This window comes from Segatella copri (assembly GCF_003465495.1).
GTDB classification, from domain to species: Bacteria; Bacteroidota; Bacteroidia; order Bacteroidales; family Bacteroidaceae; genus Prevotella; species Prevotella copri_G.
Genome location: NZ_QSAV01000031.1, coordinates 1 through 46,511, shown reverse-complemented (window position 1 = coordinate 46,511; position 46,511 = coordinate 1). Strand labels below are relative to the sequence as shown.

Sequence of the window (46,511 nt, the reverse complement as noted above, 5' to 3'; positions counted from 1 at the left end):
ACCATGTCCTGGCATTGCTTGTCGCTGCTGATACCCAGCAGCTTGTCGTACAGTTCCATGGCTTTCCTGATGGCGAGCAGGTGGAGTTCGGTCGCAGTGAGATTGCATCCTTCAGGGCGCATATATTTGAGCAGGATGCGGAATCCCTTGCCCGAGACGGTGATGTAGAAGATCATGGTGAAGGGGATGTTCCGGGCGGCCTGCCTGAGTGCCGCGATGTTTTTGGGGGGCACGTCGTCATAATCGAGCATCAGCCAATAGGTTTCCTTCCTGAAGTCAGTCAGCTTCTTGGAGTTTCCCTTGAGCTGCACGCTGGGAGTGATGCAGGGCAGCCGGTGCTTGATGTCCTCTGCCGTTCTCTTGTCCACCTTTATCATCGACCTGTAGCCTTCGGTATTGGTTTTCACCGGTGCCGAATGCATGATGTTGTACTCCAGCACCTCTCTGTTGGGGAGAGGCTTGCTGGTAGAGGTCTTCAGAGTCTGGAAAAAAGAGGGCAAGACCTCTTTCTCCTGTTCTGTTTCCGGGTTATTTCCGGTCTCGTTTGTGGTTTTGTTTTCTTTCATTTCTTTTGGGTTTTATGAGTTTGAATCTTCTAATATTTCTTTAAGTTTATGAGTAATATACCAGTAGGGAAGGCTATATCTCCAGTAGCTCCATGCTCTGTTATGTTCCCTCCAGTATACCGAACCTTTGTTCTGTTCCCATATGTACACTTCATCGCAATAATACTGGAATCTTGTTTTATGATGGACATTTTCTTCATGAACCCAGATTTTACCTTCGAAGGCATCATCTTCGTCTTTTTCCATGAGAATGGTTTTGATGGCTCTATCTATAGCGAATATGTACTCTGGTATGAGCGTCATCTTATCTGCCCTCTTATCGATAGTGTCCTGTCCCCCAGCTTCTTTACGAATCATAGTTGGTGATACGCCACATGTCTTTGCGATAGCCATCTTAAATCTGGCTTCATCTTCAAGTTCTGCCATAAATTTCAGCAAATCTTTTTCTCTTATATTTTTCTTCTTTTTCATGTTGCGAAGGTATACAAAATGTTTTACTTAGGCGGCGAGTCCTATAGGACTCGCTTTTCACAAAGAATAACCTAGGTTAAACTTTTTAACACGATGGCTTCGTGCCCATTTTTGTTGGGGTATTTCGAAGAAGAAGTAGGGAAGAAGTGAAACATCGGAAAAGTGACGAGGTGAAGGGTGAAGGGTATATTTTAAATCTTATATTATATTCTTTTTTTTAGGATTTTTGGAAAATCCGGATAATCAGAAAAATGAAAAAACGGATTTTTTTCCTTGCCGCGCGTATATATAAAAAAGAGTTTTCAAACCTTCACCCTTCACCTTTTTATTTAAGGTTTTGTGTGTCAAATAGTTACGGGTGAAGGGTGGTGAAGGGTGTTTTTCGCTTTTTATAAACATATTTTAAGAATTCAGCCCGTTTTTACATATTTTAAGCGTTTATTTTTGGTTCCTAAATGGGTGCCTTTTTTTAGGGGTCCACTTTTTCCTCTTTTCTTACCGCTGAAATCTTTGAAAAAGCGAGTGGGGTAGGGAATCACATCTTATGTTGTGTTAAACAATTATCAGATAAAAGAAGTTAACGGTACCGAATAAGGACTGATTTTTAAACAAATATTAACGAAGAAAACTTGAAGTTTCGCATATTAGATTCTGGTTTCGCAAGTTCAGAAGTTAACGAATTTTAAGGAGTTATTCAAGTTTCGCCAGTGTGGGAATTTATTGAAGTTAAAGAAGTTATCACTCCCTACGGTCCTTCGGGAAGTTAAGAGACAATAGTCTTCTAGCTTAAAATGCAGGACATTTGTCCCTTAACTTCCTTCTAACTTCCCCACACGCGAAGTTCAGTAAGAAAGTGCAAAAAAGATGAGAAAAGTATGGCGGTTTCGGAAAATAATCGTAAATTTGCAATTGGAAACCAAAGATTAGGAATTATGGTAGAGATAAATGATAGAAAATTACCTGTAGGCATCCAGTCTTTCGAGAAAATCAGAAAGGAAGGATACCTTTATGTTGACAAGACAGATATCATCTGGCAACTTGCCAACAGAAATAAAACGTACAACTACCTGAGCCGCCCACGCCGCTTTGGTAAATCTGTGCTGGTCGATACGCTCGAAGCCTACTTTCTGGGTAAGAAGGAACTCTTCGAGGGCTTGAAGATTATGCAGCTGGAGACAGAATGGGTGAAGCGTCCTGTCATCAGACTGGATATGAGTCGTGCAGGCGCAGAACCGGAAACTTTGCGCTCTTATCTCGACATCACTTTCGACAGATTAGAGGAGGAATATGGTATTACACCTAAGCCAACCGCCAAACTTGCCGACCGCTTCAATGCAATAATCGTGGGGGCGTATGAGCAAACCGGACAGCAGGTTGCCATCCTCATCGATGAATACGATTCTCCATTGCAGCATTCCTGGAAGACTCCTTATCACGAAGCATGTACCGCTGTTTATCGTGAAGTTTTTGCCATTCTCAAGGCAGATGATAAATACGAGAAGTTTGTCTTCATCACTGGCATCACCAAGTTTACGCAGATTTCTCTTTTCTCTGTACTCAATAATCTGAGCAATATCAGCTTTGATTCTGCGTATGCGGCTCTCTGCGGTATCACGAAGGAAGAAGTCTTACGTGATTTCAAACCGGAAATCAACAAGTTGGCAGCAAGTAAGGGATGGACTTTCGATGAAGCTGTAGTGCAATTGACAGCTTATTATGATGGCTATCATTTCAGCCATGAAAATATGGTTGATGTCTTCAATCCATTCAGTCTTATCAATGCACTCGCTGATTCTAAACTGAGGAACTACTGGGCTTCATCGGGTGCAACCTCGCTGCTTCCAAAGTTTGTGGATGACATGGAGATTCGTTTGAAGGATTTTGATCATAGTGCCCTGTTGGACACAATCATAGAAACTTCTGACGTAACAGGCGGTGGAGCAGAGCTGTTTCTCTATCAGTCGGGCTATCTCACGATTAAGGGTTACATAAACGGAACTTATCTTCTTGGCATTCCTAACTTCGAGGTTCGGCAAGCCTTGAATGAAATCGTGTTGCCAACGCTTGCCATGCGCAAGAATAATGACCTTCAATCTACCCAGGCATTTCTGAATGTTCACCTCAGCCTTGGCAATCTTCCCGAAGCCATGAAATGCCTGAAGGCTCTCATAGCTGACGTGCCCTACAGCAACAAGAAGCTTGTCAGCATGGATATGGAGGAGCGCTACCGACTGATTATGAGCACCATCTTCTATGCTATCGGCTGCCGGGTAGAAGTAGAAAAGATGATTGCTGCGGGCAGGATTGATATGGTGGTAGAAAACACTAACTTTATCTATGTGCTGGAGTTGAAGCTGAGCAACAACGGTGGTGTGGATGCTGCCACGGAGCAGATGAAAGCCAAGCAGTATGCCGAACCTTTCAAGGCTGATAAGCGCAAGGTAATTGCCCTTGCCATAGAACTGGATGATATGGGAAAGGGACTGGTTGATTGGAAGGAAGTATAATATTGCAAAAAGGGTTTACCCTTCGGTCAGCGATTTTCAATTCCGCTACGTACCGGTGGCCGTTGGTTCAGGGCGTGCTGCTTGGTTTTGCCTGCGTTCTGCTTCTTCTCTTTCCTTCGGCAGAGGATATAAAGCTGCAGAAAGCGGAGATGTAGATTACGAATATCACCATATAATCAAGGGTCTATATGCCACCTTTTCATCGTGGCATATAGACCCTTGTCGTTTCCCGTGAAGTGCGGGGAATTATACTGAAGAAAAATCCCCCATCCCGCTTGAGGAAGCAGGATGGGGGATAGTTTCTTATTTCTTCTTGAGCCCCTTGTATGCAAGGAAAGCTACAATAACAATGGCAAGAGCCAAGATGATGTAACCGAGCTCATGACTATACTTTAATGCCTGCTGATATACATCTTGAGTTGTTTTATAGTCTGTATATTGGTATATCCCCCAACCGATGATTGCTAAAACAGTATTCCAGATGCCAGCACCGATTGTGGTATAGAGCAAGAATTTGCCTACATGCATACCTGCCAAACCGGCTGGAATGCTGATTAACTGGCGAACAGCTGGTACCAGGCGCCCAAAAATAGTGGATGCGGCTCCATGCTTGCGGAAATACTCTTCTGCAACTTCTACCTTTTGGCGGTTTATCAGGCACATATGTCCGATGCGGCTGTCGGCAAAACGGTAGATGATAGGGCGGCCTACCCATTTAGCTAAATAATAGTTGATAAGTGCACCGATATTGGCACCAATGGTGGCAAATACGATGACTAGGATAAACGACATTCCGCTATCAGGATCCATGGCTTTCCATGCTGCAGGTGGAACAACCACCTCTGATGGGAATGGGATGAATGAACTCTCGATAGCCATGAAAAGGGTTACTACCCAGTAATTTAAATTGTCGAGTATCCAAAGAAAAAGCTCTGCTGTATTCATTTGTTATCTGAATCTAAATAATATCTGTCTCAGTGTTGAAACTGAGACAGATATAGGTGATTTATTTATTCTGTTTTGCCCATGTATCCTTCAAGCCAACGGTTTTGTTGAATACTGGTTTTTCTGCAGTAGAATCAAGATCGGCCATGAAATAACCGATACGCTGGAACTGGAGATATTCACCTGGCTTCTTGTTGGCTGCATATTCCTCAATATAGCAGTTAGGATAGTCGTGGAAGCTGTCTGGGTTGAGCAACTCGTGGAAGTCACGTTCATCAGCAGATGGATTTTCTACCATAAAGAGACGGTCGTATTCGCGCACCTCTGCCTTTACGCAGTGATCTGCTGATACCCAATGCAATGTACCCTTAACCTTACGGTTGGCACCTTCCATGCCGCTCTTACTGATAGGATCGTATTCTGCCTGAATCTCAGTGATAACGCCATTTTCGTCCTTTGTGCATCCAGTGCACTTAACGATGTAAGCATTCTTCAGACGAACTTCTTTACCCGGAGTCATACGGAAGAATTTTTTAGGAGCATCTTCCATAAAGTCAGCACGCTCTATCCAGAGATTCTTAGAGAATGTGATGGTGTGTGTGCCGTCAGCTTCATTTTCTGGATTATTGATTGCTTCCATTTCCTCTGTTTCACCTTCCGGATAGTTGGTAATTACGAGTTTTACAGGATCAAGTACTGCACTCACACGGCATGCTTTCTTGTTCAAGTCTTCTCTAACAGATGCTTCGAGTAAGGCCATATCGTTGAGAGCATCGAACTTAGTATAACCGATACTGTCGATAAACATACGAATGCTCTCAGGAGAGTAACCGCGACGGCGCATTCCGCAAAGAGTAGGCATACGTGGATCGTCCCATCCGATAACCAGTTTCTCATCTACCAGCTGGTGAAGCTTACGCTTGCTCATTACTGTATAAGTGAGGTTCAATCGGTTGAACTCAATCTGACGTGGACGATTGTCGTTTAATACATCTGCAGTTCCGTCCTTCTCCTTCAAGAAGTCGATGAACTTATCGTAAAGCGGACGGTGAGGTACAAATTCCAATGTACAGATAGAGTGGGTTACCCCTTCAAAGTAGTCACTCTGTCCGTGAGCGAAATCATACATAGGATATGCATGCCATTTTGTTCCTGTACGGTGATGAGGAGTTTGGATGATACGATACATGATAGGATCGCGGAAATGCATATTTGGATTCGCCATATCGAGTTTTGCGCGAAGAACCATGCTGCCTTCTACGGCCTCAGGAGTATTCATCTTCTCAAACAAAGCAAGGCTTTCTTCGATTGGGCGATCACGATATGGGCTAGCAGTACCCGGTGAGGTAGGAGTACCCTTCTGCTGTGCAATTTCTTCAGCAGTTTGTTCATCTATATATGCATTGCCCTTCTTGATCATCCAGACAGCAAAATCCCAAAGCTTCTCAAAGTAGTCTGAAGCATAGTAGATATTGCCCCACTTGAATCCGAGCCACTGGATGTCTTGAAGAATATTCTCTACATATTCATTGTTTTCCTTGCTAGGGTTAGTGTCATCAAAACGAAGATTGCAAACACCATTATATTTCTCTGCAACACCAAAGTCCATGCAGATAGCTTTGGCATGGCCGATATGCAGATAACCATTAGGCTCTGGCGGAAAACGCGTCTGGATTCGTCCTCCGTTTTTGCCTTCTTTGAGGTCTTCCTCAACTAACTGTTCTACGAAAGAGATACTTTTCTTCTCTTCCAAATTGTTTTCTTCATTAATTGCCATAATTCAATAAAAAGAATAATTTTTAAATTTATGGTGCAAAGATACAAATTTAATTGTAAGTACCGAAATTATCTGGCAGATAATTTTGTTTTGGGAGCGATAATTTGCTTTTGAAAGCAATAATTCACAAAATATGTTTTTAAACATATAAAAAGATTCGTTCGTTTCGAAAAATATGTCTATCTTTGCATCGTTATCCTGAATACAATCTTTTTACCTTAAATGAAACTAATACCAAAAATGAACGCCTTCGCTGTGAAGCGAGGGCGTTTTGCTTTTGTACCAGGTTCATATTCTATTACTTTTTGCGGAATGTTTCGTTCTTAATAATGATTGAACCTTCTTCTGTATCGAGTGTAGCCTGTTCCTGAACGTCGGCATCGAGCCCCTTGCGGCTCAGGATAATCACAGCTGCTTTACCTTCTGGCTTAGCTGGCAATTCCCACTTGTAAAATTCCTTATCAAGGCCTTTTACTTTAACAGAGAAATCACTGTTCAAAGTTACACTACGCTCTCCATCTGCGCTCTTATATTCACCGGCTGCGGCAGCCTGAAATGCAGAATCGGTTACAACAGTCTGTTCTGCCTGAGCTGGTGCAGGTGCTGGTGCCTTTTTCTCAGAACATGCTGTGAAAGCTATCAGACCCATAGCAAATGCAAGAATTGATAATTTCTTCATAATCTTTAAATTTTATATGTTAATAATAATGTTAATCTAAACCATTTTTATAAGCTAACTCTTTTTATACATTTGTTTATCTCAGTGGTATGCTATAGAAAGATAGTATTCCACTGGTACAAATGATTACCCATATAGAAACGAGCCCCGTAATGATAGGGACGCTTGCAAATCTGATGTCGTGGTTGGGCTTAAAACGTTCGGTATGCTTTCTTAAAAAATACTGAAATATATAATAATATAAGGTGGCATAGAAAAAACCAATGAGGGTACCAATCAGGATGTCGCCAAAATAGTGTACACCGAGATACATGCGGGAATAACTGGTTATCAATGCCCATAGGCATAAGAATATCGTGAGTTTGCTCCGGCGAACCAGATATTGTGCAAAGAAGGCCATGCTCCATGCATTGGCTGCATGAGAAGATGGAAAACCATATCTGCCACCCCGATATCCTTGAACAACATGTACCATCGGACTGATAGGATTATCAGGATTACTGGGACGCATTCTTGCTACTAATGGCTTCAGAATTCCTGATGCAGTCTGGTCTGAAAACAAGATAATCAGAGTGATAACAACTATGGTGCTCATCACAACCTTGACAGGAAAATTCTTTAGCAGTACAAAGATAAAACTGGCATAGAACGGAACCCATACAAAACGGTCTGAGAAAATCATCATGAAGTAATCCCAATACTCGTTGTGAAAACCATTGAAAAACAGAAAAATCTGCGTATCAATCTGTTCTATTTGATGAAGTAATTCTATCATAGTCTTTCTTTATGAAATTCTGTAATGTTCACTTTCTTGTTTCTGATAATCTGTTGCTCTGTCGTTAGGGCTATTTTGCACTCAAGTCATCGTACAACTTCTGAAGATAAGCCATGCCTCGTTTCAAGTTATAACCTTTTTTGCCTTTATCATAAACAACCTTTTGGGATTTGTTGTCGTAGATGATAGAGTTCTCCTCTGATACCATGCCGAAAGCATCGGGTACATCAAAGAATGCAAATTTAGGCGTAGCATCACTCAACATGTTCTTGCTGAACAAGAAGTCTTTGTGAGGAATGCCTAATTGTCCGAGCAGTGTAGCTGCTATATCTTGCTGACTTCCTATAAGCTTAACATTCATTGGGCGAGCTATTGCTCCACCGGTCATGATAAGTGGAATCTGATAGCGGCTGCGGTCAAAGTTGTCAAGATGTTCTTTGTATGCGCCAACATGGTCGGCAACGAGTAATACCAAAGTATTTTTCCATCTAGGCAATTTGCTGTATTCACGCAGAAGATGACCTATGACACTATCAGTGTAAGCAAATGCATTTAAACGCTTGTCTTTCAGTCTGCTATATGGTACATCGAATGGCTCATGACTGCTTGATGTCTGGAAAACTCTCAGCATAGGCTGCTTGGCATTCTGTTCTTTCCTGAGGTCTGCAAGCAGCCGGTTGGCTACGATATGATCGTGTACTCCCCATTTGCTCAATTTGTCTTCTATAGGGAAATCACTATCTGAAATGATTCTCTCATAGCCCTGGGAAACCAGCCAAGAGCGTTGATTGGCAAAATCAACATCACCACCATAATAATATGCATTGCCGTAATGCTTTGCTTTAGCTAATGAACGTGCCAATGATGGTAATTGTGCAGATTTTGCCGGGTAGCGCATGATGCTGGTTGTAGGTTGTGCAGGATAACCGCTCAAAACAGCAACCAGACCACGATCCGTGCGGAAAGTGTTGGAATAGAATCTTGGGAAGAAAATTCCCTTTTTGGCTATTGAGTCCAAGCAGACAGCTACGTCTTTATGTGTTCCGACAGAAGGCATGATGTCATTGGCAAAGCTTTCCATAATAATAATAAGTATATCCGGCTTTCCGTTTTTCCGAGCTTCTTCATTCAGGAGTGGGTAGGTGTTCTGGTCGCTTGAACTTACCATTTGAGCAAAGATCTTGTTAGCTTCTTCTTCTGACATGTATCGGTATTGCGATGCAAAATCTTCCTGATGGGTCAGTGATTCAAACAGGCTGAACATCGGATTGACGGCAGCATGATTCAAAAACGCATTTTGGCTGAAATATGCCTTTCCTGTATTTGTTGTAGATACAGTAAATCCTCCTCTGATAGGGATGAAGAGAAGGGCAGTAAGCAGCAACAGAATAAGAGAATGGCGCATACGATGATGCTCTATGTCAGAGTAGCGTGTTCTACGACCACTGCCGAAATCTCCGAAACCATAGTTGCTGTATCTGCTGGAATAGCGCTTCTGGGTATGAGGCATGCGGAGTGCGAACCAGACGGCTATGGTAAGCAGCACAGTGATGAGGAGAGCAAAAAAGATGTAAAGCCCTCCAACACTTGCAAGTGCATCCTTTGGCGAAGTAAAGAAATAATATAATGGAGTGCTATCTAGCGGGAAGTTCCAATATGGATATAATCCTGCATTCAGTACGAATGTAATGGAAACCAGGAAAGATGCCAGTATAAAATAAGCATTCAGAATGGGACGTATAATCTCCTTACGAAACCAGATCATTGCGATGAGCAACAAACCCGGTAGTGCGGTGAGGTAACCAGCCATAGAGAGGTCGAGTGATAAACCATACCACATCACTGTAGGCATTTCGCTCCAGATATTATCGATAGGTTGTGTAGCAGAAGCCTTTTCCAATATCATGAAAAATGGTTTCTGAATACTGAACAAAATGACAAACGTAAAATACGTTTTTATAAACCACAATATTTGCTTCATATCTATGCTTCTTGACTAATAATTATGATATACTCGGCTTTGAGCTTGAAAATTAATGCAAAAATAACCATTTTATTTCATATAAACGACTTTTTTGTGTTTATTTTTCAAAAAAGTGAGAAAAAATTTGGTCGTTCTAAATAAAAGTAGTACCTTTGTTGTAATAAATTTTATAACATAACTATGGCTAAGTACAATATTCAACCTAAAAAGGAAAAAATAGCAAGATATCAATCTATGCTGAGTGAAGAAACTAAGGACCGCCTTCGCGACGAGATAATCCGTGTTCTTGTTACTGAAAGAAAGTACAAGGACCCTGACTACAGTTCCAAGAAACTTGCAGAGGATTTGAATACTAACTCTCGCTATATTTCTGCTGTATGCGCAACTCGATTTCATAAGAATTATGCCGAGTTAGTGAATGATTATCGAGTAAACGATGCTATGTCTTTACTTACCGATAAGCGTTATGCAAGAATGAGTGTAGAAGGTATCAGCGAAATGGCTGGTTTCAATACTCGTCAGAGTTTCTATGCTAATTTCTTCAAGCGAATAGGCGTTACTCCTCGTCAATATCGTGCTAATCATTTTAAGGGATTGGAGTAAGTTTAATTGTTAATAACTAGAACATGAAACAAAAAGGAGGGTGTATCATAAGTTAATGATTCACCCTCCTTTTTGTTTTTACAAACTATTGCGAGTTACCTCTTGAAGTAGTTTCTCAATGCCTGGTGGCGGATACTCCTGTTCAATCTGCGTATGGTCAGATTTCGTATCTGGCGAACTCGCTCGCGTTTGAGCCCCATATCTTCAGCAATTTCAGCCATCGTTTCTTTAGGAACACCTATACCATAGAATTTGGTGATGATTTCTTTCTCTCGTGGCAATAAATCTGCAATGCTTTCTGCCATCTTTTTCTTCATCATTTCTATATTCAGGGTATCATCTGCAATCTTTACATCCGGATCGTTTAATATGTCTAATAGGGTATACGGATTGTTTGCGCTTAGTGGCGCATCTACAGATACAGCCTTGTCTGCGTTTCTTGGGGCAAATTTCTTCTGGTCTTTCGGTAAACGATAAAGTCCTGATTGTTTATCGATGGCCTGAGATATAGCCTTGTGAACGAATGGACCGGCATAAGCCACAAAATCGGTGCCCCGGTCGGCTTGGAACTTTCTGGCTGCCATAAGCATTGCCAGCGTTCCTTCGCTAACCAAGTCATCAAACTCAACGCCTTTACCTTTATACTGGTTGGCTACTGATTTTACATAGTTTAAGTTCTCACTAACTATCTTGTTTATTTCTTTTTCTGTCATATCCAATAATTCTTTTTGCAAATATACATAGAATAATTCAAAAAAGCAAGTATTTTGCGCATTTTAACCAATCATTTTGGTTTCCACATTTTATATATGTTTCTATGATTTGCATAAAGCTGCGTATGGACAGTATTCGCAACGATGCTTATCATCTGTAGGCCGGAATGGTTGGTCCTTGTCAAAGATGTTGGCGATGAGAACTTTCAGTTGTTTCATAAACTCTTCTTCGTATACATCTATGCTACTGATGAGTTCCTTGCCCATTTTTAATGTCGGATCATAATCTTCTGCTCCTGCATTTTGTATAAACAGCAAGCCTGGAGATACGGGCTCTTGAGCCGGATTCAGATTCCTGTTGTGGCTTACAATAATCGAGTAGAGCATAGATTGTAAATAATAATCTGTATGCTTGTTGAGCATGGATGGATCAAACACTTCGCTCAGTTCTCTTGGACGTGTTGTTGAAATACGTCCTGTTTTATAGTCTATTACGCGGATTCGTTCTGCAAGATTATTGCCATTTGCATTACCGTTAGCTGCAACAGCGTCCAGTCGGTCGATAAAACCTCCTATTGACAGAGATAAATTGCCGATACTTGTTTCTACTTCGACGTCAGTTTTTACAACCAGCTCTAATCCGAGTATGGTGAATGGAGCCTGGCGCATATCTATCGTGACAAGTTGCCGGATATATCTTGCTATTACTTCTTTATTGATCAGTTGCAGACCATTATATTTTGGACGATATCCTGCAGCGCTAACTTTAAAGAGTTCTTCTCTGAATGCCTGATCAACCAGGCGATAAATCAGAGATTCGTCTTTTAAGGCTTGCTCTAATTGCTCTTTTGATACAACGATAGGACGAGTCAGTTTGAGTTCTCCTTTACCGTCGGTTGTCAGAGCATCGCTGCTTGCTAATCCCAGATAGAACAGTTCTGCTGCCCGATGGAATATATTTCCAAATACTTTGTTGTCTACTTCGTCCTCATCAATTTCATCTGGCTCAATCAGTCCTTCTACATATTTATAGTAGAATTGCTTTTCACATCTCAAATAAGTATTCAAAAATGTTGGCGTAAGCATTTTCAAATTCTTGAGCTGGCTGAGCGTATGCAGTTTTTTCTCTATTGGTTCATAAGTAGGACGCAGTGTGTTTTGTCCTGCGACCAAAGAAAAGCGCTTGATGTTATGATGGCTTTCTACCAGGAGTTGTAGCATAAAACGGCTCATCTCACCCGATTGGCCATCTTCTGTTGCGTTATTGTAACATAAAGTGATGTCGTGTGAGCGTTGGAGCAGACTGTGAAAATAATAGGCGTATATAGCTACTTTGTTATCTACCGTAGTCAAGCCGTATGCCTTTCTCAATGAATAGGGAATAAATGAAGCATCGTTCACACCTTTCGGCAGTTTCCCTTCGTTGCATGAGAGTACTAAGATATGCTCGAAATCAAGATTTCGAGTTTCCAATACACCCATTACCTGTATTCCTTCTGCAGGTTCACCATGGAAAGGAATACTTGTAGATTGGATGAGCTGTTGGATGAGTCGTTCCAGAGTGATGCAGTCTACTGCTAAGTCTCCTGTCTGGATGAGTTCTTGCAGACGGTTCAACAATGTATAGGTCCTAAAGAGCGATTCCTGGAATAAAGGATCGTCCTGTTCTTTACTATTCACACCTATTGTCTTCAAAATATCCAGCAGATACTGGATGAGTCTCAAGTTGTATTCATTTTCTGTTGCAGTCTCACCCAAATCTTTGAAAAGCAGTGACAAGCCTTCATCACCATCCATGCTTAGGAATTGGCGGGTAGGATAGAACTGCTTCTGCTCGTCAAGAGCGCTCAAGAGTTTGCTATAATTTTGAGAAATATAGCGTGTGTATGGATGACGGAGCACCATGAGCACATTATGTAAGCGATAGTTGTTACTATGCTTGGGATGACCTACGCCCTGCAACTTGATGAGCTGTTGCAGCAAACTGTAGAATGGTGTCTGTTGAAGCGGATAACCCAATGTTATATTATATGCTAACTTGTCGTTCTCAGAATAATCTGGCAACGACTTGATGTCTTCGTTTGTAGGAAGACTATGTATAACACTTTGTAACAATCCTTCATCGGCTAATACTATAGCCACTTTTTTCCCATATTTATAGCGTTTCTTTTCTTTAAGCCATTGGTTTACATAGCGGGCCTGAATGTTTTCTGTAGATGCCGATATGTATGTAATGTCTTTATTGTTATCAAAGTTATGATAAATTTCACGAAGATCCTGAGAAGGCATATCATTCAATTCGTTAGGATAATATTTGAGATATTCACGAATGTAGTGACCTGCCTCATGATTGTTTTGCATATAATAGTCATCGTAGTCCCAATAGAAATGTGCTTTACCCTCTTTCATCAAGCGGTCGCAGAGTTTCCGTTCTACTACTTGCATCATATTAAAACCGACAAAGAGATATTTCTTGTGTTGGAATTTGATATTTTCATCATTTACAACTTTCCTGTACAGAGCCCCCTCATAAGCCAATCCTTGTTCTTCAAGACGCATGTTGAACTGCTTATAGATATCAAGAAAATGGCTCCATAATTGTAGAAATCTCTTTTTGAGTTCTGAGTTGTGATCATCGTTGAAATTGCTGAAAAATTTCTTAATCAGCGTTTTCTGTTCTTCTGTAAGATATGAGATGTCATCAAGTTCATGTATATTGCTAAGATTGGCAAAGAGTTTTTCTGCTTCTGCCATGTTTTTATCAATATCGTCAAAATCTGTGATAAGAAGTTGTCCCCATCCATAAAAATGGTCGAGGGTCTCATCAATACCAGTGCAGGCTACGAATGTTTTATGTAAATCGCAAACAAGTTTGATTGGGTCTCCAACTTTCAATGTGCTATGTTTGCGAAAAAGGTCGCTGATTGTTATGTAAGATGGTGACCAGATAGGGTGATCTGTCAAACGTGCCAGACTCTCGTTGAGGAAAAGAGCGGCGCGTTTATTTGGAAACACGACGGCAATGTCGCTGAGATTGTTTCCGTATTTCTCGAGTATATCTCTTGCTACATATTTTAAAAATGCTTTCATATCTTAATGGACTTTTCAATGTTTGCAACTGTTCTTTATGTTGCCCTACTTTTTGGAAAGGGGCAATAGAACCTATTATTTTATTACTTCAACTATTCTGTTAGGGTATACATACCATAGATAACCTTTTACTCGGTGATGTCCCATACTTTTTAACAAGCCGATGTATTTTCTAACCTGTTCATGGTGTTCTACTTTCTGTTTACCGAATTTGAAGTCTACCACGATGGTTTCATTTTTTGAGTTTTGCATCACGCGGTCTGGACGGTATTCTGCCACTTTTCCATTTTCAACTGTCAGGATAGAACATTCATTTAGTATGGTCAGTTCCTTATCAAACCATTTTGCGACCTTTGGTGATTCAAGTCTTTTCCTGATCATCTCCTTTATTTTCTCTGGTGTGAGGTCTTGGTCGTATAAAAGTCCGTCTAACTCCAACTGTTTCAGGGCTCCATCAATATCATCAACCGTGCGGATTGTAGAAAAGAGGTTGTGCAAAATGGTACCCATTTTGATATAAAACTTCTGTTGTTCTTCAGTTTCGTCACGCTTTATAAAGTCACGGCTCTGGTTACTCTGTCTGAATTCTGGCATTTCAGGCGTAACATTTATTTTAATTTCTAAAGGTTGAGAATAGGCTGAGAGCACGTTTGTATCCTTCTTCTCGTTTGATTTCTTGGAAGAATCAGGTACATATATTTCATTATAGCAGAAAGATATGTCATCTGTTTTGGCATCAGAACCTATTCCTTTTAATTCCATCTTTACATCATTAGCTTCAAGTCGGCTGGCTACCTTGTCGAGTACAGATTCAATAATGGCAGAACGATATGCACTATTAGCTCGTTTGCCAATTACAATCAGATTGTGACTGGCACGTGTGAAGGCTACATAAAGCAGATTCAAATTGTCGACTATGTTTTGCAGATGTTCATGATTATAATCTGCTTCATATATACTTTGCTTCATCAGTTTAGCACTGAAATCTATAGGTACCAGTGGAAGCTCGTTGTATGGAGCTTCTTGCGGTGTGCACCAGATAGTGTTGGCTTTTTCTAGTTGCCAGTCACAGTAAGGCATGATAACATGATCGTATTCCAGTCCCTTACTCTTATGTATAGTAAGGAATCTGATACCTCCATCGCCATCGCTATGAATGCTTTTTTCGTGGATACGGTTATCCCATTCTTTCAGAAATCCAGTGATATCACTACTGTTATCTGTGAGATATTTACTTAAGCAATCATAAAAAGTACAGATGTAGGCAGTTTGCTTGATCATGTCTTTTATTTCGCCAAGTTTAAGTTCTGCAAAAAGGCGTTCTGTGAGATCGAACAGTGGCATTTCCAGATACTCAGAACGATTGGTCAAAAGTTGCTCCGGCATATTTCCAGCTACAGAATACGTGTCACAAAACTTGTTGAGAGTTGCTAATGCAATATTGTCATTTGGGTGTACCAGTATGTAGAGAGCGTTAACCAATGTGCATACTGCTTGGGAGGCATCCAGCCTGAATGCCTCATCTGAAACCAACGGATAGTCGGAATGGTTCATAAAATACTCAGCAATGTCCTGTATGTTACGGTTGCTTCTTACCAGGATTGCTATTTTGTTGCAAGGAACACCTCTTTCAACCAACTTGTCTACAGTGTCCAATGTTGTTTGCATCATTCTGTCTTCAATATTTTCACCGCCCAGGAGCTGAATACTGATAGAACCATTAGGAACAGAATGGTGGTCTGGTACTTGCTGGCAGACATCGCTATATGCGCTTTCCAGCTGTTTACATTCTTCAGGACATTTATCTTTCAGGTCTTCAATCTCCAATTTTACTGCTTCTGTGAAAAAAGCATTGTTAAACTCAATGATGTTTCTATCAGAGCGGTAGTTGGTACCCAAAGTTTCTATGCTTACTTCTTTCGCGCTTTTATTAAATTCTTTATCGATATTATTGAGCAGTCTCCAATCGCCGGATCGCCATCTGTAAATACTTTGTTTTACGTCACCAACAATGAGGTTACCTGCATCTTCTCTACTCATGGTTTCTTCGAGCAGCACTTTGAAGTTCTTCCATTGGATGGTGCTAGTATCTTGGAACTCGTCAATCATTATATGGTCGAGTTGAGTGCCAATCTTTTCAAAGATGAATGGCGAATCGCTATCCTTTATCAGTGAGTTGAGCAAGGTCTGAGTATCGCTCAAAAGGAAACGGTTCGCCTCTCTGTTCATCTCCCTGACTTTTTTATCTATGCTTCCCAAAAGGCGGAGCTGATTAAGATGCTTTATGGTCAGATCGGTACTTTTGAAGATTCGGGTGAGTCTTGGACGATTATCTTCTGCAAACAGCAGAATAGGGTAGAGTACCGATTCTACATAATTGAAGATATCAGTACAATTTTTCACGTCAGATTTCTTGACCCATGCTTCCGGACTTTCCAGACATTTACTGAACGTTGCATTATATAGATCATCATCTGTATATTTGCCATTTTTCAGCTTGTTGAAATAGCTCCAAATACCTCTCGTTTTTCCAGCTAAGTCTTCTGACGTAAATCCTTCTTCTTCAAGGGAATCGAAAAAAGTAGCAGCAATTTCTTTAAGCTGCTCTTTTGCCTTATTGCGCATTTTTTTCATTCGGTCGGTAAAATCCTTGAAGAAATCTTCTTGTTCCATCAATTCTGTCAGCTTGTCGGAATGAGCTTTGTAATAATCCTTGAATATGTTCTCACCGAATTTCTTGATCTGTCCTATGACATTCCAACTCTTATCATCATCAATATTTTCTTTGATATAATCCATAATCCAGAAAAGTAGACGATCGGTATCTTCAAGACTTTCTATAAGTTCATCAACGGCATGCTGTTCTATTTGATAGTCATTGAGTTCTATCCGTAAATTGGCAGTCAGATCAAGTTCACGTGCTAGATTTCTCAATACACTCTGAAAGAACGTATCGATGGTCATAACCCGGAAATAGTTATAATTATGTATGAGCAAATGCAGGGCAGATTCTGCATTTTTCTGAATTTGTTTGGATGAAAGATACGGTAAAGCCTGCTGTATTTGATTTACATAATCGTTAGCTTCTGGTAGTCCGTGTGCAATTTCGTATAATTTTCCTAAGATACGCATTTTCATTTCTTCAGTAGCTTTGTTGGTGAAGGTTACTGCAAGAATGGTTCTGTAGGAAGCAGGATTAGCTATCACGAGTGTCATATACTCGCGAGCCAAAGTAAATGTTTTACCTGATCCTGCACTTGCTTTATAAACAGTTAGTTGTGAACTCATATTTTGATTTTTTTATGATGTTATTGATATTGTGTCCTAGAAATCATGTTTTATCCATGCTTTTATGAATATTACCAATCTCTAAATAGTTCAAAACCGAAGCGACAGCCTATGCCATTAAACTTCGTGTTTTTGAAGGCTGCAAAGAATCCTAATGTAATAGCTCTTGTTGTTACTCCATATCCCCATTCTGTATATGGGTGTAAATGGTTTACAACAAGACTGCTTACATACAGACGCTCTGCTTCTATATATTTCCCAATCAGGGGGAGCCATGCAGTTGCAATCATGGGAGCTTCATAAGTGAAATTTCCGCGAACGTAATAATCACTGGCATTATACCATTGGGATGGCAGTAATTCGAATTCTCCACTCCAGCTATCATTCCAGCCACCAGGAATATTGTTGTCATGGAAATTGGTATAGTCAACGAAGTCCCAATGATCACCTTTGCGGGTATAAAAACCTGCTCCTAATCTAACAGAATATGATTGACGGCGTGACGCTTGAAAAATAGTTTGTGCATCTGCTTCAACCCGTTCGTAGTCTATGTTTGAACCTAGTAGGTTTTTCCATCCCTTTTCATAGTCTATTTTAAAGATGGAGCCTTTCTTACCCCATGGTAAGAGTTCTAAAGCTACAGCTGGTGCTACTGACACATATTTGCTTGGGTAATTAAACAGTTTATAGAAACTTTCTACTACAGCTTTTCGTTGATGTGAAACTAAACCTACTTCAAAACCGACATAGTCGTTGAAACTCCAGTGGTTAGTAAGACGAAGATAATCATCTTTAAACTCTGTCAGTTTCCTGTTATTAGCATCAATATCTGTTGAGATTTCCGGTAATGACAATCCTGGATATTCTGAGAATAGTGGATATAGAAAATCGTTATCTTCAGGTTTGCTGATGCCTAACATCTTTCGTGCGACACGATTATTCGATATTCTATTGCCGTTACCGATTTCTAACTTCAGATATCCATTGTGCTTCGGGTTATAGTTGAATGTCAATGGTATATTGAAATAAAATCTGTGTTGTTTCATACTGTAACCTCCTTTAAAGCGAAGCCCCAATTCCAGATTTTCTGTAAACCTGTAGCCTCCCTTCAGGTCAAACTTGTATACAATTCCTTTTCGCTCGGAGTATCCCATATAGAGTGGGTTGAGAATAGGACTGATACGGAAGTAGCCTTGGTTTTGCTTTCCGAAGCCTTGGGAAATCCTGTTTAATACATTGTCACCGATAACATCCCAAAGTATGTCTTTTGCAAAGTTTTTCTCTGGTATGATGTTATTTAAGGAATCTGTTATTTGTTTCCTTTTTTCGTAGAATTTTCTGTATATGTCAGCCTCATCTTGGTTTAACTCAATTGGGCGCACTTTTGCCATTAATGCAGTATCGGCTACATTATTGAGTGAATCACTTAATATTTTCGGCAGTCCGTATACAGTTGTATACATGCCCGTTATCTTGTTACCCATAAAACTGAAGTTGGCTCTCATGCTGCATCTTGCAGGAGAAAGTGAACCAAATCCGTCTTTACCCATAATAATAGAGATATAGAAACGGGTCATATCATATTCGCCCTCAAAGTCTACCATGCTTATCTTTCCGCTTTGGGAATCAACAATGGCACGTGCTTCAATAACTTGGGTGTTTTTGAGACGTGGATATACGTAGACTTGTGCTTTGCCGAATGGTAATTGGGTGACGGCATATTTATAATATCTGCGATTCTTATAGTGGAAAGGAGAAAGAATATTAGTTTCGAAAAGTGTTTCTCCATATACCGTTGGAGTCATGTATTTCAAAACTGATGACAATGTGTTGCTTCTATGCGGAATGGTGCTTATGTTCAGCAAACGCTTGGCAACTGGTCTGCCATTTGCGTCTAGCGTCATTTGGTTATAAAACTCGCTGATGAATCTTCTGCCACCGCCATGAGCCACCGCATACATTGTCGGTACTAGCATGAGCGTTGCATTACGTTTGTTTGTTTTGATTTGAAATTTAGTGTAGGCATAACTCTTGTGCTCAGCTCTACCTGTTGTGTCAACAGATTGTGAATATTTAAATACCAAACACATCACCGAGTCACTAAAGGCGTCTCTCGGTGACATTCTTCTTGCATGTGCTGCAAAAGCCATCATGCAGAAGATAATCGTCAAAATGATGTGTGTTTGATATTTCTTCATCTATTATGAGTTAAGATGTTACTTGGCAGAAAAACTATTCCAAATATTTTGGACAGCAGCTTTCCTAACCAAGATATTTCATAAGGATTCCTATCTTCCCGGATTCTCTCAGTTTGGTGATGCTTTTTTCTCTTATTTGGCGAACTCGCTCACGGGTCAGCCCCATTTTATCACCAATTTCCTCGAGTCCCTTTTCGGTTTCCCCAATTCCGTAGCATGCGCAGATAATTTTCAGTTCGCGATCCTTGAGGCAAACTTTTAAAACCTGTCTTAGGTCTTGTGCCATACTTTCATGGTCAACCTGCTTGTCTGTTCTGGCATCGTCTCCGCTTGCCATTACATCTGCCATAGAGTTGTCATCGTCATCACTGAATGGAGCATCGATGCTTACATGATGACCACTGGCAGCCATGCTCTGAGAAATCTTGTCCTCGTCAACACCCGTTCTGGCTGCAAGTTCTTCAACGCTTGGACGACGTTGGTTTTCCTGCTCAAACTTATTAATTTCCTGGTTAACCTTGTTGAGTGATCCTACCTGGTTGAGAGGAAGTCGAACAATTCGGCTTTGCTCTGCTATTGCCTGTAAAATACTCTGACGAATCCACCATACAGCGTATGAGATAAATTTGAACCCTCGTGTTTCGTCGAAGCGTTCTGCAGCTTTGATGAGTCCGATGTTTCCTTCGTCAATCAAGTCTGTCAAGGTGAGTCCCTGGTGCTGATATTGTTTTGCTACCGACACCACAAAACGTAAGTTGGCTTCAATCAACTTATTTTTTGCTCTTTCGCCAGCTCTACCTCCCTTGCGGATAGCTTGAGCCAATTCTATTTCTTCATCAATAGAAACCATAGGGGCTCTACCTATCTCTACAAGATATTTGTCGAGGGCTTCACTATTACGATTGGTTATACTCTTTTGTATCTTAAGCTGTCTCATTATCTTTCCTCTTAGTTACACATTGCACAATTGGCGCAAAGATAATAAAAATATTGATACACGACTAGAATTATAACTTACTTTAACGTAATTAACCTAACTTACTCATTTAAAGGTTATTTTACGGTCTTGTTCTTAACAAAACTTTGAAAAGCGTCATCGTATCCGTTAAACACGTTGATGTCTACCTCTCCATGTATTCCTGCTACTCTTCCGTCGGGGCAGAGTTGCCAATATACCAATCGGATGTCTGGTTTATACTCTCCATATCGTGCAATCCAAACCTGGTAGTTATGTTTCAGATCGGGAGCCTGTGGCAGATAGCGATTTACGAAAGTTTGGCTGATGTAAAGAATAGGCTTAACACCAGTTGCTCTTTCTACAATTCTAAGCCAAGTTCTAATGCGTGCAAACAATACTCCAGCCCCTCCCATTTTCTTGATTTGACTAGGAAGCGGTTCAACATCAAGAACTGGAGGAAAATCGCCTTTCCTAATGATACTGTGTTTCAGAAAGTGTCGTGCTTGTTCGGCAGCAGGTGTTATGGTGGTAAAGAAGTGATAGGTTCCAACCTTGTAACCATGTGCTTTTGCATCACGATAATCTTTTCTATAATAAGGATTTAACAGCGATTTACCTTCTGTACTCTTGATATAGATGAAGCGAATCGGGAAGTTTACTGTTCCTGACACTGTCTTTTTGCTGAGGCGGCCAAGATGTGTAATGCGTAAACGGTTCCAATTGATAGCATATTTTTTTCTGCCTTTTCCATGCTGGTATTTGCTCAGGTCTATGCCATAAATACGTTCCGATGTATATACGAGTCTTTCGCCTTTATAGCGGTCATTTTTCCATTCGCCTATTCGTAATGGCTTCTTGGGAGCAATGCTGAATCCGAATCCTTCACGTTTCCCGTTTTTCCAGTAACCTTCATAATAGGTTCCATCGTATCCTTGCCAGCATCCATGACCGTTTGGTTGATAGATACTGTCGGTTGTACCCCGATAATATCCTAGAGAATCAGGTAAGAGGGTGTAATCAATAGAGCGTCGAAGTGTGACTCCATGAGCTGTTGCTAAAGATGCTGCAAGTTGAGGTGAAATAGCTTTAACCCCTTTAGGAGTTGTTTCTGAGGAAAGTTGGAATATGCGGCTTCCTTGTGCAGTTTCTCCATTCATTGCTTTGATGAGTTTGCATGCCTGACTCTTCCATTTTCCGTTCTCGTCTCTATAATAGGCTTGATATGAAATGGAGCGTTTCAACTTGAAATGTCCCTTTTTCTGTACATGTTTCAGGGAATCAATCAGTTTCTTGGCAGAATCGCGTAGTTCCAGTTCGTGTTGGGTATAAGCGCAAATAGAGTTGTAGCCTGCATCCAGGACAGAATGAGAGTGGATATAATAGTTCAGTTCTCCCACTTTCCATTTGGAGTCTCTATACAAACTGTCTAAAGAATCAACTTTCTCTTTAAAGATGCTATCCGCATCTTTGCCAAGATAGTGAGTCCGGCTGATGCTGTTGTTGTAGCAGGCGGCAAGTCTTCCTTCACATGAAGGAATCAACGCCCAACGATTCATAAAGTTGGCAGCCAGTGTCGTAGTGTCTTCGTCGAACCGGAGTATTGTTTTTCCATTTTGAATTAATTCATAGTGACTGTATACTTTTATGTTTGCTTTTGCCTTGTTCACTCTATCACTTGATGGGTTCAGACAATAATAGCTCCATGTGCTGGCGGCAGCCAGCAGAATGAGAACTAAACTTGTGATATATAATATTTTCTTTTTCATTTGATGATGACCTCCAAAATTTTCTTGGTGGTTTCAGTAATCTTTGTTTTTTCAGACGTACGTTCGCCGATAAGCCAGATGATTTCCCCTTTACTATCAGTTAATACATGCTGTGTCTTCTTTTGTATATAGTCAAATTTCCTATCGGTCATATAGTCACTCAACAGTTTGCTACCCTTCATGCCGAAAGGTTGAAATCTATCGCCTTCTTTTACCAGTCGGTAGGTGAGGGGGAAACTGACTTTTTCCGCATCCAAAGTGATACATTGCGATTCTTTGCTTGGCATGAAGTCACCCATATGCGAGAAGATTCTTATCTTGATTTGGGTTCCTTCGTCCATGTTGTAAATGCCTTCTTCTGGCAGTCGGAACGCTCTTTGCTCCTGAATGTTATTCAAGTCTTTTATGTTAGAAATCAACAGCTGTTCTCTGTCGATGACTATCATATAGTCTTCGTTTTTCCAAATTTTACCGACACCACGATCCTGACTGAAGAGGCTTTCACAGATGTCATCAATGATATTGCCATGAAAACCATATCTGCCTAATTCTTTATGGAGTATGAATTCCGGACTTGGAGCATTCATGACAGATACTTTAGGGATATATATAACTTTCCTATAAGAGTCGGTTGTACTGATGCTATCCATGCTCTCAAGTATACTTTTCGCTTGGCGTATGTATTTGGCAGTGAGAGCGATATTTTCACTTGCTGCCGGGTTGATACTTTCTAAAAGAGGTACTACATGATGGCGAATTTTATTTCTTAAAGCATCGTCTTCCAAATTTGTTGAATCTGTGACAAAATCTTGCTTTTTTTCTTTTAGGTATTGCAATATATCCTGTCGGCTGATGCAGAGAAGAGGGCGCAGAATATTTCCGTTTTTGGGGGCGATGCCTGCTAATCCGTCTACTCCAGATCCTCTTAACAGATTCAGAAGTAAAGTTTCTACATTGTCATCGCGATGATGGGCCACACAAATGCCTCCTGCATGCAAGTCTTTTACTAATTGGGCAAAATAGCTGTAGCGTAAGTTGCGTGCAGCCATTTCGATACTTACCTTGTGCAAATGGGCATAAGCATAAGTATCAAAATGGATTCGAGACAAACTGATTCCCTGTTGTTGGCACAGATTTACACAAAATTGCTCGTCTCTGTCACTCTCTTCGCCGCGAAGGTGAAAGTTACAGTGCGCAGCAGAAATGTTCAGTCCTATATTTTTCAAGATAAGCAATAGGGCAACGCTATCGGCACCTCCGGACAAGGCAACGATATATGGTGTTTGCCACTTGAACATACCATGGTGAATAATATATTTTTTGACGATATTTTCAATTTTGTTCATTCTGCGATACTTTAAAAGTATATGATGTTTCTTATTACTTTCTGTTTTTCAAAAAGTCTTCTGCCCGCTGCAAATCTTCTGGCGTGTCGATGCCTACAGTTTCTACATCTGTAGTACCAACTTTTATCTTGTAGCCATTCTGCAGCCATCGAAGTTGTTCCAGGCTCTCTGCTATTTCTAGTGAGCTTTGTGGCAGTTTGGTTACCTCTTTTAAAACTTCTTTGCGGTAAGCATAGATGCCCAAATGTTTCAGATAAGGAAAACTCTTGAGCCATTCTTCCTCTTCCTTTCCTCTTACGTATGGAATGATGCTGCGAGAGAAATACATAGCAAAGCCTTGATTGTCTACAACAATCTTTGGACTATTAGGATTTTTTACAGCTTCCATACTGGTAAAAGCTTTTCCTAAAGTGGCAATTTGGGTTGTTGGGTCATCAAAACACTGGCAGATGGTTTCCAATTGACTCTTGTCTACAAAAGGTTCATCTCCTTGAACATTGACAATGACATCCCAGTCTCCACCAATTTTTTCGATAGCTTCTTCTATGCGGTCAGTACCGCTCTTATGATTCTTGCGCGTCATAACAGCTTTACCGCCAAATGCTTCTACAGCATTGAATATTCGCTCATCATCTGTTGCAACATAGGCTGCTTCTAGACAAGCTGCTACTTTCTCATAAACATGCTGTATTACTGGTTTGCCACCTAACATGGCAAGTGGCTTTCCCGGGAAACGTGTTGATGCGTATCTTGCTGGAATAATTCCTATAAATTTCATAATCTTCTATATTTAAACCTGTTTACTATTCAATTCATGCGATTCGTTTAACTTCAAATAAAAAAGTTGCACTTCCGCAGACGCAAAAGTACAACTTTATTTTGTATTCACCAAAAAACTTTTTGTTTTTTTGAAAAACCTCAGAGAATATTTAATGTTCTCCCATTTTTTTATTCGTATCTGATAGCCTCGATAGGGTCGAGCCTTGCTGCCTTCTTTGCAGGATACCATCCAAAGAAAACGCCAGTAAATGTACAGACTGCAAAACTCATAATAATGCTCCAAGGCTCTATTTGGGTGGCTATATGGAAGAAATAGTTAAGACTGAGCGATAAACTAACTCCCAATATCACTCCTATAATACCGCCAGTTACAGAAAGTAAGATAGCTTCTATCAGAAACTGGTTCAAAATATCAATACCTCGTGCGCCTACACTCATTCGAAGACCTATTTCGCGGGTGCGTTCTGTTACAGATACATACATGATGTTCATGATTCCGATGCCGCCTACCAGCAGCGAGATTCCTGCCACGGATCCGAGCAGGATGGTGATTGTAGACATGGTAGAATTCATCATGCTTGAAATTTCCTCTTGAGAGCGGATATTGAAGTCATCTTCATCTGCTTCAGTAGTATCTGTTGCGTCTTTCAATTTGTGGTTGCGTCGCAATATTTCTGTAATCTGATCTTGGGCAGGTTGAGAAGCCTCTTCGGTGATAGCTGAACAGACGATGCCTCCTAAATAGGTTTGTGCCATAATTCGCTTCATTACTGTTGTATAGGGGGCAAGTACCAAATCATCCTGGTCCATACCCATACTATTGTAACCTTTCTTCTTCAAGACACCGATTACTCTGAATGGAATGCTGTTAAATCGCACAACCTTACCGATAGGATCACTGCCATCAGGGAAAAGATAGTCAACTACTGTCTGTCCCAAAATACAAACTTTAGATGCAGCCTTAATGTCTGTATCAGTAAACATTTCTCCATCTGCCACTTTCAGTTGTCGGATGGAAAGATAGTCTTGGTTTACACCATAAATGGAACTTTGGGTGTTGTTGTTTCCGTAGATCCACTGTCCGGAACTGTTTACAGTAGGAGAAATAGCTGAGATATAATTACATTCGTCTTTGATGCTCTGATAGTCGGCTTGCTTCAGCGTCTCCATTGACGAAGCATCCTGTCTCACACCGCCACGCATGTCTGCACCTGGTGAAATCATAATCATGTTTGATCCCATCTCTGCTATGTTTGCCTTGATGCTGGCTTTACTTCCTTGTCCGATGGCAAGCATGGTAATAACCGCAGCAATACCGATGATGATGCCCAATGCGGTAAGGAAAGAGCGCATTTTGTTGGCAGCAATGGCGCGGATGGCTATTTTGAAAAGATTCTGATAATTCATTTTACTTGTTGTAATGTTAAATGGTAAATGTTAAGTGTTAAGTGAAAACTTCGTTTGCTATTGGATGCTAAGTAATTTAACATTCAACATTTAACACTTAACATTGAAAACTTATTCGTCCGTGTTGGCAGGCAAGGCTGCCAGACCTTCGGCTGCCGAGAGAATATGTTCGTTATAGGTGTCGCTGATGATGTGACCATCACGCAGTTCGATATTACGACTCGAATAATTTGCAATGTCTGGGTTGTGGGTAACGAAGATGATGGTTCTTCCTTCAGCATAAAGTTTCTGGAAGAGTACCAGAATCTCGAAACTGGTTCTGGTGTCGAGATTACCCGTTGCTTCATCAGCAAGTATCACAGCGGGGTTGTTGACCAACGCACGAGCTATTGCTACTCGCTGCATCTGTCCTCCAGACATCTGATTACTCTTATGATAGAGACGTTCTCCTAAACCAACAGCTTTCAGCGATTCGATAGCACGTTGCTTTCGTTCTTCTGCGCTTACGTTCGGGTTGTACATCAGTGGAAGTTCTACATTTTCTACACTTGTAGTCTTCGGTAGAAGATTGTAGTTCTGGAAGATGAATCCAATCTTTCGGTTTCTAAGAATGGCGCGATCATTACGTGACATCTTTCGTACGCTTACTCCATCCAGATAGTATTCGCCACAGGATGGGGTATCAAGACAACCTAGCTGGTTCAGCAGGGTAGATTTACCTGATCCTGATTTACCCATGATGGTAACAAACTCACCTTCGTATATTTTATTAAAGCTTACACCTTTTAGGGCGTGGACAGTTTCCTCACCCACAAGAAAGTCGCGACGAACATTGTCGAGTTCTATCACCACTTTCTTTTCGCTGTTTACTTGAATATTGTCGTTTGCCATACTCTTATTTTTTATTTTTTCTTTCCTCTAGGTCCAGGACCGCTAATCAAACCTTGACTTTGTTGAGGCTCCTCATTCTCTTCAGGGGTATTAACTATGATTTCTGTTACAATCTTTTGTCCCTTCTTCAAACCCTTGATAATTTCAGTATGTATACCGTCGCTCTGACCGATGGTTACAGAATGAGCTGTAAGGGTATTGTTAGCAAGAGTCCAAACTTTGTTTTTTCCTTTGCAGTCAACAATCTTGATATTCTTTCCTACAGTTTCCTTGGTTGGAGTAAAGCGGAGTGCTTTGTTGGCAACGGCAAGAATACCAGCTCGTTCTTGTGTAAAGATGGTAACATTTGCAGTCAGTCCTGGTTTTAACTTGAGATCTGCGTTGGGTGCAGAGATGACAACCTCGTAAGTGACTACATTGTTTGTTGTAGTAGCTTCCAGACGAACCTGTTTCACTGTTCCCTGGAATACATCGTCAGGATAAGCATCTACTGTAAAATTGACGCGGTCGCCTTCTTTTACACCGCCTATATCAGCCTCGTCAACATTTGCAATCACCTGCATGTTGGTCAGATCTTTAGCGATAGTAAAGAGCTCTGGAGTGTTGAAGCTTGCTGCTACGGTCTGTCCTTCCTCTACGCTTTTTGATATGACAGTTCCATCTATTGGGGATGTAATTGTAGCATAGCTCAGGTTGGTTTGGGCTTTCTGTACATTTTCCTTGGCCGAAGCTACTTGCTCTTTCGCCTGGCGATAGGTGAGAAGCGCATTTTCATAATCGTCAGCACTTACCAAACCTTTCTTATAGAGGGTCTGGTAGCGGCTCATGTTTGCACTCTGATAGTTCAAACTGCTTTGTGCACTTGCCAGGTTAGCTTTGGCAGTATTCAACTCGCTCATCAGGTTGGTTTTGTCGAGCTCAGCTATGACTTCACCTTTTTTTACCTGCGAATTGTAATCAACATAAAGTTTGTTTACAATACCACTCACCTGTGTACCAACCGTTACAGAAGTTACCGCTTCAATAGTACCGGTTGCAGTTACACTATTCTGCAATGTTTGTGTGGTTACAGCTTCCTGCTTGAAGTCTATTTGCTCTTCGTTTTTACTTCCAGAGAACAGCCATGCTGCCACAGCTACGATGATTATCACAATCATGGCAATCCAGATTTTGCTGATTCTAAGTTTTTTCATAAAAATGTATGTATACCTATTAATGATTTGCAATATGTTTTCGGATGTTAATACCAATCTTTCTCTTTAGATTCTACCGTTTTGGTAGAATTTCAACATGTTGATATTCAGAATGGTAAGATACTTTGCCTGAAGCTCGTTCTGCTTAGCCTTCAGAAGATTATCTTTGCCAGTTCTCAATTCTACGATGTTCTTTAATCCCAGTTTAAACTGCTCACTTAACAGATCGTAGCTTGTTTGGGCACTCTCGCTGCTCACCTTGGCAGCCTTAAACTGGCTTTGGTTTGTATTAGCCTGCAACCAATAGTTTTCGATAGTAGAGTAGAGCTTAGTTTGCTCATTCTTTATATCGAGCAAGATGCTTTCACGCTGAATGAGTGCTTTATTGACAGAAGTCTTGGTCTGTCGGTTATCAAAGAGAGGAATACTGACACCGATTCCACCACCCATGCTGAAGTTGGTTTTCATCTGACTGCCCCAACCGTTTTTGTTCATGGATGTGGTGCTGGTCGTAGCTCCTGCATTTGCGCTGATGGTTGGCAACTTTCCAGCCTTTGCAATCTTGATGTTCAGATCGTTCTGGTCGAGTTTGTTTTGATAGCTCAAAAACTCAGGGCGATTCTGAAGCGCAGCAGTATAGACACTGTTCATTCCTGGGATAGAGGCCAGAGCCATCTGGTCAGTTGTGCTTGGAATAGCGATGTCGAAAGCTTCTTCACTGGTAATCTGCAGGAGTTCCTTCAACTGTCGTTTATAGTTTTTAACGTTACTTTCAGCCTGCACGATGTTAAACTCATCTTGTGCTCTCTGTGCTGTAAGTTGTGCTAAGTCAGCTTGGCTCATCTTGCCAATTTTTACCATTTCCTTACCACGCTCTTCGTTTTGAACACTCGACTGATAACTTTCTTTGTTTACGTTGATAGCCTCTGTAGAGTAGAGTATCTGTACGTAAAGTTGAGCTATCTGTTCTTGCAGGTTGAGGGCTTGTGCTGTCGAATCGAGTTGTGCCGCTTCCTTTGCCAGCTTGTTCAGTTTCACCTGATTTCTGTTTTTGTTTCCGTTCCAAATCGTGTAATTGCCCATCACGCTATAGCTGCCATTGTAATATACCTTGTCGATGGAAGCTTTGCTGAAACCTTCTCCGCTGATTCCATTAGAAACCCAAGGCGTATAGTTTACACTTTGATTGGTGCTGGCAGAGAGCGATGGCAGAAGCGCTGACTTAGATTGCAGATAGTCCTCCTGAGCTGAAGCTTTTGTGAGTTGAGTCTTCTGCAGTTGAATGTTGTTAGCCAGTGCGTAACTGATACAATCCTGCAGTGACCATTGCTTAGCTTGTACAGCGATAGGAGCCGACATGATGAACAGCGCTACCGCCATGTTTTTAAAACTTGCGTTCATACTCTTTTTACTTTTTGTTTTCATCTTTACAGATCTCTTTGCATCTGTTCTGATTAAATGTGGATTAATGTTCTTACTTTCCATAATTGCAAATCTTAATAGGATACATCATTTTTAGCTTTGACGTAAGCGTCGCCTATAAAGTTGCAACTGATATGTGTTTTTGATTAAAAACGTGATGATAGGTTTAATATTCTCATTTATCTTTAACAATCCTTTTCATAGTGAAAGATTTCTTTTGCTTTTCCACATTAATTTATTTATATTTCTCAAAAAAATGTTTCTTCTTTCGTTATCTTCGCTGAAATTGTGTAACTTTGCAGAAAAATTTTAAGAAAGGAATAAAATAAATGCCGTTAAGATTACCAGATAAGCTTCCAGCTATCGAACTGCTGAAGCATGAGAATATATTCGTGATGGACGAAAGTCGTGCGCATAAACAGGAGATTCGTCCGTTGAAAATCTGTGTGCTCAATTTGATGCCCCTCAAGATTACGACAGAGACAGATCTCGTTCGTCTTCTGTCGAATACTCCTCTTCAGTTAGAGGTTTATTTTATGAAGTTGAAAAGTCACACGCCAAAGAATACTCCAATAGAGCACATGATGATGTTCTACAAGGATTTTCAGGAACTTTCCAAACAGAAGTTTGATGGAATGATAGTTACCGGTGCTCCTATCGAAACGATGGCTTATGAGGAGGTAGAATATTGGCCTGAAATCCAAGAGATTTTTGATTGGGCCCGTACCCATGTTACTTCAACACTCTATATCTGCTGGGGTGCTCAGGCTGGTCTTTATCATTTCTATGGTGTTCCTAAGTATCCTTTAGAGAAGAAGATGTTTGGTATTTTTAAGCAGAAGCCTCTCGATTTGTCTCAGCCAATCTTCCGCGGTTTCGATGATATCTTTAATATGCCTCATAGTCGCCATACGGAGGTAAGACGTGAGGATATCGAAAAAGTGCCAGGACTTGACATCATTGCCGAATCGCCTGAAAGCGGTGTCAGCATTGTGATGGCCAGAAATGGTCGCGAATTCTTTGTGACGGGTCATCTTGAGTATGCGCCAAACACGCTGGATAAGGAATATAAGCGTGATATGGGCAAGCGTGATGATGTAGAACTGCCAAAAAATTATTATTATCATGACGATCCGAACGAAGAACCTTTGGTTACATGGCGTGCTCATGCCAACCTCTTCTATAGTAATTGGATCAACTATTATGTTTATCAGGAGACTCCTTACAATATTGACGAAATCAGTTAATTTGAAGGAGTTGGATGATTTCGAGAATGATTTCTTATGCAAACATTAGAATTATTGGCGCCTGCCAAGAACTTGGAATGTGGTATTGCTGCCATTGATCATGGTGCAGATGCCGTATATATAGGTGCACCTCGTTTTGGTGCACGAGCAGCAGCAGGCAATTCGCTGGAAGATATCAGACAGTTGTGTGATTATGCTCATCAGTTTGGAGCAAAGGTTCATGTTACAGTGAATACTATCATCTATCAGGATGAGATGTTGGATACGCTTAAGATGATCCAGCAACTTGATGAGATTGGTGTTGATGCACTTTTGCTGCAGGATATGGGTGTGCTTACTGAGGTGAGGGCGCAGAATTTATGGAGTAGAGAATTGCATTCCAGTACCCAGTGTGATGTAAGAACTCCAGAAAAGGCGTTTTGGCTTACCACGTTAGGTTTCAAACGTGTTGTTCTGGCTCGTGAGCTTTCGCTCGATGAAATCAAGGCGATCCATCAGGCGATTCCTGATAGAGAAATAGAGGTCTTTGTACATGGAGCGCTCTGCGTAAGCTATTCGGGTGTATGTTATGCTTCTGAGAAGTGTTTCGGGCGCTCTGCCAATCGTGGAGAATGTGCACAGTTTTGTCGTATGAAGTTTGATCTGCTCGATTCCAATGGTCAGGAGATTGAACATCAGCGTTATCTGTTGTCGCTCAAGGATCTTTGTCAGCTTGATCATCTCAAGGATCTTGCTGATGCTGGAGCTACTTCGTTCAAGATAGAAGGAAGATTAAAAGATATCAACTACGTCAAGAATGTGGTGGCTGCCTATAGCAGACAACTCGATGCAATCGTAAAAGCTGAACCGCGTAAGTATCGCCGTGCATCGGTGGGACATGTTCAATATAATTTTACACCTAATCTGAAGAAGACTTTCAATCGTGGCTTTACCCATTATTTCCTGAATGGGCGCCAGCCGGATATTGCTTCTTTCGATACACCGAAAGCTATCGGCGAGTTTGTGGGAAAGGTTAAGGAAATACGTGGCAACATTTCTTTCAACGTAGCCACAGTAGCCAGCTTTAAAAATGGCGATGGACTGTGTTTTATCAATGATGACCGTGAGTTGGAAGGCTTTCGTGTGAACAGAGTAGAGGGCAATCGCCTCTATCCGTTTGGAATGCCTGAACATTTGCGTCCGGGCATGGCTCTTTATCGTAATAACGATCGGGCTTTCGAGGCTTTGCTGGCTCGTAAGTCTGCTGAGCGTAAAATCTATATTGTCATAGCAATGGAGCCTGTGATGGGCAATGAGTTCAGGGAAGAGCCACAGGGGGTAAAGGCTGTTGTCAGCATCATGAAGACGATAGAGGCTGATGGAGGCTTGATTTATCAGGTGGCTGAGGTGTTTAAAGAATTGAAACTCGAAAAGGCGAAACGCCCGCAGGGCGAAAATATAAAGGCTCAGATGAGCAAACTGGGCGATACGATTTACGAAGCTTACCAGGTAGAACTTCTGAAGGGAATGGAGACATACTTCGTTCCGAACAGTATTCTCACTGCTATCCGGCGTGAATTGATAGATGAACTTACCAAGGCAAATCAGAAACAGCTTGATAAGTCGTTGTGGGGTGGATGGGATAGAACCTTGTTCAACAATGGTTTTGGATTCAGTCAGCCCGGTGAGCACCGACTTACAAAAGAGGAATTTACTTGGCAGCCGGAATACGGAAAATGGGGATATCTCTATAATATAGCTAACTATGATGCAAGAGATTTTTATCAGATTCATGGTCTGCCGTCAGTAGTTCCGGCATTTGAATTGGGTAAGAATATTCCTTCTGCATGGGATGCTAAGACCCAGGAAGAATATGATGAGAATATAGAAAAAGACAAGGCAAACCGAAGTATGCAACCTAAGTTTACCAACGAAAAGGGAGAATCGCTCCTGATGCAGTGCCGCCATTGTATCCGCTATTCGTTGGGCTACTGTGTGAAGCGTGGAGGCAAGAAACCATCCTGGAGAGAGCCTCTCTTCCTGCAGTTGGGCGACGGTCGCCGCTTCCGTCTGGAGTTTGCATGCAACGAATGTCAGATGAACTTATATAGTGAGAAATAAATGGAAAAGAAATGGACGATACAGATTCTTTGTATGCTGAGCATCCTCTTGATGTTCAGCAGTTGTTATCATCGCCGTGCTCATCACCAGATGCATGCAGCTATGGTAGAGTACAGTAATAAACAACTCGATTCCATTTCGTTTTCTACCACCCATCATTATACCAACAAATTCAATTTTCTGGTATTCAAGGATTCCCTGGAATTGATTGCACAACAGCCTGAAGAGTTTTTGAGCAATTTGCCTATCGACTCCTTTGCCGTCCGAAAGAACCGCCTGCTGGTGGTTACGGATATCCGTATGGTTCCTCAGGATTCCATAGATTCAGTTTGGGTGCAGTTGGCTACTGAAGATAATCAGTTTGGCTGGACCCGTGAGTCCCATCTGCTGCCGAAGGTTGTGCCCGATGATCCTATTTCAGAGTTCATTATGACCTTCAGCAATACTCACTTGCTCATCTTCATGGTTATCATTATTCTCATAGCTGTAGCCTATACAGTTCGTAAGATTTTCCATAGCAATGGTAAACTGGTTCACTTCAATGATATAGATTCCCCATATCCAACAGCGTTGGTGCTTATTGTTTCGATATCAGCAACCTTCTATGCCACCATTCAGCTGTTTTTGCCAGAAGTATGGCGTCATTTTTATTTTCATCCTACGCTCAATCCTTTTGCCGTACCGCCTATATTGGGCTTTTTCCTGGCTACAGTTTGGGCGATACTGATAGTAGGACTGGCTTGTGTTGACGAGGTGAAACACCGTTTGCCGGCAGGTGATGCAGTTCTGTATCTGGGTGGTTTAGTGGGTGTTTGCGCCATTGATTACATCATTTTCAGTGTTACTACCTTATATTATATAGGTTATTTACTGCTCGTAGCCTATATATGGTTTGCCATACGGGCTTATCTGTTTCCTCATAAATAAGGATAGGGGGTGCAGGAAAAAATATGTACCTTTGCACCCGTTATGAAAAGAATAGTATTTTATAGTAAAAAGAGCGTATGCATTGGTTTGGCAGCAGTAGCGTTGCAGGCTAGTGCTGCGGATAACGAAAGGGCTACTTGCTCTGACCTGTCATTGGGTACGAGTGAAATGTTTGCAGACGCTAACGGCTTGCTGGCTGATAGCAGCCGAGTTTATGACATTGATGAAGTTGTGGTTGTTTCTCAGCCTAAGGAGAATTTCCGTCTTCGTCAACAGCCTCTCAGCAGCACTTCCTTTGGTTCTTATCAGATGCAGCGATTGGGGTCTCGCGATTTGCGTGAACTTTCCTGCTATGTTCCTAATTTTGTAATGCCTAACTATGGCTCGCGTTTTACCAACGCCATGTATGTGCGCGGTATTGGAAGTCGTATCAACAGTCCGGCTGTAGGAATTTATCTTGACGGAATTCCAGTTTTGAGCAAGGCTGCTTTCAATCTTCACCATTATCAGACCAGCCGTATAGATATTCTCCGTGGTCCACAGGGAACACTTTATGGTCAGAATTCTGAAGGTGGTTTGGTGCGCATCTATTCACGCGATGCTTATGATAGCAAGGGCACCTACGTTAATCTGGGATTGGGCTCTCATTTCTATCGTAATGTAGAAGCGGCTCATTATATGAAGCTTTCACCTCGTGTCGCATTAGGGGTAGCAGCTTTTTATGATGGACAGAAGGGATTCTTCCATCGTGCAGGAACCAGCGATTATGCCGACAATTATGATGAGGCTGGCGGTAAGTTTAATCTTAAGTTCCGTTTTGATAGAGGATGGAGCATGGATTTGCTAGCCAATTACCAATTTGTCTATCAGCATGCATTTCCTTATGGTCAGTTGGATTTAAACAGTGGCAAGGCTGCATTGCCAAATACTACATTCCCTGGGGTTTATCGCCGCAACATGCTGCTTTCGGGTGTCAATCTTCGTCATGAAGGAGCGAAATGGGATTTTGCTTCTACTACCAGCTATCAGTTCCTGGATGACAATATGAAGATGGATCAGGATTATCTTCCTGAAGATTATTTGAGCTTGCAGCAAGATCAGTTGCAGAATTCTATTACTCAGGAGTTCACATTTAAGAGCCGTCAGCCTTTCTTCGGTTTCTGGCATCTTACACAGGGTGCATTCTTCTCCCATATGTGGTTGAAGACAAATGGTCCTGTAAAATTCGGTTCAGCATTTACACAGTTTACCAGTAACGTTATCCAGCAGCAGATGTATTCCGCCATCCATACTTCGATGGTGAAGAAGATGATGAGTAAGGGAATGCCAGAAGCTGCGGCTAATGCGGCGGCTACGTCCGCGATAGAGAAGGCGGGCGGCATCAGCATGGCGGTGATGAGCATGGGAGCTCCGGGTTTGTTCCATACTCCTCAGAGCAATTTGGGTCTCTATCACGAGAGTACGTTTGATCTTTCTTCCCGTCTGAAAGCTACGCTTGGTTTGCGTTACGATTTCATGCATACAAGTATTCATTACGATACTTATGCTTATATGGAGATGACAGCTAAGGTGATGGGCATGGAGGCTCCTTCTAAATTGCTTTCAATGCTCGACCGCAAAACGAGTGATGATTACAACCAGCTCCTGCCAAAATTTGGATTAAGTTACAAGCTTGATGAGCAGGGGAGCAATGTCTATGCTACGGTGAGCAAGGGCTATCGTGCAGGCGGTTATAATATCCAAATGTTCAGTGATATCTTGCAGGCCGATCTTAAAGCTAATAGTCAGAAGGCGATGCGAGGCAATTATGACGTTCCTCATACCGATGAAGATTATGATAGAGTGAACCAGACTATTGCCTTTAAACCGGAAACCTCATGGAATTATGAGGTTGGAACGCATCTCAATCTTTTTGATCATCGTCTTCATTTCGATTTGAGTGCCTTCTATATGCAGGTTCGCAATCAGCAACTCTCTGTGATGGCAGGAACCTATGGCTTTGGCCGAATGATGGTTAATGCAGGTAAGAGTCACAGTTGTGGTATTGAAGCCGCGCTCAAGGGCCAGGCTTTCGACGGTGCTTTTGATTGGGGTGTAAACTATGGTTTTACACGTGCCGTATTTGATGAATATACTGATGGCGAGGGTGATAAGGCTGTGAATTATAAGGACAAGAAGGTTCCTTATGTTCCCCAGCATACGGTAGCAGCCATGGCTGACTATCATTTAGGACAGTTTACCTTCGGATTGAACATGAATGCGCAGGGCAAGACTTATTGGGATAATGCCAATACCTACAGCCTGAAGATGTATTTCGTGATGGGTGCGCATTGTGATATTGATTTCAGCAAGATGAGCATCAGTATCTGGGGGAAGAACCTCACAGATACTAATTACAATACCTTTGCTGTTGATAATGCAGCAACAGGAAAGAAACTGTATTTTGCCCAGCGTGGCAATCCTTTCCAATGTGGTGTTGATCTGAAATTCCACTTTTAGGATTAAATAGAAAAGGAGTTCCGGCATTCTGAAATGCTAGAACTCCTTTTCTTTTTAATCTCATTTATCTCCTTCCTTTATTTTAATTCTCCATATCCTACCAGCCGGTCGGTGCGGTCGCTCTGAGCCCGATAGTAAACCAGTACATTGTATTTGTTCTGGGTCTGGTAGAAATTTCCTTCTGATGGGAGCAGCCTGATGCTTCCGTCCTCCATCTTCATGAGATACTGATAACTGTAATAACCTTGCTTCATGAAGAGACGTGCATGATAGGTTTTCGTCATTTCATCATATTCCATCCGATATTCGGGGAGGAAACGGCCGTAGGTCCAATCTGCGTTCAGATAAACATCGCCTGGCAGTTTTGGAGCTTTCAGGGTAAAGTGAATCTGTGCATATTCGCAGGTGTTGTTGTTTTCTACGTTGTCGCTGTTGCGGATATAAAACGAACCTTTGGCAGTTTCATCGTAAACGTAATTGGGGCGAGGGCTGTCAGTCATTACCTTTACCTGATAGTCGCTTCCATCCCAATCTATAGCGTCTATTCCCATGGTTGGATGGTCGGTGTCCAGAAATTCAAACTTTCTGTATTCGTTGCCCGCATCGAAAATCAGAGCTCTTACATGCTGCCAACTCATTTTGCCCGCACTCAGGTAGTCGGGTTTAGGATTGAAGACAGCATTGTCCCATCTTCCGTTCTGAAGCACTACGATGTTCAGCTGGTTGGGATGAGTGATTCTCAGCTGGCTGTGATCCAGTTCCATTTTCAGTTGCTGGTGGGTTTTCTGGATGTCTATATCTGTTGTTGAAGTAGCTTCTAACTTCAGTTTAACTAATGGCTGAGGCTCTGTAATCATCCAGCAGGCTGTAAACATTTTGCCTTCTTCCTCGTTTTCCGCATTGTCGTCATAAACCGTCAGTCTGTAGTTGCCGCTCATGGTAAGTTGGCAGTCGGCATTGGGAATTGCCAGATGATAATGGGTATACGAATGATTGGTGTTGATGGATTGCTCTACATCTTCAATAATCTGGTTGTCGTTGAATCCTCTCATATAGTCGCTTTCAAAGAGCGAAGAAGTTACGTTCCAGTTTGCATCACAATGTTCAATCTTGTATCTGTATCGATGATAATCGTGCGTCATGTCGTCAAAATCGATATGGATAGGTTCTCCGCCCAGTGACGATACTGGGAGCGATAACCAGTTGGTTCCGCCTACAACCTGTAGGGTTCTGATGCGCTGGTTGAATATCTCGTGCTGCTGCGCCCAGGCAGTATGGGTAAACAGAAAGAGAAGGGAGATGATAGTGTATAATTGTTTCATATGGCTTCGTACGTATATATAAAAAAATAACTTGCAGTAGCCTTTTGATAAAGAACTAAATGCAAGCTTAAACAATCTAAATTAATACATGAAAACACTTTTGTAGTCGATAGGGGAATCGAACCCCTATGCCAAGATTGAGAATCTTGTATCCTAACCATTAGATGAATCGACCATTCAAAAAATCTCTATTGGTCTCCCGACTTATAGAGACTTTATAAATCTAATACCATGAAAAACACATGTAGTCGATAGGGGAATCGAACCCCTATGCCAAGATTGAGAATCTTGTATCCTAACCATTAGATGAATCGACCAACGGTACATTTTTCGTACGATAGCTTGCGGAAGGTGGGGGATTCGAACCCCCGGTACGGTAACCCGCACGGCAGTTTAGCAAACTGCTGGTTTCAGCCACTCACCCAACCTTCCAGTCGGATTCTTAACCGAATCAACCAAGCATCGTTCTTAAATGCGAGTGCAAAGGTACTACTTTTTTCTGATTCTACCAAATCTTTTTGCAACTTTTTTTCGATAAAAATGCATTTTCTTTGTAACTCCCACATTATCAGGGGTTGTTTTCTTTCAGTATGATGAGTGCTTTCATTCCTAAAACGAGCAGAGGCGGATTTCTTTCTCAGAAATCCGCCTCTTGTAAAAGAAAGGGCCGCTCGATGATGTGATGAAACTCCGAATGTATAAACATTTGAGAGTCCTCCGCCTTTGTAATCCACCGGCTTTTCAGCTTACCTGCCTGCTGCAGTTTATGTGGCCCGCCATGAGCAAGAGTATGTCCTCTCGGTTTCAATAGTGTAATTTGATGAGTATCCCGATCGAACCGAAACGACCCTTATTCCTTCTAGCACCCCGGCATCATCACGATGCTATGGTGCAATCATCTTAGTCATTATTTGATAATGCAAAGATAATGCAATATTTTGAAACTACCAAATGTTTTAGCTGTTTTCTTCGAATATTTTTTCGAAATATTTTCTCAACTCTGTTTTGTCCTCTATAATATTGCGCAGTTCGTTGAGCGCTTTCTCGTTAGGGGAGTTGGGAATCCATAACCTGATGTATCCGTTTCTTGAATATTTCTCGTCCATGTGCTGGCTGAACCGCTCCCATTGCTGCTCCTTGTCATCAGCTGGATTGTTTTCTTTGCCATACTGTATGGCGCGCAGAAATATCTCGTGAACGTCAATGTCGCGATCGGCTTCTGCCACAATCTTGCCATAGATGCTGCGAGGCTGACGGCTGGATGAAGCCCGATGGTCCTCAACGGCTTCTTTCATGATTTTAATCTGCTCTTTATTGAACCAGCGCTTCAGTCTTGCATCTGCCTGCAGAATCTTACCGCTGGTGATGTGGTGAATGGCACGCGGACCGCTCATCCCCAGGTCGTGGTAAGCGGCTATTACATACACCATATCGATGTCGGCTCCGGTTACCGGAACCAGTTTCAGAGAGTTTCTGATGACTCGGGTAACATGTCTGAGTCCATGACTTTCGCCAAAAGCATTATATTTGGGGAGAATCTGTTTCTCCACAAAGTCCATGATTTCGAGATTTACCTGTTGCTTCATAGATATTCCTCCACTTTATTTATATAATAAGGTACGCGCGTACATTATTATTAGTTTATTATTGTTCAATTCGCCATTCCGATGATGATCAGGGATGATACAATGCCGAAACAGAAGATGTTCAGAGCTGTTTTGCCCAGAATTCTGTTCAGTTCTCTGCCTTCGCCTATCTTTTTCATCTCCATATAGGTTCTGTTGTGCAGAATGATATAGAGTGCTGCAAACGGCAGGAACATGCTGCTGGCTTCATGCTGAAATACTTCGCAGATGGTTACACCTATTATGGTAAGGATGCCCAGATTGCCCAATGCGCAGTATAACCGCTCGGCATTCTTCTTTCCTATGTGAACCACAAGGGTCTTCTTGCCGGCTCTCAGGTCGTTGTCATGATCGCGGTAATTGTTCAGAATAAGCAGCGTATCAACTACCAGTCCGCAGGCTACAGATACGAGAACCGCTTCCAGGCTTACTCCCTGCATGGTTTCGGGCATTACGAGATAGTATGTGCAGCATACGGGTACAATGCCGAAGAAGAGCAGCACCAGAATATCGCCCATGCCCAGATAGCTGAGACAGGTAGTATAGAGGAAACAGAAGACTACGCAACAGATGCCTACAATGACCATTTCCCAACCACCGAAAAGAACCAGCGGAAGCCCTATGGCGCAGCCCAGAAGAGTAGTGAGGATGATTCCCCATTTCGTGGCTCCCAATGTAATCCAGCCTTCAGCGCAGGCACGTTTCGGTCCCAGCCGGGTTTCGTCGTCATTACCATGTTTGAAGTCGAAATAATCATTCACCAGATTGCTGTCTATCTGCATCACCCATGCAAAGAGCAGGCAGAGTAGGGCTGGCAATGTCTGTATCTGCTGAGCGTCTTTATAAGCCAGCGCAATACCCAATAAAACAGGAACAGCCGCCGCCGTCAGAGTCTTCGGGCGAGCGGCTAGATACCATGCTTTTATAGAATTTGTTTCTATCATATTCTAAAAAGATTAAAATTGAATCTCCTGAAATTCTTAAGGAAAATCAGAAAGATTAATTGAAGAAGTTCCAATTTACTCCAATACGGAACACTCTCTCGTTCATCGGATAATGAGGAGCGAAGAAGTAGTTCTTGTCGCCCTGTCCTGCATTGATGTGGCTCATCATTACGAAGAAACGGGTGTGCTTGATGTGAACGTTGGCGTAAACATTGACGATAGGATAGTTGCCTATCTTTACGTTGTTCTCGCCGTTGCCCTGTACCGTATACTGTCCCATATAAGGTGAATAGTCGGGAGCTTCATAGCTTGTAAAGTAGCGCATGTCAGCACCCAGGTCTACGTTCAGCACCTTTACTACCTTGAACTTGATGTAGAGGTTGGTGTAGGCATTGAAGGCTGGTACTGGCAGAACACTCTCCTTGCTTGAGTGCTGGTAGGTAAACTGGTTTTCCCAGTTCAGAATGCCTAGTCTGAAGTTCTGTTCCAGTTGTGCTGTCAGCAAGTTGATTCCTCCGCTTTCCTGCATCGGTGTTACCATGACTCCTGTTCGCAAACCTTCTTCTGTAATGTCATAGCTCTGCGAGAAGTAGGTGTAGTTCTTGATTTCATCTACAGCCACTCTCAGCTTGGTGCGTGTCTTAGGGAAGGAGAGCGTACCCATGATGCGGGTATGGATGGTCTTGTCGAGATCATTCTCCCACCACAGATGGCGGGCGTGATAGTTGCGGTAATAGAACGATGGGGTTTCTCTATGGAAGAAAGCATCGCCTCTTACCTGAAGCGTGTCGCCCAGGAATGGGATGTTCACGTCTACATTACCATCTATGGCAAGGGTTCCGGCGTCAACACCCGTCAGTCCTATTTCTGCTACGGCATTGTAGTGGAGTGTCTTGCCTTCCTGCTTGCTTAGCTGTCCGCCTACGCTCAGCACATGTTCGTTGTATTTTTCGAAACCGCCTTCCATGGTTGGCAGTTCATAGTGTCGGAGATCGTAGCTGGCGAAAGCCTTCAGTCCTGCCTTTGCCCATTTGTTGAAACCTTCAAGCATGGCGATGGCGAAGGTATTCTTCATGTGCCAGTGCTTGGTCTGGTCGTAGATGGAATCACCGGTCAGCCTGCCTGCATCGTAATATTCATTCAGGTAATAGTCGGCTGGGGTCTGATAAGCTTCGTAAATACGGCGATAGTTGTCAAACTTTACCGTATGGATGAAGCTCGTTACCGGAACATATTCGCTCTTGTAGAAGAGCGAGTCTTCGGCATTTTTCTTCTGGATGGCCAGCAGACTGTCGGCAGCAGCTTTTCCGTTTACTGCGATTCGGGTACTGTCGTTCCTGATGTCCTTTGCGGCTAAGTCTTTAGCCGGTTCATCGCCTGCAATCTTGGCTCCGTCAGGACGGCCGCTGAATTTAGCACCCTGCTGTTTGTCGTAGGCTTTCTCATCAAATTTCTTGCCTTGTTCCTTGGCTTTCTTTCTGGCTTCTTCCTTCGCTTCCTCTTCAGCATTTTCCTTTTTCGAAGCCATGGCAAATTTCTTTGCCTTGATTTCTTCTTCGGTCATCTTTACCTTTCGGCTGAAACCTACGTTGTAGCGGTGGGTAAAGAAGATGTGCTGGTTGTCCAGTCGGTTCCAGTTCTGTTCCAGAACGGTAGGAATTTCATTGGTGGCAAACGATTCGGTATAGATTTCCGGATGTTTGATGTAATCATCGTTGGTAATACCGCCGTTCTCGGTCATCTTCTCATGATTGGTACTGAAGAGGAGATGTGCCTGATAGCGGTCGCCCAGGTAAGATGCCCACATGGTGTATTTAAAGTGGCTGGTACTCTGTGCGTTATAATATCCTCTGCCATACTTGTAGTCGAATCTGAAACCGGCGCCTAGCCTTTTGTTGGCATTCACGGCAAACATGGCCTTGAAGTCGTCTTCTCCCGTCACCTTATCGCCGCAGCTGTTCAGCGTTACGTTGGTGATAGGTGAGTAGGTGTTGGTGAAGTGGAAGTCGCTTACCGGATTTACGATATAATCGTAGGGCTCTGTAAAGATGAAGTTGCCCTGCGTGTTGCGGCGGTCGATGAAGATTCGGTTCAGTCGGGCAGTACCCATGTTTCCGAGGGTATTGTATTCGCCTCTCAGTCCTTCCGTGAAGGTTGAGTTCATGTACATGTGCTGCAAGGTGTCTACTACCGCAGCCTTTGTGTCGCCGAAGCGTTCGTCTACGGTCCATACTCTGATGCCTTTCGGAATCTCCTTGTCTGAGCCTAGTGAATCGGTGTTCACCTTGCGGTTGGTTTGAGGACGGAACTGCGAATCTTCGTTATAGTTAAAATCGTTTTGTGCCGCAACCGGGAGGGTTGCAGCACAAAATAGGAGTGATGAGAATATAATTTTCTTCTTCTTCATTATTTCTTAAATAGTCGGATACATACTTCGGCAATCTTGAGCACTACACCCACGATGAGTACGATGTAGGCGATATTGCGGCTTTCTTCCAGCTGGGTCCAGAGTATTACCCCCACGATGGCGAGCAGCATGAAGGCGATGTTGAGATAATTGCGCACCTTCAGCATGTTGTTCTGGTCGCTATAGGCCAATGGGCGGAGCCGGCGGTGCTGAGGTCTTACGGCGTAGCTGGTAGGCTGCTTCTGTTCAGTCTGTTCTGCGCCCTGCTCAGCTGTAGGCTGGGCTGTAGCGTTTGCAGGCTGCTGTGCCTCGTTCTGTTGTATCTTGTTGTCTGTATTCTGATTATCCATTTTTCTTCAACTTATTGTTTTACTAATGCTGCTAACTCTGCGAATATCTGGTCCTTGCGGTCGATGGTGCATCTGCGGAACTTTCCGAAGATCTTAGCCAGGTCGTTCTGCTTCTTGTTGAGCGCAATCTTGTCGCTGATTACCTCTTCTGCAGGTTCCTTGAAACCGGTGCTTCTTCCTTCCTCGTAGTTGTAGATGATGCGGCCGAGCGAGAGATTCAGATGATTGTCTGAAATCCTGGCTACCAGCTGGTATTTGAATTCCGTGCGGTCGAGCGAGATGAATGACTGGCTGAAGACGAGCCATTCGTCCATCGTGTTGGCGATGATGTGTTCAGCCTCGTTTACCAGTGCTACTCGGCTTGCTATGTTCTGCTCGTTCTGTGTCAGTTCACTCATGTATTTTAATACGATGTCGTAAATCTGCTTGGCTGTTTTTCCGTTAGCATCCGTATCGAGCGTGAATTCTATCTTGTTTTCATCATTATATGTGATGGCGCCTGCCAGATATTTCATGTCCACTTTGGCTGTTGTGCCATTTGCCAGCTTGTTGGTAGGCTTGGCAGCCTCCTTTGGCTTAGCGGCTACGGCAACAGGAATCGCCCATCCCGTGGTTGGTGTGGTTGGCTCCTTTACAACAACTGGTTCTGGCTCAGTAGCATGGGCCTTCTTTGCTTCAGCTTTTTTTGCTTCAGCTTCAGCCTTGGCGCTTGCAGCGTTGATGCTGTCGGCCTGGGCCTTCAGTTTGGCAGCCTGTGCTTTAATCTTAGCCACTTCTAGTGCCTTCTTGGCAGCTTCCAGCTGTTTCTGTGCCTGTTCCAGCTGCTGCTCTTCAGTCAGCACGGTTTGCGCCTGTGTAGTCATCAGCGGGAGGAGCATAAATATGGGGATGATGATTTTTTTCATGTCGAGCTGTTTTATGAAACTGTAAAATGATGGTTCCTGTAGGGGAACTTAGCGGAAGATGAGGGATTCAAACCCCCGATACCCGGAAGAGGGTATACCGGATTTCGAGTCCAGCGCATTCGGTCACTCTGCCAATCTTCCTTTTATTTTATCAGATGCAAAAGTAATACATTTTTCGCATCTGACAAAATATTGCTGTTATTTTTTAACTATATTAACCCCGCTTTATAGGATTTTATACTATAGTTTTTACTGTTGCTGCAGGAATCTGTCGGCCTCGATGGCAGCCTTGGCTCCCGAGCCTGCGGCAACAACACCCTGGCGGTAGATAGGGTCGGCCACATCGCCTGCTGCGAAAACACCCGGAATGTTGGTGGTGGCAGTACCTGGCACTACTTTGATGAAGCCCTGCTCGTCGAGATCTATCTGCCCTTTGAAGAGGTCGGTGTTAGGCTTATGTCCGATAGCCAGGAAGAATCCGTCGATGCTGATGTCAAACTTCTCTTCGTTGGCTTCGCCCTTGTGGCGCACGAGATGAGCACCTTCTACACCGTTCTCGCCGAAGAGCCCCAGCGTATTGGTTTCGAACAGAATCTCGATGTTCTCCTTGTTCTTTACACGCTGCTGCATGATTTCTGAAGCACGGAGATAAGGCTTGCGCACAATCATGTAAACCTTCTTGGCAAGTCCGGATAGATACATGGCCTCTTCGCAGGCAGTATCGCCACCGCCCACTACAGCTACGGTGCGCTTGCGGTAGAAGAATCCGTCACAGGTAGCGCAGGCAGAAACGCCCTGTCCGCGATATTTCTCTTCATCGGCAAGACCCAGATATTTGGCAGATGCGCCTGTGGCGATGATCACGGTTTCTGCCTCAATCTCGTTGTCGCGCTCATCGGTAAGATGAAATGGGCGTGAGCTGAAATCTGCCTTCACGATGCTTCCGTCTCTCATTTCGGCTCCGAATCGGGCTGCCTGTTCCTTCATGTCCATCATCATCTGTGTTCCGTCTACGCCGTTAGGATAGCCCGGAAAGTTTTCTACCTCTGTGGTGATGGTGAGCTGGCCGCCCGGCTGCATACCTGAATAGAGTACTGGCTGCAGGTTGGCTCTGCCGGCATAAATGGCAGCCGTATATCCTGCAGGACCGCTACCTATAATTAATGTCTTTATCTTTTCCATTTTTTATCTTATAGTTATATTTTTGTTTCTGATGGCTCGAAATGAGCCATTTCCTTTGCAAAGGTACATCAAAACAATGAGAAATCAAAATAAAAATACAATATTTTTCTTTTCTTGCATAAATTATTGCTTTCGTTTGAAGAATTATTGTTATCTTTGCACCCGAAAATAAGATGCTCCGGAATGAACATCAATTAGAAGAAACGAAAAATATTTACTTGATATATGAATCAGATTAAGAAGATTGTACTGACGGGTGGACCTTGTGCAGGCAAGACTACCGCTATGGTTAAGGTGATTGAACATTTCTCCAGTCTCGGCTATAAGGTTTTTACCATTCCCGAGGTTCCAACCATGTTCACCCAGGCGGGCATGAATTATCTCACCTCCAACAAGGATTTTTTCTTCGAGGGCGAGAAGGCTACTTTCCAGACTCAGATCAACCTGGAAGACAGTTTCCTGCGTATGGCTGAAACATTGCAGCAGCCGGTCATCATCGTCTGCGATCGTGGTACGATGGATATTTCAACCTATCTCACTCCCGATTTCTGGCACCGCATCATCTCGGAAGAGGGGTATACAGATGCCCAGCTTCGCGACCGCTATGATGCTGTGCTGCATCTGGTGAGTGCTGCTGATGGTGCCGAGCAGTTTTATACTACAGCCAACAATGCGCAGCGCCTGGAGAAGGCCGATGAAGAAGGACTGAAGATAGCGCGAGAGTTGGACAAGAAGATTGTTTCTGCATGGAAGGGGCATCCTCATCTCAGGGTAATCAATAACCACGAAGATTTCAACAACAAGCTGAACCGTGTGCTCAAGGAGATAAGCAATGTGCTTGCCATTCCGCAGCCGATAGAGGAGGAGCGAAAATATATCGTGAAGCTGACGGGCGAGGTTCCTAATGCGATAGACAGCGATATTGTTCAGACTTATCTTACGGGTGAGCCGGGTAGTGAGATTCGTCTTCGCCGTCGTGGTTTCGAGGGAGGCAAGTATGTGTATGTTCACACCACCAAGAAGCGCCTTTCAGACAATGAGCAGATTGAGACCGAGCGACAGATCAATGCCAAACTTTACGAGAGTATGCTTCAGCAGGCTGATCCTTACCGCCAGCGCATTCATAAGCATCGCAAGAGTTTCATCTGGAAGGGCCAGTATTTCGAGCTCGACGAGTTTCTTGAGCCGGTTTCCGACCTGATGATTCTTGAAACCCGCGGCATTTCTGCCAACGAGAGTGTAAAGTTTCCTCCTTTCATTCAGGTGCTGGAGGATATTACGGGCAACAGCAAGTATTATAATTATAACATAGCGCTGAAGCGGTAAAATCAGCCGAAAATGTAAAAAGTTACGGAGATAATTCATATTCTCCGTAACTTTTTACATAAACTACTCACTTTTGGTGTTATTGAGTTTCATCATTATTGTGTCATAATTATTTTATCTTCAATGTCCGCAGATATTCTTTCTGTTTAAAGACGTTTTCCTTTCTTGCAACGTTCAGCAATTTTGTACGTATTGACTTCCCGTAGTTTTTATTTTGTTCTTTACTCATAGCTTCACTTGTAGATAATTTTCCAAGATATTGCCAACACGCAATTGCCTGGCATAATCCATTAGTTTACTGATATTTCTTTCTGGTCT

The 46,511-nt window shown here is 42.5% G+C and carries 34 protein-coding genes and 4 tRNA genes; 7 read left to right on the top strand and 31 right to left on the bottom strand.

The features are described from left to right. Window positions 1–500 (bottom strand): BT4734/BF3469 family protein (locus DWV53_RS10190; protein WP_181992467.1); only part of this gene is annotated, 500 nt, incomplete at its 3' end. 78 nt (window positions 501–578) lie between these two features. Continuing rightward, window positions 579–1,037 (bottom strand): hypothetical protein, encoded by a 459-nt coding sequence (locus tag DWV53_RS10185; protein ID WP_118153406.1) that lies wholly within the window; start codon window positions 1,035–1,037, stop codon window positions 579–581. 932 nt (window positions 1,038–1,969) lie between these two features. Between DWV53_RS10185 and DWV53_RS10180 the strand changes: the two genes are divergently transcribed. Then, window positions 1,970–3,544: an ATP-binding protein gene (locus DWV53_RS10180; RefSeq protein WP_259318962.1), complete on the top strand. Its 1,575-nt coding sequence runs from the start codon at window positions 1,970–1,972 to the stop codon at window positions 3,542–3,544. Window positions 3,545–3,847: 303 nt separating this feature from the next. Here the strand turns inward: DWV53_RS10180 and DWV53_RS10170 are convergent, their stop codons facing one another. The 5 genes from DWV53_RS10170 to DWV53_RS10150 all read right to left on the bottom strand — a co-directional run bounded on the left by DWV53_RS10170 (window position 3,848) and on the right by DWV53_RS10150 (window position 9,701). Then, on the bottom strand, window positions 3,848–4,489 hold the full coding sequence (locus tag DWV53_RS10170; protein ID WP_118153397.1) for a DedA family protein: 642 nt from the start codon (window positions 4,487–4,489) through the stop codon (window positions 3,848–3,850). Between the two features lie 61 nt (window positions 4,490–4,550). Further along, window positions 4,551–6,266, bottom strand: coding sequence for a glutamine--tRNA ligase/YqeY domain fusion protein (locus DWV53_RS10165; protein ID WP_118153394.1), 1,716 nt, complete (start codon window positions 6,264–6,266; stop codon window positions 4,551–4,553). Window positions 6,267–6,564: 298 nt separating this feature from the next. Continuing rightward, window positions 6,565–6,945 carry a hypothetical protein gene (locus tag DWV53_RS10160; RefSeq protein ID WP_144153095.1) on the bottom strand — a complete coding sequence of 127 codons (381 nt, stop codon included), beginning with the start codon at window positions 6,943–6,945 and terminating at the stop codon, window positions 6,565–6,567. 76 nt (window positions 6,946–7,021) lie between these two features. Then, on the bottom strand, window positions 7,022–7,720 hold the full coding sequence (locus tag DWV53_RS10155; RefSeq protein WP_118153391.1) for a phosphatase PAP2 family protein: 699 nt from the start codon (window positions 7,718–7,720) through the stop codon (window positions 7,022–7,024). 70 nt (window positions 7,721–7,790) lie between these two features. Beyond that, complete coding sequence (locus DWV53_RS10150; RefSeq protein ID WP_118153388.1) at window positions 7,791–9,701, bottom strand: LTA synthase family protein; 1,911 nt, start codon at window positions 9,699–9,701, stop codon at window positions 7,791–7,793. Between the two features lie 237 nt (window positions 9,702–9,938). Here DWV53_RS10150 and DWV53_RS10145 point away from each other — a divergent pair, with 237 nt between their 5' ends. Beyond that, window positions 9,939–10,307, top strand: a complete 369-nt coding sequence (locus DWV53_RS10145) for a helix-turn-helix domain-containing protein (RefSeq protein WP_228023599.1) — start codon at window positions 9,939–9,941, stop codon at window positions 10,305–10,307. Between the two features lie 95 nt (window positions 10,308–10,402). Here DWV53_RS10145 and DWV53_RS10140 read toward each other — a convergent pair whose 3' ends face one another. The 12 genes from DWV53_RS10140 to DWV53_RS10085 all read right to left on the bottom strand — a co-directional run bounded on the left by DWV53_RS10140 (window position 10,403) and on the right by DWV53_RS10085 (window position 29,338). Next, complete coding sequence (locus DWV53_RS10140) at window positions 10,403–11,020, bottom strand: sigma-70 family RNA polymerase sigma factor (RefSeq protein ID WP_006846726.1); 618 nt, start codon at window positions 11,018–11,020, stop codon at window positions 10,403–10,405. Between the two features lie 102 nt (window positions 11,021–11,122). Next, window positions 11,123–14,110 carry a PD-(D/E)XK nuclease family protein gene (locus tag DWV53_RS10135; protein ID WP_118153385.1) on the bottom strand — a complete coding sequence of 996 codons (2,988 nt, stop codon included), beginning with the start codon at window positions 14,108–14,110 and terminating at the stop codon, window positions 11,123–11,125. 75 nt (window positions 14,111–14,185) lie between these two features. Continuing rightward, on the bottom strand, window positions 14,186–17,398 hold the full coding sequence (locus tag DWV53_RS10130; protein WP_118153382.1) for a UvrD-helicase domain-containing protein: 3,213 nt from the start codon (window positions 17,396–17,398) through the stop codon (window positions 14,186–14,188). A 71-nt stretch (window positions 17,399–17,469) separates the two neighbouring features. After that, window positions 17,470–19,596 (bottom strand): DUF5686 family protein, encoded by a 2,127-nt coding sequence (locus DWV53_RS10125; RefSeq protein WP_147468771.1) that lies wholly within the window; start codon window positions 19,594–19,596, stop codon window positions 17,470–17,472. 64 nt (window positions 19,597–19,660) lie between these two features. Then, window positions 19,661–20,533 carry a sigma-70 family RNA polymerase sigma factor gene (locus DWV53_RS10120; protein ID WP_006846722.1) on the bottom strand — a complete coding sequence of 291 codons (873 nt, stop codon included), beginning with the start codon at window positions 20,531–20,533 and terminating at the stop codon, window positions 19,661–19,663. 116 nt (window positions 20,534–20,649) lie between these two features. Then, window positions 20,650–22,320 carry a GH25 family lysozyme gene (locus tag DWV53_RS16160; RefSeq protein WP_259318961.1) on the bottom strand — a complete coding sequence of 557 codons (1,671 nt, stop codon included), beginning with the start codon at window positions 22,318–22,320 and terminating at the stop codon, window positions 20,650–20,652. Next, window positions 22,317–23,666, bottom strand: coding sequence for a tRNA lysidine(34) synthetase TilS (gene tilS, locus DWV53_RS10110; RefSeq protein ID WP_118153376.1), 1,350 nt, complete (start codon window positions 23,664–23,666; stop codon window positions 22,317–22,319). The genes DWV53_RS16160 and tilS overlap by 4 nt, the downstream gene beginning before the upstream one ends. A 34-nt stretch (window positions 23,667–23,700) precedes the next feature. Further along, a complete protein-coding gene (gene kdsB, locus DWV53_RS10105; RefSeq protein ID WP_118153373.1) occupies window positions 23,701–24,444 on the bottom strand; it encodes a 3-deoxy-manno-octulosonate cytidylyltransferase in 744 nt (247 codons plus the stop codon). 170 nt (window positions 24,445–24,614) lie between these two features. Next, window positions 24,615–25,853 (bottom strand): ABC transporter permease, encoded by a 1,239-nt coding sequence (locus tag DWV53_RS10100; RefSeq protein WP_118153370.1) that lies wholly within the window; start codon window positions 25,851–25,853, stop codon window positions 24,615–24,617. 111 nt (window positions 25,854–25,964) lie between these two features. Continuing rightward, a complete protein-coding gene (locus DWV53_RS10095; RefSeq protein ID WP_118153367.1) occupies window positions 25,965–26,744 on the bottom strand; it encodes an ABC transporter ATP-binding protein in 780 nt (259 codons plus the stop codon). Window positions 26,745–26,755: 11 nt separating this feature from the next. Next, entirely contained in the window at window positions 26,756–27,937 is a 1,182-nt protein-coding gene (locus tag DWV53_RS10090; protein ID WP_118153364.1) for an efflux RND transporter periplasmic adaptor subunit, read from the bottom strand. A gap of 66 nt (window positions 27,938–28,003) precedes the next feature. After that, window positions 28,004–29,338, bottom strand: a complete 1,335-nt coding sequence (locus tag DWV53_RS10085) for a TolC family protein (RefSeq protein WP_118153409.1) — start codon at window positions 29,336–29,338, stop codon at window positions 28,004–28,006. Between the two features lie 350 nt (window positions 29,339–29,688). Between DWV53_RS10085 and metA the strand changes: the two genes are divergently transcribed. Genes metA through DWV53_RS10065 form a run of 4 tightly spaced genes read left to right on the top strand, consistent with a single transcriptional unit; the run spans window position 29,689 to window position 36,132 of the window. Further along, complete coding sequence (gene metA, locus DWV53_RS10080; protein ID WP_118153361.1) at window positions 29,689–30,606, top strand: homoserine O-acetyltransferase MetA; 918 nt, start codon at window positions 29,689–29,691, stop codon at window positions 30,604–30,606. Between the two features lie 36 nt (window positions 30,607–30,642). Next, window positions 30,643–32,706, top strand: coding sequence for a peptidase U32 family protein (locus DWV53_RS10075; RefSeq protein ID WP_118153358.1), 2,064 nt, complete (start codon window positions 30,643–30,645; stop codon window positions 32,704–32,706). Beyond that, window positions 32,707–33,633: a zinc ribbon domain-containing protein gene (locus DWV53_RS10070; protein WP_118153355.1), complete on the top strand. Its 927-nt coding sequence runs from the start codon at window positions 32,707–32,709 to the stop codon at window positions 33,631–33,633. 42 nt (window positions 33,634–33,675) lie between these two features. Then, a complete protein-coding gene (locus tag DWV53_RS10065; protein ID WP_118153352.1) occupies window positions 33,676–36,132 on the top strand; it encodes a TonB-dependent receptor in 2,457 nt (818 codons plus the stop codon). Between the two features lie 77 nt (window positions 36,133–36,209). Here DWV53_RS10065 and DWV53_RS10060 read toward each other — a convergent pair whose 3' ends face one another. The 12 genes from DWV53_RS10060 to trxB all read right to left on the bottom strand — a co-directional run bounded on the left by DWV53_RS10060 (window position 36,210) and on the right by trxB (window position 44,867). Beyond that, window positions 36,210–37,454 (bottom strand): DUF5103 domain-containing protein, encoded by a 1,245-nt coding sequence (locus DWV53_RS10060; protein WP_118153349.1) that lies wholly within the window; start codon window positions 37,452–37,454, stop codon window positions 36,210–36,212. A 103-nt stretch (window positions 37,455–37,557) separates the two neighbouring features. Then, window positions 37,558–37,629, bottom strand: a tRNA-Glu gene (locus tag DWV53_RS10055). Window positions 37,630–37,699: 70 nt separating this feature from the next. Beyond that, window positions 37,700–37,771: transfer RNA gene (locus DWV53_RS10050), tRNA-Glu, on the bottom strand. 28 nt (window positions 37,772–37,799) lie between these two features. Beyond that, window positions 37,800–37,886, bottom strand: a tRNA-Ser gene (locus tag DWV53_RS10045). Next, window positions 37,865–38,188, bottom strand: a complete 324-nt coding sequence (locus DWV53_RS15525; RefSeq protein WP_147329692.1) for a hypothetical protein — start codon at window positions 38,186–38,188, stop codon at window positions 37,865–37,867. The genes DWV53_RS10045 and DWV53_RS15525 overlap by 22 nt, the downstream gene beginning before the upstream one ends. Window positions 38,189–38,410: 222 nt before the next feature. Next, window positions 38,411–39,040, bottom strand: coding sequence for an HD domain-containing protein (locus DWV53_RS10040; RefSeq protein ID WP_117694903.1), 630 nt, complete (start codon window positions 39,038–39,040; stop codon window positions 38,411–38,413). Between the two features lie 65 nt (window positions 39,041–39,105). Continuing rightward, entirely contained in the window at window positions 39,106–40,023 is a 918-nt protein-coding gene (gene menA / locus DWV53_RS10035) for a 1,4-dihydroxy-2-naphthoate octaprenyltransferase (RefSeq protein WP_118153346.1), read from the bottom strand. A 55-nt stretch (window positions 40,024–40,078) separates the two neighbouring features. Beyond that, window positions 40,079–42,430, bottom strand: coding sequence for a putative porin (locus tag DWV53_RS10030; RefSeq protein ID WP_118153343.1), 2,352 nt, complete (start codon window positions 42,428–42,430; stop codon window positions 40,079–40,081). After that, window positions 42,430–42,780 (bottom strand): hypothetical protein, encoded by a 351-nt coding sequence (locus DWV53_RS10025; protein WP_006846707.1) that lies wholly within the window; start codon window positions 42,778–42,780, stop codon window positions 42,430–42,432. Before DWV53_RS10025 ends, DWV53_RS10030 begins: the two co-directional genes overlap by 1 nt. A gap of 11 nt (window positions 42,781–42,791) precedes the next feature. After that, on the bottom strand, window positions 42,792–43,685 hold the full coding sequence (locus tag DWV53_RS10020; protein WP_118153340.1) for a DUF4468 domain-containing protein: 894 nt from the start codon (window positions 43,683–43,685) through the stop codon (window positions 42,792–42,794). Window positions 43,686–43,737: 52 nt separating this feature from the next. Then, window positions 43,738–43,826: transfer RNA gene (locus tag DWV53_RS10015), tRNA-Ser, on the bottom strand. Window positions 43,827–43,934: 108 nt separating this feature from the next. Further along, window positions 43,935–44,867, bottom strand: a complete 933-nt coding sequence (gene trxB, locus DWV53_RS10010) for a thioredoxin-disulfide reductase (RefSeq protein WP_022121168.1) — start codon at window positions 44,865–44,867, stop codon at window positions 43,935–43,937. A 225-nt stretch (window positions 44,868–45,092) separates the two neighbouring features. On the opposite strand from trxB, the gene DWV53_RS10005 reads away from it, so the two are divergent. Then, window positions 45,093–46,193: an AAA family ATPase gene (locus tag DWV53_RS10005; protein ID WP_118153337.1), complete on the top strand. Its 1,101-nt coding sequence runs from the start codon at window positions 45,093–45,095 to the stop codon at window positions 46,191–46,193. Window positions 46,194–46,511: the final 318 nt, after the last annotated feature.

What these genes read in the sequence shown, in the direction of transcription:
- DWV53_RS10130 (WP_118153382.1), bottom strand. Translation starts at nt 17,398, where the DNA reads ATGAGTTCACAACTAACTGTTTATAAAGCAAGTGCAGGATCAGGTAAA.
- menA (WP_118153346.1), bottom strand. Translation starts at nt 40,023, where the DNA reads ATGATAGAAACAAATTCTATAAAAGCATGGTATCTAGCCGCTCGCCCG.
- DWV53_RS10005 (WP_118153337.1), top strand. Translation starts at nt 45,093, where the DNA reads ATGAATCAGATTAAGAAGATTGTACTGACGGGTGGACCTTGTGCAGGC.
- trxB (WP_022121168.1), bottom strand. Translation starts at nt 44,867, where the DNA reads ATGGAAAAGATAAAGACATTAATTATAGGTAGCGGTCCTGCAGGATAT.
- DWV53_RS10145 (WP_228023599.1), top strand. Translation starts at nt 9,939, where the DNA reads ATGCTGAGTGAAGAAACTAAGGACCGCCTTCGCGACGAGATAATCCGT.
- DWV53_RS10125 (WP_147468771.1), bottom strand. Translation starts at nt 19,596, where the DNA reads ATGAAGAAATATCAAACACACATCATTTTGACGATTATCTTCTGCATG.
- DWV53_RS10070 (WP_118153355.1), top strand. Translation starts at nt 32,707, where the DNA reads ATGGAAAAGAAATGGACGATACAGATTCTTTGTATGCTGAGCATCCTC.
- DWV53_RS10030 (WP_118153343.1), bottom strand. Translation starts at nt 42,430, where the DNA reads ATGAAGAAGAAGAAAATTATATTCTCATCACTCCTATTTTGTGCTGCA.
- DWV53_RS10025 (WP_006846707.1), bottom strand. Translation starts at nt 42,780, where the DNA reads ATGGATAATCAGAATACAGACAACAAGATACAACAGAACGAGGCACAG.
- metA (WP_118153361.1), top strand. Translation starts at nt 29,689, where the DNA reads ATGCCGTTAAGATTACCAGATAAGCTTCCAGCTATCGAACTGCTGAAG.
- DWV53_RS10155 (WP_118153391.1), bottom strand. Translation starts at nt 7,720, where the DNA reads ATGATAGAATTACTTCATCAAATAGAACAGATTGATACGCAGATTTTT.
- DWV53_RS10040 (WP_117694903.1), bottom strand. Translation starts at nt 39,040, where the DNA reads ATGAAGCAACAGGTAAATCTCGAAATCATGGACTTTGTGGAGAAACAG.
- tilS (WP_118153376.1), bottom strand. Translation starts at nt 23,666, where the DNA reads ATGAACAAAATTGAAAATATCGTCAAAAAATATATTATTCACCATGGT.
- DWV53_RS10085 (WP_118153409.1), bottom strand. Translation starts at nt 29,338, where the DNA reads ATGAACGCAAGTTTTAAAAACATGGCGGTAGCGCTGTTCATCATGTCG.
- DWV53_RS10170 (WP_118153397.1), bottom strand. Translation starts at nt 4,489, where the DNA reads ATGAATACAGCAGAGCTTTTTCTTTGGATACTCGACAATTTAAATTAC.
- DWV53_RS10185 (WP_118153406.1), bottom strand. Translation starts at nt 1,037, where the DNA reads ATGAAAAAGAAGAAAAATATAAGAGAAAAAGATTTGCTGAAATTTATG.
- DWV53_RS10065 (WP_118153352.1), top strand. Translation starts at nt 33,676, where the DNA reads ATGAAAAGAATAGTATTTTATAGTAAAAAGAGCGTATGCATTGGTTTG.
- DWV53_RS10135 (WP_118153385.1), bottom strand. Translation starts at nt 14,110, where the DNA reads ATGAAAGCATTTTTAAAATATGTAGCAAGAGATATACTCGAGAAATAC.
- DWV53_RS10060 (WP_118153349.1), bottom strand. Translation starts at nt 37,454, where the DNA reads ATGAAACAATTATACACTATCATCTCCCTTCTCTTTCTGTTTACCCAT.
- DWV53_RS10100 (WP_118153370.1), bottom strand. Translation starts at nt 25,853, where the DNA reads ATGAATTATCAGAATCTTTTCAAAATAGCCATCCGCGCCATTGCTGCC.
- DWV53_RS10090 (WP_118153364.1), bottom strand. Translation starts at nt 27,937, where the DNA reads ATGAAAAAACTTAGAATCAGCAAAATCTGGATTGCCATGATTGTGATA.
- DWV53_RS10020 (WP_118153340.1), bottom strand. Translation starts at nt 43,685, where the DNA reads ATGAAAAAAATCATCATCCCCATATTTATGCTCCTCCCGCTGATGACT.
- DWV53_RS10150 (WP_118153388.1), bottom strand. Translation starts at nt 9,701, where the DNA reads ATGAAGCAAATATTGTGGTTTATAAAAACGTATTTTACGTTTGTCATT.
- DWV53_RS10120 (WP_006846722.1), bottom strand. Translation starts at nt 20,533, where the DNA reads ATGAGACAGCTTAAGATACAAAAGAGTATAACCAATCGTAATAGTGAA.
- DWV53_RS10180 (WP_259318962.1), top strand. Translation starts at nt 1,970, where the DNA reads ATGGTAGAGATAAATGATAGAAAATTACCTGTAGGCATCCAGTCTTTC.
- DWV53_RS10160 (WP_144153095.1), bottom strand. Translation starts at nt 6,945, where the DNA reads ATGAAGAAATTATCAATTCTTGCATTTGCTATGGGTCTGATAGCTTTC.
- DWV53_RS10165 (WP_118153394.1), bottom strand. Translation starts at nt 6,266, where the DNA reads ATGGCAATTAATGAAGAAAACAATTTGGAAGAGAAGAAAAGTATCTCT.
- DWV53_RS10075 (WP_118153358.1), top strand. Translation starts at nt 30,643, where the DNA reads ATGCAAACATTAGAATTATTGGCGCCTGCCAAGAACTTGGAATGTGGT.
- DWV53_RS10140 (WP_006846726.1), bottom strand. Translation starts at nt 11,020, where the DNA reads ATGACAGAAAAAGAAATAAACAAGATAGTTAGTGAGAACTTAAACTAT.
- kdsB (WP_118153373.1), bottom strand. Translation starts at nt 24,444, where the DNA reads ATGAAATTTATAGGAATTATTCCAGCAAGATACGCATCAACACGTTTC.
- DWV53_RS16160 (WP_259318961.1), bottom strand. Translation starts at nt 22,320, where the DNA reads ATGAAAAAGAAAATATTATATATCACAAGTTTAGTTCTCATTCTGCTG.
- DWV53_RS10095 (WP_118153367.1), bottom strand. Translation starts at nt 26,744, where the DNA reads ATGGCAAACGACAATATTCAAGTAAACAGCGAAAAGAAAGTGGTGATA.